The organism is Streptomyces sp. NPDC099050 (genome assembly GCF_044759865.1).
GTDB lineage: Bacteria > Actinomycetota > Actinomycetes > Streptomycetales > Streptomycetaceae > Streptomyces.
Genome location: NZ_JBIWAE010000021.1, coordinates 110,786 through 152,269 on the forward strand (window position 1 = coordinate 110,786; position 41,484 = coordinate 152,269).

The following is a 41,484-nucleotide window of genomic DNA, read 5'->3' on the forward strand; positions in this document are numbered from 1 at the left end:
CGGCCATCTGGAGCAGGGTCCGCACCTTGTCGCGGACCTGGTCGGAGCTGACGGCGTCGAAGGTCTCGGCGCAGTCCCCGCCCTGGAGGACGAAGGCCTCGCCCCGGGCGACGTCGGCGAGCCGGTCGCGCAGCCGGTCGCACTCGCCGGCGAAGACCAGGGGCGGGTAGGAGGCGAGGTCGTCGAGCGCGGAGCGCAGGGCGACCGGATCGGGGTAGGAGGGCTGCTGGGCGGCGGGCAGCAGCCGCCAGGAGTCGACGGCCGTGGCGTGCGTGGCGAGGGTCATGGTGGCTGTGCCTCGATCGGTTTCGGTGGGAAAGGGAAGAGGTGTGGGCCTGTCGCCGCCCGGGATGGCGGCCCCGGGACCGGGGGTCCGTACGGTGGTGCGGCCGTACGGACCCCCGGTGGGCAATCCGTTGCGGGTGCCTGTCTCGCCAGGGCCTAGACCGGCTCGTGGACCCCGGAGGGAACGGCCTCGGGTGCCCGGGCCTCAGGCTTCGCGGCTTCCTCACCGGCGGCCTTGTGGCCCTTGGTGAGGCCGAAGAAGAGCAGACCGCCGACGCCGAGGACGGCGATGACGATGCCCATCGGGACCGCGCTGTCCTCGCCGGCGAGGCCGACGAGCGGGACCACGGCCGCGCCGATCAGGTGCTGGGACAGGCCCAGCAGCGCGGCGGCCGAACCGGCCACGTCGCCGTGGTCCTGGAGGGCCAGCGCGAAGGAGTTCGGCAGGACGAGACCGACGCTGGAGACGACCAGGAAGAGCGCGACGAGCAGCGGGGCCAGACCGGCGTCGGTGAGGACGACGGCGAGCAGCCCGAGGCCGCCGACCGCGGAGAGCGCCAGACCGGTGGCGAGCAGGGCGCGCGGGCCGGTCTTGTGCACGATGCGGCCGCTGACCTGCGCGGCGATGACCAGGCCGAGCGCGTTGACGCCGAAGACGACGCTGTACGCCTGCGGGGACATCCCGTGGATGGACTGGAGCACGAAGGTCGAGCCGGAGATGTAGGCGAACATCGCGGCGAAGGCGAAGCCGCAGGCCAGGTTGTAGCCGACGAACACGCGGTCGCCGAGCAGCCGGCGGAAGATCGGGCCGGTGGCCTTGAGGCCGCCGCGCACGCGCCGTTCGGCGGGGTGCGTCTCGGGCAGGGCTCCGGCGACGCCGAGGAGCATCAGGGCGCCGACGATGGCGAGGGCGATGAAGATGCCCTTCCACGAGGTGACGAGCATCAGCTGGCCGCCGAGGACGGGGGCCAGGATCGGCGCGATGCCGGTGATGAGCATCAGCATCGCGAAGAACCGGGCCGCGGCGGGGCCGGTGTGCCGGTCGCGCACGACCGCGGAGGCGATGACGATGCCGGTGGCGCCGCCGAGGCCCTGGAGGGCGCGCAGCCCGACCAGCGTCCAGATGTTGGGGGCGAAGGCGCACAGCAGGGCGGTGACGGCGAACAGCGCCAGCCCGGCGATGAGCGGACGGCGCCGGCCGAGCGCGTCGCTGACGGGTCCGGCGATGAGCTGGCCGATGCCGAGGCCGAGCAGGCAGGCGGTGAGGCTGAGCTGGGCCGCCGAGGCGCTGGTGTTCAGGTCCTCGGCGATCTGCGGAAGGCCGGGCATGTAGGCGTCGTTGGCCAGCGGGCCGAGAGCGGTGAGTGCACCGAGGATGATCGCGAACCGGACGATGCCGGCGCTCTTCGGTGTGGCGGATGAAGTCATGTGTCTGATCCCCTCCGGGGAACGCGGAATCAGTAGGCGACGGTGATGCGGGCCTGGATCGCGTCGCCGCGCTCCAGTTCGTCCGCGAAGGCCACCGCGTAGTCGGCGATGCTGATCTGGCTCTTGCCTTCGGCGTCCACCAGGAGCTGCTCACCGCCGACGCGATAGGTCCCGGTGCGCTCACCGGGCTCGATCTGGGCGGCGGGGGAGATGAACGTCCAGTCCAGGGAGTCGGCCTGGCGGTAGAGGGCGAGCGCCTCGCTCTGGGCGAGCGCGTTCTGCTTCCACACGGCCGGGAAGTTCGGGTTGTCGATGACCTTGACGCCCGGGGAGACCTCCAGGCTGCCGGCGCCGCCGAGGACCACGACACGGCGTACGCCGCTGCGGGTGAGGCCCTCGATGAGCGCGTTGGCCGCACCGACGATGATCTTGTGGTCGTCGTCCACGCCGAGCTTGGGGCCGACGGCCGAGGCGACGGCGTCGTAGCCCGCCGCGGACAGTTCGGCCACGGTGTCCGCGTCGGTGGCGTCACCGGCGAGGACCTTGAGGCCTTCGTGGCCGTTGCCCGCGATCTCTCCGGTGCGGGTCACGCCGGTGACGGCGTGTCCGCGGGAGAGCAGTTCGCCCGCGATGGCGCTGCCGATGTGTCCGCTGGCTCCGAAAAGCAGGATGTTCATGGTGGTGCCTCTTCTTCCTCGGTGATTCTTCGGGGGTGGTGCCGGACGACATGACGTCCGCGGGCTAGTCCTCTTCGAGGAAGTCGGGCTGCTCGCGGATGATCTCGTCCCAGAGCAGCTGGAAGCTGAACCAGCCCAGCTGCTCGTTGCCGAAGCCGTCCCCGGCGGCGACGGCCTGCTCATGGGTGAAGCTCTTGGGCGTGCCCGCGGCCCTGGCGAGCAGCTGCACCTGGGCGCAGCTGTCGTAGGTGAAGAACCAGTGCACGGCCTCGTCGAGCGATCCGCCGACGGTTATCAGGCCGTGGTGGCGCAGCAGGATCGCGCGGTTGCCGCCCAGCTTCTCCGCGATGTCGCGGCCGAGTTCGGCCGAGACGGAGGGGCCCTCGTACTCCTCGTAGAGGACCTGGCGGTTGTAGAAGGCCGCCGATTCCTGGTCTATGGGGTCCAGCAGGCGGCCCAGGGCGCCCAGCGCGCGGGAGTGCGCGGTGTGGCCGTGGGCGGCCGCCGTGGCACCGGGCTGCATTTCGTGGATGGCCGAATGGATGACGAACGCGCTGGGGTTGACCCGGTGCTTGCCCTCCACGACCTTGCCCGCCGAGTCCACGCAGATGAGGTCGGCGACGCGGACCAGGTTGAAGGAGACACCGAAGGGGTTCACCCAGAACCGGTCCTCGTGCTCCGAGTCGCGGACCGAGATGTGGCCCGAGATGCCCTCACCGAAGCCGTACTTCCCGAACAGCCTCAGCGCGGCGGCGAGCCGCTGCTTGCGGTGGCGGCGCGTCTCCTCGTGGGTGGCGAAGACCGGCTCGCTCGGGATCGGCAGGCCGGTGTGCGTGTCCGCCAGGTAGGCGGGCCGGTCGGTCTCGGTGACGCTCATGCTCGGGGGTCCTCATCTCCGGAATCTCCGGGTCGTCTTCCGGTGTCGGCACGGGTACGGGTACGAGTACGGGTACTGCTGCTGGTACGGCTGCTGGTGCCGGTGCTGGTGCTGGTGCTGGTGCGCGCGGCGGTACGGGCACGGGTGCGGGTGCGGGTGGCGCTAGACCGTGAGCAGGACGTCCTCGTTCTCCTGGGTAGCGGCCGTGACGGTCTCGGCGTGCTGCAGGATCGCGCCGACGATGTCCTGGCTGCGGTCGACCAGGGAGGGGATCCCGAAGGTGAAGAAGAGCGAGCCGGCCGCGATGTTGCCGAGCCCGTACAGGCGCGGGTCGGGCCGGCCGTTGGTGGTCAGCTGGCTGGTCGGACGCGCTATGTGCAGGCCGCCGTGGGGGTGCCGGCTGGCGACGCGGCTGCGCATGAGCGAGGTGACCAGGGGCGCGGCGCTGGTGGGGATGCGCCCCTCGGAGGCGTTGACCGCGCTGATGACGCGGTCGGCCGTGAAGTCGTGTCCCTCGGCGGTGACGACGTCGAAGCCGGCCTCGGGGTTCGGGGTGATGTTCTGCAGGCCGGCGACGATCTCCAGCTTGTCCGCCTCGACGAGGTCGAGGAGGACTCCGGCGCTGCCGGGCGGCATCGGGCAGCACAGGCTCATGATCGTGCGGTAGTGGGCGCGCAGCAGCTGGACCTTGTCCTGCTCGCGCAGCATCGGCCAGACGTCGGGGCCGGTCTCGGGGACCGCGCGCTGGAGGATGCGCAGGCCCATGTGGGGGGAGTCGACCTCTTCGATCTGCCGGCGCAGCCGGTCGACCGGGTCCTCCAGGTCGACCCGGATGATCTCCGAGACCACCGCGTCGAGGTCGGCGCCGACGTCGCGGAACTCGGCCCGCATGATGGTGGCGATGTCCTCGAGGGTGACCTCGGGGTGGATCGCGGCCAGCTCTTCCATCCGGTGCGGGGTGAAGTGCCGCAGCTCGAAGGGGACCGCCTTCTGCCGTACGCCGGGCAGGACGCCGCGCCGGGACAGCAGGCTGATCCTGCCCTGGTGTCCCTGGGCGGCCAGCGACAGGATGATGTCGATGGCGGTCAGGCCGCTGCCGATGATCGCGACGTGTTCCCGCTCGCCCACGTCGGCCAGCTTGCTGACGATGGGGTACGGGTCCCCGACGAAGCCGGGGGTGTCGCCCAGACCGTAGACGTCCTTGGGGCTGTCGCCGCCGACGCACAAAATCGCGTAGTCGAAGGCGCGGGCCCGGCCGTTGCCGGTGCGCAGCAGCACCCGGTTGGCGGCGCGGCTCGCGGAGGCCACCCCCTCGCCGACGAGGTCGACCCGCCAGCCCTGGCGGCGCAGTTCGCCGAGCGCCGCGTAGGCGGTCTGCTCCAGGTACTCCCCGTAGACGGTGCGGGGGGCGAAGCGGCTCCCCGACCAGCGGTCGACTCCGGTGCGGACCCCTATGACCTTGTCCCGCGTCTCCAGCCAGTTCTCGAAGTGCTGGAGGTCGCCGGCGCGCACGGACATGTCGTCGGGGGTCGCGTTGACCTTGAGGGTCTCGGTGTCGACCTGGTAGGCACGCCCCCGCCACAGGTGCGGTGACGGTTCGAAGACCGTGAGGCTGCCCGGTTCGCTTTGTGTTCGCGACAACGCGTCGATCAAGCAGACTGCAGCCGCGCCTCCTCCGACGATGCCGATCGAGAATCCACGGGACATGTGTCAGTCACCTATCAATTCGTGGAAGGCGCGGGGTCGTCGTGCGCCGGCCTTGCTGTCCGCGATCACGGTGGCCCTTTCCTCGCCTACTCCGGGGATTCAGTGGGAGCCGCCGGCCACCCCCGGTGCGGCGGGGGCGGAACCGGTCGGCCAAAGGTGCGGGTCTTTGCGACTGGGTCTCTGCGACTCGGGTCCCTGCGACTCAGGCGGCGGAGTTCTTGAAGTTCTTCATCGAGACGGTGAAGTCCCCGCGGTTGGCGCGGTAGTCGATGCAGTACTCCTGCGGGTACCAGCCGCCGATCTGCCACCGCTGCGGCTGCTTGATGGGCCAGCAGCGGCTCGGGTTGACCCCGTTGGCTATGCCCTCGAACCAGGCCTTCGTGATCATCGGCTCGAGGAAGCTGATCTTCGCGTCGTAGGACCCGTAGATGAAGGTCTGGGTGAAGGCGACGGAGTGCCATTCGGGCGAGTTCAGGTCGACCAGGTGGTTGCCCATGGCCGCCTCGGCCACGTCGTTGTTCACGTAGTCCGCCGGCAGGTACTGCGGGGGAATCGGCTTGATGGCCGTCGCGAAGTCGTCGCAGTTGATGGCCAGGCCGCAGGGGCCGCTGCGGATCGCGTCGCGCTCCGCCTTGGACTGCGTGTAGAAGTGGAAGTCGAAGTGCGGGACGTTGTAGATGTGCTCCGGCCCGTGGCCCATCGGGTTGTAGTTCAGCAGGGCCCACTTGAGCGGCATCCCGGGCAGCGCGGTCAGCTGCGAGGGCAGCTCCAGCGGGCGCTCGTGGCCGCCGACGCACTCGGTGTGCTCGTTGACCGTGCCGTTGCCGTCCATGTCGTAGCAGTGGTGGCCGTCGGTCATGGTGGTCGGCAGGTTGGTCAGCGTGTTCTGGGGGAAGACGAAGCCGACGGTCTGCGGGGTGGTGCCGTTGATCTGCGCGTACGTGCGCACGGTGCCGTTGCCGAGCGCGCTCGGGGCGCCGTACGAGGCACAGGCACCCGCGTAGGAGAGCGTCTCCCGGAGCAGTACCTGCGAGGCCCACTGCGCGACCTTGACGGTGCGCTCGCGGGCCGGGGCGTCCCGCGTCACCAGGCAGACGGTCACCGGGCCGGGCGTACGCGCCGCGGCCCGCGCGGTGGAGTCCGTGGCCTGGGCCGGGTCGCCGGGCAGGATCAGCAGGGTCAGGGCTGATATGGCCAGGGCGGCTCCGAGGAGCACCCGCCAGCTCAACAGGTTCTTCGCACGCACTTCACACCTGTTCCAGTTCGAATCTGTGGAATCCGCCCTGAAGGAAGATCAGGGGGGTCTGGGTCTCGCGGGCACCCATGGCGACGACTTCGCCGATGACCATCACGTGGTCGCCTGCCACCACGTGGTCGCGCAGGCTGCACTCCATCCAGGCCGCCGCGTCGAACAGGAGCGTCCCGGTGGCCTCTCCCGGCGCTCCGGCCACCTCGGTCAGCGCCTGGTCGCGCTCGGGCCGCCGGCGTGCGAACGCGCGGGCGGTCGACTCGCCCTCGGCGCCGAGGATCGAGATCCCGACGACACCGGCCCGCAGCAGCTCGGCGAAGAACTCCGAGTCGTGACGGAAGCTCAGCGACACCAGCGGCGGTTCGAGGGAGACGGAGGTGAGCGAGTTGACGGTGATCGCGTTGTGGGTGCGCACGCCGTCCTGGTCGGTGTAGGTGCTGACGACGCACACCCCGGTGGCGAAGGAACGCATCACGTCGCGCAGGTCGTGGTTCATGGCCGGGCCTCTCTGCTGGGCGCGGACGGGTGCGCGCGGCGCTTCGGCCGCGGGCACCCGTCCGGACGCGGGCTTGACGGTCAGTTGTCCTGGGCCCAGCGGCCGCGGGTCCAGCCGTCGAGGTCGTAGTCGTCCAGGGCCTTCTGGACGAGATCGCCGTAGTTGTCGAGCAGACCGGCGCCGCGCGACCAGTTCAGGGTGTCGAGGCGCACCTGGTCGGGGCCGCCGGCGTAGTTGAGCTCGTACAGCTCGTGGCGGGCGCCGAACTCGGTGCCGATCGCGTCCCAGGCCAGCTTGAAGAGCTTGGTGCGCTCCTCGGCGGTGGCGCCGGTGCCGCGGTAGTAGCGGTCGAGCAGCGGGCGCAGCTCGGGGTTCTGCAGGTCCTTGGCGCTGGAGGGGGTCATCAGCAGCGCGCCCGCGAGGTGCTCCTCGAAGAAGCGGTGCGTGCGCTCCCAGCTGAGCGGGGCGAGCGCCCGGTAGCCGGCCGAGTAGTCCATGCGCGGCAGGACGGTGCCGGCCGGGCCGGCCTCCGGGTCCAGGGCCATGGCGGTGGTGACGGCCCAGGTCTGGTGGCGCCAGGCGAGCAGCTCGCCGAGGCCGGCCTGGACGCCGCGGAAGCCGTCCGTGCCGTTGATGCGGGTGCCCCGGTCGAGGACGCCCGCCATGAACTCCAGCTTGACCGACATGCGGATCGCGCCCTGGAAGAAGCCGCGGGAGAGCAGGCCGGAGCGCGGGAAGTACTGGTGGATCTTCTCGGTGTCCCGGTAGATCAGGACGTTCTCCCAGGGGATGAACGCCTTGTCGAAGACCAGCACCGCGTCGTTCTCGTCGAACCGGCTGGAGAGCGGGTTGTCGAACGGGCTGGTGGCCTTGGACTCGTAGGAGGTGCGGCAGACGACCTTCATGCCGGGGGTGTTCAGCGGGGCCAGGAAGGCCAGCGCCATGTCCTCGGCCTTGCCCTTTTCGAGGTTGGCCAGGTGGATCTGGCCGACGAAGGCGACGTTGCTGAGCGCGGAGGCGGTGGCCATGAGCTTGGCGCCCTCGACGACGATGCCGTCCTCGCGCTCTTCGACGACCTTCAGGTAGACGTCGCGGATCTCGTGCGCCGACTTGTTGCGGTCGACCGGCGGGTTGACGATCGCGTGGCTGATCGAAAGGCCCTGGCGGGCGTACTTCTCGTACCAGGCGCGGGCGTTGTCGCCGAAGGGCTCGTAGAAGTCGTGGGTGACGGCCAGGCCGGCCATGAACGACGCCTTGTAGTCGGGCGTGCGGTTCATGAAGCCGTAGCTCAGGCGGGCCCAGTGCTCGATGGCGTCGCGGGCCTTGATGAGGTCCTCGCCCGAGTGCGCCGGGGTGAAGAAGCGGTGGACGCGGTACCCCGTGTACCGGTCGACCGTCGTCATCAGGTCCTTGGTGTCCGGGTGGTGGAGCGCGTCGTAGAGGTGCGCGGTCGACCGCGCGGCCATGGCGAAGGCCGGGTGCGTCGTCACGTCCTTGACGAGCTCGCCGTCCACGAAGACCTGGCGACCGTCGCGCAGGCTCTCCAGGTAGGAGTCGCCCGTCATGAGGTCGTTCGGAGCCTCGCCGGCCGACTGATCCACTATCGGGACCTGACCCATTTTGGTGTCCTCTCCAGGGGTAATACAAGCGACCGCTGCCGGACGCACAGTTCGATTGCCCCGAGCGTAGGCTCGGCCGCCGATCCGCTCTTGCTGGGCCGCGCACGGACAATTGCCCATCTACGCCAACCCTGGCGTCATCACCTTCGAGGAGGTACGTCAACTACGCGCCGGAGAAGCCTTGTTGACTTCATGGAGAAGGATCGCTCCGCGCTTCTCGATATTGCGGAACAATGAATTCCGGATGCTCCGAAATAACTTCGACCCGGCATGGATCCAAGTAATTCGGATACACGGCCGGGCCGAATGGAAAAGAATTACAAAAGATGTCGGACGGCTGGTCAGGCCGCGGGACGGGTGTGCCGGGCGGACGCCGCGTCGATACAGGCGGCCTCGGCTATCAGAATGATCTTCTCCACGTGCGGCAGCAGTCGCATGCCCGCCTCGGTGAGCTGGACCCGGCCGCCGGCGCGATGGAACAGCTCGGCCCCGATGTAGTCCTCGAGGTGCTTGATGTGGGCGGTGACGCTGGGCTGCGAGTAGTGGAGGTTGCGAGCGGCGCGAGTGAAGCTCATCTCGGCGGCTACTTCACGGAACGAGCGTAACTGCTGGAACTGCACGGCAGGGGCTCCCTTCTGCGAGGCTCAGAGCCTCGGAGGCATGAAACATACCACGGTGCAGGTATAACTGCAGTAGGAGAATTCACGCTTCACGTTCCCGCCAAACCCCGGACATACCTGTGGCCATGCCCGCAGGGAGGGCATGGCCACAGGTCAGCCGCTGCTTCGTGGTGGACAGCGGGTTGGGCGGAGTGGACTAGTCGGACATCTCCATCGGCGAGAGGAGGTCCCGGGCGATCTGCGGGAGCAGACGGTCGATCAGGACCCCCGTGCGCGCGGACCCGTCGGCCGCGCGCGGGATCACGTCGACGGCCACCGCGTGCGAGAGCACCCACGGCATGCGCCGCTCGCAGGCGGCCAGCGCGGCCTGGCGCCCGCCGGCCTCCTGGTCCTCCTCCAGGAGCGGTACGAAGGCCACCACCAGCGTCTCTCCCACCTCGGGGAGCCGGGTGCGCATCACCGCTATGTCCTGGACGCAGGGCAGGTCGAGGAGTTCGAGTTCGAGTGCGAAGAAGGCCGCCTCGAAGTCCTCCACCAGCACCTCGTCGTACGGCTGGTCGTCGAAGGAGGGCAGGTTCACGCGGACATCTCCTGTTGCATCGACTGCTCAAGCTGCAGGTTCAGGGTGATGATGGGCAGCACCGCGTCGAGCAGGTCCCCGGTGCGGATCCGGCCCGTCGGGCTGTACGGGATGGTGTCGACGGCGATGACGTGCGCGGGCAGCGACGGGACCCGGCGCGCGCAGGCCGCGCTGAGCGCCTGGTACCCGGTGGCCTCGCGGCCGACCGCCACGGCGATGAAGGGGACCACGATCGCGTCGCCCAGCACCGCGCTGCTGACCCGCATGACGGCGGTGTCGCGCAGGCAGGGCAGGTTGAGCAGGTCCGACTCCAGCCGGAACAGCTCGGTGTCGACCGCCGAATCGCGGACCACCACGGGCACTTCGGTGACGCGCCCGGTGACCAGCAGCCGGCCGGTCTCGTCCACGTGCCCGGACTCGTCGGTGACCAGGAAGCGCTCCGCGCCCCAGCCGAGGTCCAGCTCGGCCACCCGGGTCTCGCCGTCCAGGTAGCCGTCCATGACCTGGTGACCCGCGAAGGCCAGCCGCCCGCTCTCGCCCTGCCGCACCGGCTGCCCGTCCTCGCCGAGGACGGCGACGGTGGTGCCGAGCGTGGGGTGGCCCGAGCGCGGCGGCGAGACCAGCAGCTCCTCGGGGCCCATGACGGCGGTCAGCCCGGTCTCCGCGCTGCCGAGCGCGGTGTGCAGCACCGGGCCGAGCCGCTCCCAGGCCGTGTTGACGGTCCAGCGGCCCAGATGGGCGCCGGGGGTGAGGAGGAACCGCAGGTGGCGGGTGCGCGGCGAGGGATCGGCGGTCTCCGGCAGTCCGAGCAGCCCGTGCAGGGCGGAGGGGCTGATCACGCCGGTGCTGACCCGCTCGGCGACGAGCAGCGCGGTCAGGGTCTCGGGGCCGGCTCCGTCCGCGAGGACGACGGTGGCGCCGATGCCGAGCATCGTGCGGGCCAGCGCCAGGGCCGTGGGCTCGGTCGGCGGTGCGCAGGCCAGGTGGACGTCGTCCCGGTTGAGCCCGAACTCGTCCACGAGGTCGACCAGGTGGCGGCCCTCGGAGGGGGTGCGGCGCACGGCGAGGCGGGAGGGGCCCTCGCTGCGCGCGCTGACCGCGAAGGACTCGTACGGCCGGGGCGCCGGCAGGGCGCGCGGCGGTTCGGCCGAGGTCAGCAGGTCGAAGTTGAGCGCCTCGTGCTTGCCGGGGGCGGCCGGGGCGCCGGGATCCGTGATCCCGTCCAGCAGGACGTGCACGGCCTTGGGGCCGCTGGGCCACACGAGCTGGTCGAGGGTCGCGTGGTGCTCCGAGGACACGAAGACCACGGACGGCTCCAGCCAGGAGAGCACCTGACCCAGATCGTCCTTGCCGCTCTGCGGGTCGAGACCCGTGCAAGAGACGCCGAGGGTCGCGCAGGCGCTCATCGCGACGGTGAGCTGCCAGCTGTTCCCGGCGAGGAAGACCGCCCGGACCGCGCCCTCCTGCGGCAGGTGCTCGGCGAGTCCGGCCGCCGTCCGCTCCACGGTCTCGGCGAACTGGCCCCAGGTCAGCCGCACCTGGCCGTCGACCAAGGCATCCCGCGTCACGCCGCCCGCCGCGTGCCGGCGGATGTCATCGAGCTTGATCATGTGGGTTCTCCGTGGTCGGTCAAGAGCCTCGTATGTGGCTCGGGGCCGCGCCCATGGAAACAAACCTGCACGAAGGTAGGCAACCGCTCATCGGAAGATCTGATGTCGCCGCGCGGGGCGCCGAATCGGTTGCGGAAACACCTCCGCCGGGCGTCGATGACGCCCGGCGGGGAAAGATTCCGGAACCGGGCCGCCCACAGGGCGCCCGACCGCGGGTTGCTGCCGCGGGGTACTAGGCCTGCGGCTCGGCCGACTCCACGAGTTCGGCCTCGGCCCGCTCCCGCAGGTGCTTCTCCAGGTCGGCCATGACCCGCTCGGCGCGGCCGGGAGCCATGTCGAGTTCGGCCAGCACCGTCGGCAGCGCGATGATCGGCATGATGTGCCTGAGCAGCACGGATACCCGTACTTCCAGGTCCTCCCAGTCGGCCATCACCTCCGAGAGCACCTGCACTCCGGTGAAGGCGCCGACGAACAGGTTGGCGACCGCGTCCAGGTCCACGTGCGCGTGGAGTTCGCCGCACGCCCGGGCCTCGCCCAGGGCGAACCGGTTGTGGTCGATCCAGTCCTGGTAGGGGCGCATGCGGTGCTCGTGGTGGCTGCCGCGCTCCAGGGACAGCCTCAGGCTGCCCTGCACGATCGGATCGCTGCGGATCTGAACGGCGAAGAGCATGCCTTTGTCGATCAACTCCTGCAGCCGGGTGCTCCGCGGTACGAGCGGGAAGCCGACCGTGTCGATCTGGCTGGCCAAAACGGCCTGGGCCAGCTCTTCCTTGCCTTTGAAGTAGTAGTAGAAGGCGCCCTTGGTCAGCCCGAGCCGCTGGTAGACGTCCGCGATCGTGGCCCCGTTGAAGCCCTTCTCTGCGAACACGGCGCCGGCGGCCTCGACGATGAGTTGCCGGGTGCGCCGAGAAGTCTCCCTCTGAGACACCCTCGCTCCTTCCACGCTGCTGGTGGCCAACTGATGCACCTCCTCGGAGGTATGAGCATGTCACCGAAAACAGCCGTTGCAAATTATACCAGGCAGCACGTATCTTGCGGCGGACCGAGACCTACCACGAGTGGCTCGAATCTGCCTCGAAGTCCGGAGGGGAATTCATGTTAATCACGTCGTATGCGAACGAAAACGCCCAAAGACCGTCGGTCGGGGTCTCAGATGCAAGGCCTCCGGCCGTACCCAACTGGCTCGTGCACCGCCCCGACACCTCCGAGGTGTTCCTGTCGGCCTGGAAACGCACTGCTCCCGACCGATTCGACGTCACCGTGCGTTGGCCTGAAAACCACCCGTTCCATACCGGCCTACACGGTTTCCGTTCGCCCGCCGTCATCGCGGAGGCCATCCGCCAGACGGGCATCCTGCTCTCGCACGCCGAGTACGACGTCCCCCTCGGGCACCAGTTCCTGATGTCCGACCTCCAGTACCGGATCAATCCCGACCTGCTGGCGGCGGACGACGACTCCCCCATGCACATCGACGTCACCTGCACGAACGTCAACCGCCGCGGCACCCGCTTCTCCGGCATGGTGTGCCACATGGACGTGATCCAGAGCGGCCGGGTCATCGCCACCGGCGACGGCAGCATGACGTGCACCTCTCCCGGCGCCTACCGCCGGATGCGCGGTGAGTACGCGGACGCCCGGCCCGTCCTGCCCGTGCCGGAACCGGTGCACCCCTCCCTCGTCCTGCGGACCGATCCGAGCCATGTCCTGCTGGCTCCCACCCTGGATCCCCGCTGCTGGACCCTGCGGCCGTACACCACGAACACCACGCTGTTCGCGCGCAAGAACGACCACGTGCCCGGCATGGTCCTCCTGGAGGCCACCCACCAGGCCGCGTTCGCCGTCGCCGGCCCCACCCGGCTGTACCCCGTGGCCCTGTGCCTGGCCTTCGAGCGGTACGTGGAGTTCCACTCCCCCTGTCTGATCCAGGCCCAGCCGATGGCCCGGAGCCGTGACAACACCCTCTCCCTGAGCGTGACCGGCCATCAGAGCGGCCAGCGGGTCTTCGAGGCCCACCTGGAAGCAATTCCCGTTTCCTCCTGATCACCTCATTTTCGAACGAAATGGGCATCGGCTCCCTGCGATCCGCTGGCCGAGAGACCCATGCGCAAAGTGGCGGGAAGGTCGTAGGCGTGTCAGCCTGTGACGTCATCCGACTCACCGTCACCAGCATTTGTAGGAGGGATACTCCTGTGAGCAGGCAGTGCCCGTTCGCCATCGATCCGCTCGGCCAGGACATACACGGAGAGATCAAGGAAATACGCTCCCTTGGCCGGGCCGTGCGGATCGTGCTCCCCGGTGGAGTGGAGGCGTGGTCCGTCACGGACTACGCGCTCGTGAAACGCCTGCTCACCGATCCACGGGTATCGAAGGACGCCTACCGGCACTGGCCGGCGTGGATCAACGGAGAAGTCGACCAGGAATGGCCGCTGGCCATCTGGGTCTCGGTGCAGAACATGGTCACCGCCTACGGCGAGGAGCACGCGCGCCTGCGCAAGCCGGTGGCGGGGGAGTTCACCATGCGCCGCGTGGCAGCCCTGCGGCCGCGGGTCGAGGAGATCGCCGCCGGGCTGCTGGACCGCCTGGAACGGGGCCCGCGGGAGGAGCCCGTGGACCTCCGCAAGGAATTCGCCCACGTACTGCCGCACGCCGTGGTCTGCGAGCTGTTCGGAATTCCACATTCCGCACGTGACCCGTTACAGAAGATCATCGACGGATTCTTCGCCACCTCGATCACCCCCGAGGACGCGATGGCGAACGGCATAGCCATGTACGAAATCCTCAACGAGGTCGTGACCCACAAGCGAAAAAATCCCGCCGACGACCTGACATCGGGCCTCATCTCCGCGCGCGACTCGGGCAAGGCGGATATGAGCGAGAAGGAACTGCTCGACAATCTCATCCTCCTCTTCACCGCCGGCTACGAGACCACGGTGAACCTCATAGACAACGCGGTCGTCTCCCTCCTCACGCACCCCGACCAGCTCGCGCTCGTACGGGACGGCAAGGCCTCCTGGGACGACGTGATCGACGAGTCCCTGCGCGTGGACCCGCCCGGCGCGCACAGCATCCTGCGCTACGCCGTCGAGACGATCGAGATCGACGACGACGTACGGATCCCGCGGGGCGACGCGATCGTCATCTGCTTCGCCGGGGCGGGCCGCGACCCCCTCCACCACGGGGCCGGGGCGGACCTCTTCGACATCACCCGCGACACCCGGGCCGACCACGTGTCGTTCGGGTACGGAGCCCACCACTGCCTCGGCGTGAACCTGGCCCGGATGGAGGTCGCCATCGCGCTGTCGGCGCTCTTCGAGCGCTTTCCCGGCATCTCCCTGGCCGTGCCGGCCGATGAACTCCGGCCGAAGTTCTCGTTCGTCTCCAACGGCCACCGCACGGTTCCCGTGATCCTGGGCGGGCCCGGCCCTCACGATGCGGCAATTTTCAGCCAATAGCGCCCGGGCGACCCCTCCCTGAAACGCCCCACCGGACCACGGCACACGGCAGTCGGAACACGGCACACGAAAGACGGAAGAGCCACCATGACGCAAAAGACCGGCCTCCTCCTGGGCAGGCGCGCCCTGATCACCGGCGCGAGCAGCGGCATCGGGGCGGCCGCCGCCCGGGTGTTCTGCGAGAACGGGGCCTCGGTGCTCCTCACCGCCCGGCGCGAGGAGGAGCTGGCCGCGCTCACCCGCGAACTGACGGACCAGGGGTTCACCGCCGCCTACGCGGTCGCCGACGTGGCCCGCGCCGAAGAGGTCGAGGCCGCCGTGGACAAGGCGGTACGGCTCTTCGGGGGCCTGGACGCCGCCTTCAACAACGCCGGGCTGGGTACCGTGCCCGCGCCGCTGCACCTCACCGAGGACGCGGAGTTCGAGGCGGTGATGGCCACCAATGTCCGCGGCACGTGGAACTGCATGAAGTACGAGATCGCCGCGATGCTGCCGGGCGGCGGGGCCATCGTGAACAACAGCAGCGTCGCGGGCCTGGTCGGCACTCCGGCGTCCGCCGCGTACATCGCGGCCAAGCACGCCGTCATCGGTCTGACGAAGGCCGCGGCCGAGTACGCGGCCCAGGGCGTCCGGGTCAACGCCGTCGCTCCCGGCACCACCCGCAGCGAGATGATGGCCCAGTGGTTCGACCTGAACCCGGGCCTGGAGGAACAACTGCACACCAGGGCCCCGCTGCCCCGTACGGCGGACCCGCGCGAGATCGCGCACGCGGCCGCGTGGCTGCTCAGCGACCAGGCGTCCTTCGTGGTCGGCGCGACCGTCCCGGTGGACGGCGGCTGGACCGCCCGCTGACGGATCCGCACGACGGCGGCCGACCGCGCGACCGGAACGCGGGCGAACTCGGCGGAACCCCACGGCAACGTACTGGCAAAGAGCTGTACGGCCACTTCGGAGCACCCGGCCGGGCCACCCCCGCGCCGATAAAATTTTCGCCTATGCAGACACCTGGAAGACCCCGGGTCATCGTCCTCACGGGAGCCACCGGTTTCATCGGCTCGGCCGCACTGGACGCCCTGGCCCGCCGTCCCGGCATCCTGGTGCGGGCCCTCGCCCGCACCCCCGGTGCGGCGCGCGAAGGCGTGGAGTGGGTACGCGCGGACCTGGGCGACCCCGACTCGCTGCGCGGGGTCTGCCAGGGCGCCGCCACGCTGGTGAACCTGGCCTCCTACATCGGGCGGGACGAGGAGCGCTGCCACACGGTCAACGTCCTGGGCGGCGCGGCCCTCCTCGCGGAGGCCGTGCGGGCGGGGGTGGACCGGATCGTCCACCTCTCCACGGCCGCGGTCTACGGCAACCACCCGCACCGCGGGATCGAGGTCGACGAGGTGGCCCCGGATCCGGTGTCCGCCGCGAGCCGGACCCGGCTGGCGGCGGAGGCCCCGGTGCTGGCCGCCGGCGGGACCGTCCTGCGGCCGGGTCTGGTGCTGGGCGCCGGTGACCGCTGGGTGGTACCGGCCCTGGCCGAACTGATCGACCGGGTTCCGGCCGGCTGGGACGGCGGCCGCGCACTGCTGTCCGTGGTCGACGTCGGCGAGCTGGCCCGCCTGATCGACGCCCTGGCCACGGCCCCCGGCCCCCTCGCGGGCGGGGTCCACCACGCGAGCCACCCCGCCCCCGTGACCAGCGCCGGCCTCATGTCGGCGCTGGCCGCCGAAGGAATACTGCAGGCGGTACGGGAGGACTGGCCGTGGGACCGCTGCGTGGAACAACTCCGCGCGCACCCGGGCCGGGTGACGGAGCGGCAGTTCTCCTTACTGGCCCGCGACTACTCGCAGCGCTCCGACACCATCTGGCGGCTGACCGGCCTGCGCCCCACACCCACCCCCCTCACCCTGCTCCCCTCCGCGGCCCCCTGGTACCGCGCCCACCTGGCCCGCGCCTAGGCCGTCTCTTTCGGATCTTGGCTCGGCCGACAAGATCCGAAAGAGACGGCCTAGAGAACATCCTCACCGTGGACGACCCGAAAGCGACCGGTGATGTCCGCCGGATCCCGGTCGACCACACGAACAGGTGCCCAGACCCACTGCCAGACACCGATCCCCGGCGTCCGGGAGAACCGGATCGGCCCGCGGGTGCCCTCGACCTCCACCCGCGGCCATGCCGCGGCGATGTCCGCCCGCTCCGTGCCGTGCGAACGCAACACCTCGGCAAGGACGGTGACGCTGTCCCAGCCCTCGAAGGCCACGAACGAGGGCTCCTCGCCCAGCCGCTCGCGGAGCTCCTTGCGCACCCGCTCCCCGAGCGGACCGAGCCGCTCGGGGAGGTAGCGCAGGAACGGGATCCCGGCGCCGTCCCCGCCCAGCGCCTCGGCCCATCCGGCGAACTCCGGTTGTCCGGCCGGAGCGCCGATCAGCACCTCCCCGAGCCGCCGGTCGCCCCGTACCGCCCGGACGATCGCCGCCGCCGGCTCCGGATACCCGACCAGCAGAAGGAGCGCGGTACTCCGCTCCCCCACGAGCGCGTCACACAACCCCTGAACGGAGGTCCCCTCCACACCGATCCCCACACCGATCTCCACGACGCTGCCACCCCGGGCGGCGAACCGCTCCCGCAGGACGCGCGTCCCGGAAGCCCAGTAGGCACTCGGCTGGATCGCCACCGCGATCCGGCGGTGCCCCGCCCCGAGCAGGAAGTCCGCGTACGTCCGCCAGCCGTGCGACTGTGCCGGAGCCAGCCGCGCGACCCACTCCGTCGGCCCCTCGGTGAGCGCGTCGAGCACCGCGGAGGAACACAGATACGGCATCCCGAGCGCATCGGCCCGGGCGGCGGCGGCCCGGGCGACGACGCTGTGGTACTCCCCCACCACTGCGGCCACCCCCAGACCGGCCAGCTCCTCCACCGCCGCCACGGCCCGCTCAGGATCGGCCGCGGTGTCCCGCACCACGAGCTCCAACGCCCGGCCCCCAACCCCTCCCCCGTCATTGACCTCCGCCGCGGCCAGCTCGAGCCCCGCGAGCAACTGCCGCCCCGCATCCACCCAGCCGGGCCGCGTCAACGGCACGAGAGCCCCCAGCCGCACGACCGACCCACCGGCCGACCCACCTGACGACCCACTGGCCGACTCACCGGCCGACGGCGATGCCGAGGCATTCACAGACAACGCTCCTCTACTCCCACACCGCCAGGCCCACATCCCACCCGACACCATTGATCATCCCGCCCATTGGACCCACCCCACCCCCCGAAAACAACCGCCCCCGAACACACCCGCGGGAACCGGGCCCCCGCCCCCGACGTCGTCGTACCAACCGCACCCCCACACCCCACACCACACACCGCCGACGGAACGGACAGGAACGGCCCCATGACCCAGGCAAACTCGGGGCCGACCCCCACCCCCGACCCCGCCCACGGGGTCCCCGCCACCCGTGCCCGCCGCCTCCTCCCCCGCCGGCACCCACTCCCCCGGCCCGCGGCCATCAGCACACCCGTCCCGTCACTCGCCACACTCCCCGTACTCGCCACACTCATCGCGGTACTCCTGGCCGTACTCCTGACCCGCCCCTCCCTCGTCCCCAACTCCCCCGGCCACCTGGGCAGCTTCCTGGAGACGTTCCTGCCCTGGCTCGGCCTGGCCGTCCCGCTCCTCCTCGCGCCGGCCCTCCGACGCCGCTCCGCCGCCACCGCCCTGGCCCTCCTGCTCCCCACCGCCGCCTGGCTCGTCCAGTTCGGCGACCTCCTCCCCCACACCCCCACGTCCGCGTCCACCCACCCCACCCACCCCGCCCACCCCACCCTCACCGCCGTCCAGCACAACATCAGCGACGAGAACCCGAACCCCTCCCGAACGGCCAGTGCCCTCGCCGCCCCGCACCCCACCCTCATCGCCGTCGAGGAGCTCACGCCCGCCGCCGTCACTGCCTTCACCGCCACCCTCGCCGCCGACTACCCCCACCACGCCACCCACGGCACGGTCGGCCTCTGGTCGGCGTACCCGCTCACCGACGTCCGCCCCGTCGACATCAGACCGTCGGCCCTCGCCGGCGACCCGCACTGGAACCGCGCCCTGCGCGCCACCGCCGCCACCCCCGGCGGGCCCGTCGCCGTCTACGTCGTCCACCTCCCCTCCCTGCGCCTCGGCACCTCCGGCTTCGGCTCCGCCCGCCGCGACGAGAGCGCCGCACTGCTCGGCGCCGTCCTCGCCGCGGAACCCGCCGACCGCGTCGTCCTGCTCGGGGACCTCAACGGCACCGCCGACGACCGCGGCCTGGCCCCCGTCCGCACCGCCCTGGCAGCAGAGGCAGCACCCGCCTCCCCCGGCTTCGCCTTCACCTGGCCCGCGGCCTTCCCCCTGGCCCGGATCGACCAGATCCTGGCCCGCTCAGGCACCGTCACCCGCGTCCGTACGCTCCCCGCCACCGCCAGCGATCACCTGCCCCTCACCGCCGACATCCGCTTCGATTAACGTACGTTCATGACTGAATTCGTACTGGTGGCAGGCGCCTGGCTGGGAGCAGCGGCATGGGACGAGGTGGCCGCCGAACTCCGCACCGCGCTGCGCACCACCGACGGCGACGACGAGGTCCACGCACTGACCCTGTCCGGCCTCGCGGACAGACAGGGTGTCCCGGCCGGCCTGCAGACCCACGTCACGGACATAGTCGACGCCATCGACGAACTCGGCCTGCGCGATGTGGTCCTGGTGGGCCACAGTTACTCCGGCATCCCGGTCGGCCAGGCCGCGGAGCGGATCGGCGCCCGTCTGAACCGCGTCGTCTTCGTCGATGCCAACGTCCCCGTCCACAACGAGTCCTTCCTCTCCGCCTGGCCGGACGGCCGGGCCGCCGTAGAGGCCTCGATCGCCGCGAACGACGGCTTCTGGCCGCCCCTGCGGGCCGCCGACTGCGAGGGCCAGGGCCTCACCGCCGAGCAGACCGACCGGCTCCTCGCCGGTGCGACCCCGCACCCGGGTGCCACGCTCACCGAAGCGGCCCTACTGACCCACCCGCTCGCCGAGCTCCCCGCGACCTACGTCAAGTGCCTGCTGGACGGCGCCGACCCGCACCCCGACGTGGCGGAGCTCCTGGCCACCGGCCCGGACTGGCGGTGGGTCACCCTGGACACGGGCCACTGGCCGATGTTCTCCTCCCCGTCCGCCCTGGCCCGCGTCCTCCTCGACGCCGCCGCGCAGGACACCCCGCCGCCGGCTTCCGGTCTTCGCATCCACCCGGTGGACGCCGCCTCCGAAGCCGCGCTGAGCGACTGGCAGCACGTCCACAACACCGTGATCCCCACAGCCCCCCTCTCCCTGGAAGACGTACGGGAGCGCTCCGCGCGCCACGTCCTGCACGTCGCCCACCTCGGCGACACCCTCGTCGGATGCACGACGGTCCGGCCCCCCGTCACCGGCTCCTCGACCGCCACCGTGATCGCGCGCGTCCTGCCCGCGCACCGGGGACGGGGTTTCGGCCGCGAGCTGTACTCCTACGCACTCGCCCAGGCTCGGTCCCTCGGCGCCGAGGTCATCGAGACCGTGGTGCTCGCGTCCAACCCGGAGGGCCTGGACTTCGCGCGCCGAGCGGGCTTCATCGAGTTCGACCGCTACGTCCTCCCCGGCGACACCGTGCCCTTCGTGGACCTGCGCCTCGCGTGAGCGTCCCCCGGGTACGCCTCGAACTCACCGTCCGGTGCCACGGAGAGGCGTCGGTCTAGGCCGGGCCCCGCCGCTTCCGCGAGACGGCGACCCCGGCCAGGCAGACCGCACCGCCGAGCAGGGTCAGCGCGGCCGGGACCTCGTCGAGGGCGATCCAGGCGATGAGCACCACGACGGCGGGCACCGCGTAGGTGGTCGCGCCCATCTTCCCCGCGGTGGTCCGCGACAGCGCGTACGTCCAGGTGGTGAAGGCGAGCGCGGTCGGGAAGAGCCCCAGGTAGAGCATGTTGAGGACCGCGGAGAGCGGAGCCCCGGGAAGCTGGTCGACGAGCTGCCCGACGAAGGGCAGCGTGACGGCCGTGCCGACGAAGCAGCCGTACGTGGTGACCTGGAGCGGGCTCGCATGCGCCAGCGCCGGCTTCTGCGCGACCACCCCGGCCCCGTACGTGAGCGCGGCGACCAGGCAGAGCAGGACACCTCCCACCGACGCGGACCCGCCGTTCGAGGTGGACAGTCCGACCAGCACCGCCCCGGCGAACGAGACCGCCATTCCCGCCAACAGCAGGGGCGGGAAACCCTCCTTCAGCAGCCAGCCGCTGAGCAGGGCGATCACGATCGGGCCGATGTTGACGATCATGGCCGCGGTGCCGGCGTCCACGAGCTGCTCGCCCCAGTTCAACGTCACCATGTAGAGCCCGAACCAGAGCACCCCGGAGATCAGGATCCCGGGCCACGCCTGCTTCGGTGGTGGCGGCACCCGCTTCACGACCAGCACCAGCCCGAGCGCGACCGAAGCGGTCAGCAGACGTCCGAACGCGAGCGCTCCGGGCCCGAAGTGCGCGGCCGCCGAGCGGATGGAAACGAACGCGGAGGCCCACAGCACGACGGTGACGCCGGCGGCTATCAGCGCCCGCCGGCCGGTCCTGACCTGATCAGACGTGTTGTTCATGCGAGCAAGCTACCTGCCCCGCCCGAAGGGCCCGTTGCCCTTTTCCGAGCGCCCGCGCTCCGGCCGGAGCCGGCAGGCCCCGCGGGGTCAGCCGTCGGTACGGGTGACGGCCGGCGGCGCGTAGCGGCCGGTGATCCGTCGGGCCCGTACGAGGAACCCCTCGGGGAAGACAGCACCACCGGCCCGGCCGAGAGGTCGACGAAGGCCACCAGCGGATAGCCGTAGCGGAACGCCGCCATCCCCGCCCAGTACCCCTCGTCCCCTCGGCGTGCAGCACGCTCACGGCAACCGGGGAGGCACGCACGTACCGTCAGGAGTCGCCCAGCAACAGCAGCTTCTTCTGCGGCTTGCCCATCGCATTGCGCGGAATCGCCGCCACGAACCGCACCTCGCGCGGCCGCTTGTGCACCGACAGGTGCGCGGCGACGAAGTCCGTCAATTCGGGACCGGTGACGCCCTCGGCCACCACGAAAGCCACGATCCGCTGCCCGAGATCCGCGTCCGGCAGCCCCACCACCGCCGCCTCGCTCACCTGGGGGTGGTCCAGCAGCGCGTTCTCGATCTCCCCGGCGCCGATCCGGTAACCGCCCGACTTGATCATGTCGATGGAGGCCCGGCCCACGATCCGGTGGACTCCGTCGGCCTCGTCGACGGCCGCGATGTCGCCCGTACGGAACCACCCGTCCTCCGTATGGGCGGCCGCCGTGGCCTCGGGCCGGCCCAGGTACCCGGAGAACAGCGTCGGCCCGGTGAGCTGGAGCTCGCCGATCTCCGCGCCCGGCTCCGCCGCGATCCGCGTACGGATGCCCCGGAGCGGGGTGCCGACCGTCCCGGGCCGCACCTCCCCGCCCGCGCGCCCGCTCACCGTGATCAGCGTCTCGGTCATCCCGTACCGCTCCACGGGCCGCAGCCCGGTCAGCCGCTCCAGGTCCCGGAAGACCGGCGCGGGCAACGCGGCACTGCCGGAGACGAGCAACCGGGCCCCGCCCAGCGCTGCGGCGGCCACCGGCGCCCCGGCGATACGGGACCACACGGTCGGCACCCCGAAGTACAGGCTGCCTCCGGCTTCCGCGTAGGCCTCGGGGGTGGGCCGCCCGGTGTGCACGAGACGGCTGCCGGTGCGCAGCGCGCCGAGCACCCCGAGGACCAGACCGTGCACGTGGAACAGCGGCAGCCCGTGCACGAGGGTGTCCTCGGCGCTCCACTGCCAGGCCTCGGCGAGGGCGTCGAGATCGGCGGCCACCGCCTCGGCGGTGAGAACGACCCCCTTGGGCGGGCCGGTGGTCCCGGAGGTGTAGAGGATCAGCGCCGCCCGGCCGGGCTCGGCCGCGGCCCCGGCACCACCGCCGCCGCGCCGTGCGAAGTCCACGTCGACGAGCACCGCACCGGAGTCCCGCAGGATGTGCTCCCGCTCGGCGGGCCCCGCATCGGGCGGCAGCGGTACGAAGGGCACCCCGGCCAGCAGCCCGCCCACGACGGCCGCGACGGTCTCCAGCGAGGCCGTCGCGGTCACCGCGAAGGCTGGCGCCCCGGCGACGTCCGCGGCCACGGCACGGGCCGCCGCGAGCAGTTCCTCATAGGAGGCGTCCCGCCCGGCCACCCGCAGGGCATCGGGCCGGTCTCCATACACCCCGGTGAGCGCGGTCAGCACTGATCCCCCTACGCAGTCCGATCACATCCAACCGCCCCACCCTACGACCGCCGGCGTCTGAGACGCGGAGTCCGGGGCGGAGCCCGGGATCCCAGCGGGTCCGGGCAGAGCCCGGGGAACGGAGGAAGGGCGGGTCGGGAAAACCCCCACCCGCCCCCCACCTCAGCGCGTCAGCGCGTCAGCGCGTCAGATCAACCCCTGCGCCAGCATCGCGTCCGCCACCCGCTCGAACCCCGCGATGTTCGCCCCGACCACATAGTCCCCGGCGGAGCCGTACCGCTCGGCGGTCGCGTACGACACCGCGTGGATGTCCCGCATGATCCCCGCCAGCTCCGACTCGACCCGCTCCGCGCTCCACGCCACGCGCCCCGCGTTCTGCGCCATCTCCAGCGCGCTGACCGCGACGCCGCCCGCGTTCGCCGCCTTGCCCGGCCCGAAGGACACCCCGGCCGCCTGCAGCAGGTGCACGGCCTCCGGCGTGGTCGGCATGTTCGCGCCTTCCGACACCGCCCTGACCCCGTTCGCGATCAGCGTCCGCGCGTCATCGGCGGTCAGCTCGTTCTGCGTGGCCGACGGGAAGGCGACCTCCCCCGCCACCTCCCACACGCGCCCGCCCGGCACGAACCGCGCCGACGGCCCGCGACGCTGCGCGTACTCGCTCACGCGCCCGCGCTCGACCTCCTTGATCTGCTTCAGCAGCGCGAGGTCGATGCCCTTCTCGTCGACCACGTAGCCCTGCGAATCGGACGCCGTCAGCGGGTTCGCACCGAGCTGCTGCAGCTTCTCGATCGTGTACAGGGCCACGTTGCCCGAGCCGGAGACGACGGCCGTCAGCCCGTCGAGCGACAGCCCCTTGACCGCCAGCATCTCGGCGGCGAACAGCACGCTGCCGTAGCCCGTGGCCTCCGGGCGGATCAGCGAGCCGCCCCAGCCCTGGCCCTTGCCGGTCAGGACGCCGGCCTCCCAGCGGTTGGTGATGCGCCGGTACTGGCCGAAGAGGTAGCCGATCTCGCGCCCGCCGACGCCGATGTCACCCGCGGGGACATCCGTGTGCTCACCGATGTGACGGTAGAGCTCGGTCATGAAGGACTGACAGAAGCGCATGACCTCCGCGTCCGAACGCCCGCGCGGGTCGAAGTCGCTGCCGCCCTTGCCGCCGCCGATGCCGAGGCCCGTCAGCGCGTTCTTGAAGATCTGCTCGAAGCCGAGGAACTTCACCACACCGATGTCCACCGACGGATGAAAGCGCAGGCCGCCCTTGTACGGGCCGAGCGCGCTGTTGAATTCCACGCGGTAGCCACGGTTGACGTGGACGCGACCGCGGTCGTCCTGCCACGGCACCCGGAAGATGATCTGCCGCTCCGGCTCGGTGAGCCGCTCCAGCAGGGCCACACCGGGCTCCGCGTACTCCGGACGTGCCGCGAACACGGGGGCCAGGGTGTCCAGGACCTCCCGTACGGCCTGGTGGAACTCGGGCTGGGCGGGGTTGCGGCGCTCGATGTCGGCGCGCAGCGCGTCCAGCCGGCCCTGCGGGTCCTTGGGGTCCGTCACGGTCTGTTCCTCCAGGTCTCGATGTGGGGACCGGCCCCGAGATGCGGCTCGAAGCTCCGGACCAAACTTCCGCATGGCGGAAATAAACATCCGAACACAGTCTCCAGCCGGAGGGTACCCCGCCCGCCGACCACGACCACGAGCCTTACCGGCCTGCTCTCATCGACACCCACTCCACCATGGCCGACTCGATCTTCGCTCCACCATGGACAGAACCACGGGGCAGGACATAGACAGGCCACATGGACATCGCACGGGTCGCCGCCCTCGTCGCCGCGACGCTCACCACGGGCCTGATGGCGGGCCTCTTCTTCGCCTTCGACGTCTCGGTGATGCCGGCGCTGAAGCGCTCCGACGACCGGACCCTCATCTCCGTGATGCAGCGCGTGAACACTTCCATCATCAACGGCTGGTTCATGCTCGCGTTCCTGGGCGCGCTCCTGTTCACCGCCCTCGCCCTGGCCCTGCACCTGCCCGGCGACGAACACGCGCCGGTCCCCGCGCTCGCGGGCGCCCTCGTCCTCTACGTACTCGCCGTCGCGGTCACCGGCCGGGTGAACATCCCGCTCAACAACGCCCTGGAGGCGGCCGGACCCGCCGAACGGATCGCGGATCCGGCCGCCGTACGCGCGGCGTTCGAAAAGAAGTGGGTACCCGCCAACCGCTGGCGCACCGCCCTGTGCACCGCCGCCCTGGCCTGCCAGGCCTACGCCCTGTTGGCAGCCTCCTAGGGCCTGTCGCCGAACTCCCGCCTACCGCGCGACGCCCGGCACGCGCTCTCGCCGCACCGGGCGGACGGCTCCCACCGCCCCCCGCCAACTCACATGTAACGCACACGTAGGCTGCGCGGATGAGCACACCCGCCAAGCCCCTCCGGCTCGCCCCGGTCACCCCCGAGAACTTCGCCGCCGTCTGCGCGCTGTCGGTCCGCCCCGACCAGGAGCACCTCGTCTCGTCGGTCGTGAAGTCGCTGGCGGAGGCCTACGCCCACGGGGAAGCGGCCTGGCCCCGGGCCATCGTGGACGGCGACGAGGTCGTCGGCTTCGTGATGGCCTTCCTCGACATCGCCTGGAGTCCGGCCGAGGATCCCCACGACATCCGCTCCGGCCTCTGGCGCCTGAACATCTCGGCCGCCCACCAGTCCAAGGGCTACGGCCGCTTCGCCGTCACGGCGGTCACCGACGAACTCCGCCGCCGCGGCGCCTCCCACGCGTACGTCACCTGGCACCCGGGCCCCGCCACCCCCGAACCCTTCTACCTCTCGCTCGGCTTCCGCCCGACGGGCGAACAGAGCGACGGCGAAACAGTGGCCGTCCTGGACCTCCGGACCCCCTGACCTCCGGCCAATCCAGTCCTCCGGCCAATCCGGCCCTCCGGACCTCCAACCACCCCCCGCCCGCCCGCCCCTACCCCGCGACGGCCATCGCCCCCGCCCGGTACTCCCGCGGACTGACCCCCCGTACCCGCTTGAAGGCGGTCGAGAGCGCGAACGCCGAGCTGTAGCCGACCCTATGGGCGGCCGAGGCGAGCGTCGTGGACGGGTCGCTCAGCAGGTCCGCCGCCAACGCCAGCCGCCAGCCCGTCAGATAGGACATCGGCGGCTCGCCGACCAGCTCGGTGAAGCGGCGGGCGAACGCGGCCCGCGAGACGCCGACCGCGCGCGCCAGCGACTCCACCGTCCAGCCGTGGGCGGGGTCCTCGTGCAGCAGCCGCAGCGCCGGGCCGGTGACCGGGTCGTTCTCGGCGCCACCGCGCTGCGCGAGCCAGCCGCGTACGACGCCGATCAGCAGCAGGTCCAGGATCCGGTTCAGTACGAGCTCCTGCGCCGGCTCTGTACGGGAGATCTCCACGCCCAGCAGCCCGACCAGCGCGGAGTCCACCGGACCGACCAGCACCCGCGGCAGCGCGGTCAGCAGGCGACTGCCGATCTCGCCCGGGTCCTGGTAGGTGCCGCTCAGCATCACCGCCGACCCTTCCACCGCACCCCACGTCCGCACCCCGAGGGACATGGATTCCGACACGTCCTCCCCGCCGTCGACCTTGCTGCACCGCTGGTCCGGACCCACCCTGATCTGCGGGGGCGTGTCCTTGGCACCGGCGATGGTGTAGGGCACGGGTCCCCGCACCAGAGCCGCCTCGCCGGGCCCGACGAGCACCGGCTCGCCGTCGTCGGGCAGCAGCCACGCCGATCCGTGCGCCATCGTCATCACCGACAGCGGGGCCCGGTCCTCGATCCGGAGCGACCAGGGCGGGTTGAACACGCACTTGATGAGGAAGGCCGATTTGGCCTTGGGGCCTTCGAGCAGAGCCGTCAGCGTATCCATCGGCCCATTCTCCCTACACGTCCCAGACCCCGCGGGCGGCAGCCTCCCGCGCGAAGTCCGAGAAGTCCCGCGGCCCCCGGCCCAGCACTTCCTCGACCCCGTCCACGAGGTACGCGTTGCGCCCGTCCAGGATCAGTGTGAACAGGTCCGCGAACTCCTCCGGCAGGCCGTTCTCGCGCAGCACCGCCCGGTGAGCCTCGTCCGAGACCGGGACGTACGAGATCGTGCGCCCGGTCGCCTTCGACAGCTCGGCCGCGACATCGTAGAAGCTGAGCAGCCGCGGGCCGGAGAGCTCGTACGTACGGCCGATGTGCCGGTCGTCCTCGGTCAGCACGGCGACCACCACGTCGGCGATGTCCTCGACGTCGACGAACGGCTCGACGGCGTCGGCCGTCGGCAGGGCGATTTCGCCGGCGAGCACCGGATCCAGGAAGAAGCTCTCGTCGAAGTTCTGGTTGAACCAGGCCGCGCGCACCACCGTCCAGTCGGCCCCGGACTCCTTCAGCGCTTCCTCGCTCCGCCGGGCCGCCTCCTCGCCGCGCCCCGAGAGCAGCACCAGCCGGCATACTCCGGCGGCCACGGCCGCCCGGGCGAAGGCTCCGACCTGCTCGGCGGCGCCGGGGAAGCCGAGATCGGGGTAGTACGTGACGTACGCCCGGTCCACGCCCTCCAGGGCCGGTCCCCAGCTCTCGGGCTCGTTCCAGTCGAAGGCCGGCTCCCCGGAGCGCGACCCGATGCGGACCGGACGCCCCAGGGCGGTGAGCTTCTCGGCCACGCGCCGGCCCGTCTTGCCCGTACCCCCGATGACCAGCGTGCGAAGGTCGGTGTCGTTCTGCGTCTGCTGCGTTGTCTTCGTCATGTGACCAGTCAACTCCCCCGGCCCGAGACGCAACATCGCCGAGAAGCTCAACCGCATACGCCTGCGTCCACGGCCCCTCGCCACCCCTGCGGGCGGCTCCGGCTACTGCTCGGCGAGCGTGTGCTTCACGAGCGCGTTGGCGTGTCCGTGCCCGATCCCGTGCTCGGTCTTGAGCCAGCCGACGAGCTCCATGTGCTTGGTCAGCGGCGAGGCACGGATGAGCTCCTGCCACTCCGCGACCGGACGGCCGTACTTCTTCTCGATGGAAGGGAAGTAGCTGGCGGGGCCCTTCACCGGCTCGGTCATGACGATCCTCTTTCTCTCAGGTTCTTTCCGGCTTCTCGCCGGCTTCTCACGGGGTCCTTCTGGCGCACACGATGCGACGTACGAGGGGTAGACCGGACCCCCCGCGAAAACTCATCGGCCCCACCCCGAAATTATCGGATGATCTCCGCATGATGTGGACCGAACGCACCGTCACCCGAGCCGGCGTCCGTCTGACCTGCCGTGACTGGAACGCCCCCCACCCCGCCTCCGCGCCTCCCGTGGTCCTCCTCCACGGCCTCGCGGGCCACGCGGGCGAATGGGACGCCACCGCCGCACACCTGGCCCCGCACCACCGCGTGGTGGCAGTGGACCAGCGCGGTCACGGAGCCAGCGAGCGCCGCCCCGCGGACGTCTCCCGCGCCGCGTACGTGGCGGACGTGCGGGCCGTCTGCGAGCAGCTCGGCGTGCACCGTCCGGTCCTGGCGGGCCAGTCGCTCGGCGGCCACACCGCGATGCTCACCGCGGCCGCCCACCCGGACCTCGTACGGGGCCTCGTGCTGATCGACGCCGGCGCCGCCCGGGCCGACCCGGACACTCCGGAGCAGATCGGCGGCTGGCTGGACTCCTGGCCGCTCCCGTTCCCCAGCCTCGCCGAGGCACACACCTTCCTCACCGGCCAGGGGCTGAACGGCGAGGCCTGGGCAGCCGGCCTGGAGCAGCGCGCGGACGGCTGGTACCCGCGCTTCGAGCGCTCGGTGATGGTCGGGGCCATCGCGGAGAACGGCACCCGCGACTGGTGGCCGCAGTGGCGCGCGGTCCGGTGCCCCACCCTGCTGGTCATCGGGGAGAAGGGCATCATTCCGCCGGAGGAGTCCGTCCGGATGCTCGACTCGGCCGACCCGTCCACCGCGACGACGGCGGTCTCCGTCCCAGGCTCGGGCCACGACGTCCACCTGGACCGGCCCGCCGCCGTGCACTCCCTGCTGTCCGCATTCCTCACGGAGTTCCGGCAACCGGGTGGCCTTGGTGACCCCCGTCCGACCACGTCGTTCACCAGGACATGATCAAGCGCATCGCCACCACGGCCCTCCTCGCCGGTACCGCCGCCCTCGCCGTCGTCGCCGCTCCCGCCATGGCCGCCGAGCCGCCGCACGCCGACTCCGTCACCAGCACCGTCACGGACGTCCCCCGGGACATCACGGGCCTGGTGCCCGGCCAGGCCGGCGACGACCTGACCGACTTCTCGGGCGCGTTCGGCGCGTTCACCGCGGGCAACGCCCAGCAGACCGTCTCCAACGGCTGACCCGCACACTCACGCCGGACCTCCGGACCTCCGGACCTCCGGATCTCCCCGAACCCCTGGACCGAACCCGGTCCGGGGGTTCGTCCCGTCCGGCGCCCCGGATACGACGCTCACGAGCCGCCGCGACCTGGGTCAACCACAGGCAAAGCAATATGATCACATTGCGGTATGACCACGACGAAGACCCTCTACCTGCTCTGCTCCGCCGCCCCGCCCGTCTTCGACGTGGCCCATGTCATCGAGGACGCCCAGTCCCGCGGCTGGGACGTCTGCCTCGGCCTCACCCCCACCGCCGCGCACTGGCTCTCCGGCAGCCTCGACGGTCTCGCCGCGCTCACCGGCCACCCCGTCCGCTGGCAGTACAAACTGCCCGGCGAGCCCGACGTGTGGCCGACGGCCGACGCCCTGCTCTTCGCCCCGGCCACGTTCAACTCCGTCAACGCCTGGGCCCTCGGCCTGACCGACCGGTTCGTCGTCGGGGTCGCCGCCGAGGCCATCGGCAAGGGCACCCCCGTCGTCACCATGCCCTGTGCGAACGCCGCCCTCACCGCCCACCCGCAGTTCGACCAGTCCCTGGCCGTCCTGCGCGGCGCCGGCGTCTCGGTCCTGTTCGGCGAGGGCGGATTCGTACCCGGACCGGCCGGCCCCGACGCCCCCGCGCACTTCCCCTGGGCGCCTGCCCTTGCCGAAGTGGACCGCATCACGGCATCCCCCGCGTAGCCCGCCCGGGGCGGCGCTACTCCCCGGTGACCCCGTCGATCGCCTCGCGCAGCAGGTCCGCGTGCCCGTTGTGCCGAGCGTACTCCTCGATCATGTGGGCCAGTACGTAGTGCAGGGAGTAGGCCTGGTCCTCGTAGGAGCCGGTCACGTCCAGGGACTCGGCCTCGTCCACGATCGCCCGCGAGCGCGCACAGGTGTCCTCCCAGATCTTGAACGACCCGGCGACATCGGCGTCGTCCACGTGGAACTCCGTCCACTCCCCCGCCTCGTTCTTCGGGAAGTACCCGCGGACGTCCTCTCCGCCCACGACATTGCGGAACCAGCCGCGCTCGACCTCCGCGAGGTGCCGTACCAGCCCGAGCAGACTCAGCCCCGACGGAGCCACCGCCCTGCGCCGCAACTGCTCGTCCGACAGCCCGGCGCACTTCACCATCAGGGTGTCCCGCTGCCACTGGAGAACGCTGGTCAAGGTGGCCCGTTCGTCGCCCACCAACACGGGCGGGGTCCGCAGCTCATCGATCATAGAAATGATGATCACAGCCCCACACCAACACCCGCACCGCGATTTCACATCCCGGACGCGGCGGACGGAGCCGCCCGGCCCCCGTTGCCCCGGCTCGGTGGCGAACCACGGCCGCCGGGCCCGTACATGGCCCCGGGCCCTGTACGCCTCCCGCGCACCATCGGGCACGGCCGGCAGGGACTCGGTCAGCAACGACCCGATGCAGGTCCCACGGGTCCCACGGGTGGCACGGGCGGAGGTGAGCCGGTTCAAGGACAGGCTGGTGGTGACCGTACGCACCAGATGGGCTCTCGGGTCGAGGGCGGCCGACCGGTCCGCGCGGTCCGGCCGGTCCCAGTCCAGCCACGCGTCCTGGAGCACGTCCTCGGCGTCGACGACGCTGCCGAGCATCCGGTAGGCGACGTCGAACAGCAGCCGTCGGTACGCGCCGAAGGGACCGAGGGCATCGGCAGAGGCTTCCGGGGGGACGCGGCAGTGCTCACGAACGATCAGCTGCCGCCGCCCCCCTCCGCTCCCGCAAGCGCACGCACCCCGGCCGCGCTGCTCCCGTACGCGGGAGCCCAGCCCAGCTCACGCCGCGCCTTGGCGTTCGCCAGCCGCAGATCCGTCCCCATGATGGTGTGCGCGAGCGGAGCCGGCTTCAGCACCCACAGCGGTACGGTCATCGGCGCGGGCGCCCCGAACGCCGAGGCCACCGCCCGCATGTGCGCGTCCCACCCCAGCGGCTCGTCGTCGACGATGTTGTAGGCCTCTCCGGCCCGCCCCGACTCCACACCTCCCACCACGGCGTCCGCCGCGTCGGCCACGTCGACCCAGCTCAGCGCCCGCCCCTTGGCCGCCACCACGGGCAGGGCGCGCTTGCGCAGCATCGGCGCCACGTGGACATCGGTGATCCCGGCTCCGTAGAACAGCCCGAAGCGCAGGCTCACCCCCTCGATCCCGTCGGCGCTGAAGGCCAGTTCCTCCTTGGTCCGCATCGCGCCCACGTGCCGCTCCAGCCAGGCGTTCGCCCCCTGCGGCCCGAAGCCGTGCTCCTCGCCGAGCACGGCCCCGCCGTGGTCCCCGTACCCGTAGCCGAACATCATCGACTCCACGACGAACCGCCGCGCCCCGGTCTCCCGCGCGGCGGCCAGCAGATGCGCGGTCCCCTCGGTGCGCAGCGCATTGGTCCCCGCCATGTCCTGGTGCCGGGCCATGGTCTTCCCCGACAGCGCCGTGGCCGCGTGCACCACCACGTCGAAGCCGAGCCCGTCCACGGCGCGAAGCAAGCCCTCACGGTCGAGCAGGTCGGCCCGGACATCCATCCCGGCGCCCCGCCCGAGACCGGCGACCTCGTGCCCGGCCGCGCGCAGAGCCCGTACCGCCCGCTGCCCCAGAACCCCGCTCGCACCCGCCAGCAGAACCTTCATGACCGTCTCCCTCTTCGCTCGCTCTTCGCGCTGTCATCCATGGGACAGACGAACGCCCCGGAACGTGACACCACCCAAAACTGACCCGTCCCACAACCCCCGGCAGAAGACTCCACCCCGGACGAGCTCCCAGCGTTAACGCCGTTAATGCCCGCCCCCGCGACCAAGCCCCCGGGCCCCCAGCGTTAACGCCGTTAATGCCAACCCCACACCCAGCCCGCGCACAGCTCCAGCGTTAACGCCGTTAATCCCCGCCCCCGGGACCCGGGCGTTAACGCCGTTAATGCCCGCCCCCACCACCGGGCCCCCGCAAAGCTCCGGCGTTAACGCCGTTAATGCCGCACCCCACCACCGAGCCCGCCGCCCCTGCCCCTGCCTCTGCCCCCGCCCCGGCCTCTGCCCCTGCCCCTGCCCCTGCCCCCGGCCCCGGCCCCTCCAGCGTTAACGCCGTTAATGCCTCCCGCAGCCAACCCCCGAGACCGAGCCCTCCCTTCGAGCGTTAACGCCGTTAATGCCCCACCGCACCGCACGGCCCCCGTCGAGGCCCACACCCCCGCCGTTAACGCCGTTAACGGCGTTAACGCCTAACCGCGCCGATCCGCCCACTCAGCCACCAGCAACCCGAGCCCGAGCCCGCCGAGGATCCGCTCCAACCCGAAGCCCAGCGCCTGGTCCTGCCCACCGGCCTCCGCCACGGAGGCCATCGCGGCTCCGAGACCGGGGCGCCTCTCCCCGTACACCCGCACCACCTCCCCGAGCCCCGAAGTCAGCTGAGCGTCCGGCCCCTCCCCCGCGGCCCCGCCCGCCATCGCACGTACCGGCACAACGCCGTCTTCGTGACGGCCAGCCGCCCGGCCACCCCCTGCATCGATACGCCGGCCAACCCCTCGCCTCCACCCTTGACGCCGCCCCACACCCACCCACCGCGTTAACGCCGTTAATGATCCACTTCTCATCACCCGGCAGGCGGTCCTCAACCGCCTCGACCGCCTCGACGGCCTCGACGGCTCGGCCACCGCCTTCGACCGGACCGGATTCCACGGCACCAGCCCCATCACACCGGGCGCGCCGGTGCCACCAAGAACCCCCTCGGGTTCGACTCCCCCACCGCCCCGGACCCGAGTCCGCACAACGCCGGCGGTCCGACTGGGACTACCGGCCCCGGGGCCCCGGACTCCGCACCTTCCAGGACCGGCTGATGACGCGTCCAGCGCACCCCGCCCCCACTCGGGAGGCGATTCCCGGCCGATCCACACCACTTCGTTAGCAAAACTCAAGCGTGGTGCCCACGAACACCCTTGAACGTTAGTAAAGTCCCTCGCATGACTTCACCCTCGTCACCGAGCGACCGCGAGAAGGTCGTCTCCAAGCTCCCTCCGTGGCTGCGCCAGGAACTCAAGATCCGCACCGCCCAGCTGAGGGTGGACATCCAGGACGCCGTCCACCAGGGCATCGCCCACTGGAGCGCGCTCGCCTCCTCCCCCTCCCCCGTCGACACCTCCGGCGCCGAGTCCTTCTCGACCTGGCTGCCCGCCGGCCAGTGGGAGTCCTTCCGCGCCGGCTCCAAGGACCGCGGCGTCTCCCTCATCCAGGGACTGGCCCAAGCCGTCTCCCTCTGGCTGGAGATGAACCCGGCCCCCACCGTGAAGCGACCCTCGGTCGTACGACGCATCGTGGTGTGCAACCAGAAGGGCGGTGTCGGCAAGACCGCCATCACCGCCGGCACCGCCGAAGCCCTCGCGGAGGACCCGGACACCCTCCACCCGGTCCGCGTGGCCCGCCAACTGGCCCGGCTCTCGGCGACCGAGGACGGCGACCGGACGGACCCGGACGCCATCGCGTCCGCCGTACCCACCGCATCCACCGCATCCGCCGCGTCCGCCCCGCCCGTAGACCTGGAAGACCTGCCCGGACTCGGTATGCGCGTCCTGCTCGTCGACTTCGACCCCCAGGGCCACCTCACCAAGCAGCTCGGCCGCCAGCCGCTGCCCATCGGCGGCGACAGCCTCACCTGCCACATGGCGGGCGAGGCCAAGGGCCCCCTCGCCGACCTGATCGTCCCCATCCCGGACGAGCACTTCGGCGACCGCCTCCACATCCTCCCGGCCTGCACGGACGCGTTCCTCCTCGACGTCCGCCTCTCCACGGTCCGCGCCCGCGAGGCCGCGCTCGAACGGGCCCTCGCCCCCGTAGAGGCCGACTACGACGTCATCCTCATCGACTGCCCGCCGAGCCTCGGCCTCAGCATGGACGCCGCCATCTACTACGGCCGCCGCCGCGACGCCGAACAGCCCGGAGCCTCCGGCGCGCTGATCGTGGTTCAGGCGGAGGACTCCTCGGCGGACGCCTACGACCTGCTCACCTCCCAGATCAACGATCTCCGCGACGACCTCAGCCTCGACATCGACTACCTCGGTCTCGTCGTCAACCTCTACGACGGCCGGCGCGGCTACATCGCCACCTCCTCCCTCCAGGCCTGGATGGACATAAAGGATCCGCGCGTGGTGGCCATCGTTCCCGACCTCAAGGAACAGCGCGAAGCGGTCCGCGTGAAGCAACCGCTGTTCGTCTACGCACCCAAGGGCGAGCAGGCCGTGGCCCTGCGCGCCCTCGCAAGGGAGATCTCATGAGCAAGGCCGACAAACTCGGAGTCTCGAGCTCCTTCGCCCGCGCCCAGCCCGTCGGCGTCAGTTCCCGCCGCGCGGCGATCGCCGAAGCCACCGGCGCCCCCACCTCCGGCGTGGTCCCGCCCTCGGAAGTGCCGATCGAGGCCCTCGCCCACAACCCGTTCAACCTCCGCGAGGACCTCACGGAGCTCGAAGAGCTGGCCGCGTCCCTGACCGTCCGGGGTCAGCTCCAGCCCCTTGCGGTCGCCACCCGCATGGCCTTCATGGAGGCCCACCCCGGCAACGCAGAGGGCCTGGGCCGCGCCCCGTACGTGGTGATCGACGGCAACCGGCGCCTGGCGGCGGCCCAGCGCGCCGGCCTGCGCACCATGCAGATCCACGTCAACGACTCCCTCGCCTCCTCGGCGGCGGACATCCTGGAGTCGGCGCTCATCGCCAACGTCCACCGCGTCGACGTGGCACCCATGGACCAGGCCCGCGCCCTGCAGGAGCTCGTCGAGGTACACGGCTCCCAGGCCCAGGTCGCCAAGCGCCTCGGCAAGACGCCGGCCTGGGTCTCCCAGCGCCTGACCCTGCTCAACCTCACCCCGGAGCTCCAGGACAAGGTGGAGACCGGCGAACTCAAGGTGGAACCGGCCCGCCGCATCGGCCGCCTCCCCCAGGGGGATCAGGCGTCGGCGGCGGAGAAAGCCGTTAACGCCGTTAACCCCCCGCGCCAACGCACCCGCCCGACCCCCACCCCCACTCCCACCCCCGAGCCCGATTCCCGCCCCTCCCCCGCCTCGTCCCCCCGTCGCATCACCATCGCGGCGGACTCCCCGGACACGATCGCGGACGCCCTCACCGCCCACCTCACCCCGGACGACCTGAAGGCAGTGACAGAACTCCTCCTGACCCGCATCTGACCCACCCCACCCCACCCCACTCACCCCAGACCCGACCCCACCCGACACGAAGGGGGCGTTGGCCCGGCCGGACCACCATCGCCCCCACGTGTGTTTCACGTGCGTTCCATGGTGCGGTTCGCATAAGCTGCGCCTGGAGGTGCCCATGCCCAACGCGCACGAAAACGAACAGACCTCGCTCTTCGCCGCGGTCGATGCCCTGCTGGAAGAGGCCGCGGCTCAGGACGCCCTCCCGCACCCGGACGAGCGCAAGCGCCTCCGCGAGGCCGCGGGCCTGAGCCAGGACCAGATCGCCCAGGCCCTGGCCGTCCGCCGCGAAACGGTCACCTCCTGGGAAACCGGCCGCACGGCACCCCGCCCTCCCAAGCGCGCCGCGTACGCCCGCCTCCTCAACGGCCTGGCAGACCTCCACGGCGTTAACGCCGTTAACGCCGTTAACGCCGTTAACGCCCCCACAACGCAGGCCGCCGCACCGCAGGTTGTCGCCCCCAAGGCCGAGCCCCCTCAACCGGCCGCCCCCCAGCCCGCCGCGCCCACCACCACCGCCCCCGTTAACGGCGTTAACGCCGTTAACCCCACCCCCCACTCCGCGGCCGCCGACCCCAAGCCCGCACCCCCGCACCCGGCACCCGGGTCAGAGCCCCAGTTCCGGGAAGGGCCGGTACGGGGAACAGCTCCGCAGGCCCCCACGACGCCCCCCACCGCCCCACACCCCGCGCCCCGCGCCCCCCGTCCCCCATCCGGAGCGGAAGGCCCCAAGCCCACCCTCCACAGGGGTGCCACCAAAGCCACCACCACCCCCTCCCCCCTCCCAGAGGGCAGCGGCCCCCTGGCCGTACTGGACGGCGCAGGAAAGGCCCACGCCGCCCACGGCGCGGTCCTCACACCCCCCGCCACCCCCACCCTCCCCGCCCTCGTCGAATGGGCCCTCTCCCCCGCCGCCGACCTCCGCTCCCCCCGCCTCCACCGCAACGGCAAGGACGGCGACCCCCTCCTCGTCCTCACCTCCGCCGCCACCGAGGCACTCGGACTCCCCCTGGTCCTCGAAGACCGCCGCGGCCTGCGCCTCCCCGACGACCACCCGGTCATCAAGCAGCTCACCAAAGCGAAATGGCAGCTGACCCGCCGCGGCTTCGGCCCGTGGCCCCGCATCTACCGCCCCGCCACCCCCACCACCGGCCGCCAGTGCGTCCAGCTCGCGATCCTCCCCTGGGGCGCCCTCGACCCCCGCGCCTGGGGCGAGCACACCGCCGACCTCCCCGCACCGGAACTCGCCGAGCTCCTCACCTCCTACGCGACCCGTGTCCTCACCCCCCGCGGCTCCACGGCCGTCTCGGGCCTGGAGCTGATGACGGCGCTGCGCCCGCCCACCCGCGCCGCCCGCGACGAGTCCACGAACACCTGGGTCTCCGCCCCGGTCCCCGGCTCCCTCACCCGCCCCGTCGACCCCGCTCCCCCGGAGGCCCCCGACGAGCACCCGGTCGTCGCGGCCCTCTACCCCCGATCCCACCAGCGCACCCCGGACCAGGTCCTCGACGAGGAGGCGTACGACTGGATCCGCGACCCCCAGCTCCTCAGCGACGCCGAGTGCACCCGCACCCACGCCGTCGGCATCGACGTGAACATGGCCTTCGCCGCGGCCGCCAACCGCCTCCTCGTCGGCACCGGCCCCGCCGTCCACACCGACGGCCCCCGCTTCGATCCGAAGCTCCCCGGCTCCTGGCTGGTGGACCTCTCCGCCCAAGCCACGGCCATGGACCCCCGGCTCCCCAGTCCCTTCACCCCGCACGGCCTCCCGCCCACCGGCCCCGCCTGGTACGCCACTCCGACCCTCGCCTACGCCCAAGAGCTCGGCCTCACCGTCCAGCCCACCGAGGCCTGGCTCCGCCCGGAGCACGGCCCGTACCTCGACGCCTGGTACACCCGCCTGCGCGACGCCTACATGGCGACGATGGCCGAACTCGGCGTCCACGCCTCCCTCACGGACTCCGCCTTCCTCCAAGCCATGGCGGAGTACAAGGGCGACCCCGACTCCCCCGCCCCGCAGACGGCGGTCCTCTCCGCGATCAAGTCCACCGTCAAGGGCGGCATCGGCAAGCTCCGCGAACGCCCGCAGGGCGCCGGCTACCGCCCAGGCGAAAGCTGGCCCGCCCTCGAGCGCCCCACCTGGCGCCCCGACATCCGAGCCGCCGTCATCTCCACGGCCCGGGTCAACATGCACCGCAAGATGCTGAAGTTCGCGACAGCGGCGGACCTCTACCCCATCGCCGTCCTCTCCGACTGCGCGGTCTACCTCTCGGACGGCCCCAGCCCCCTCGACTTCCTCCCCCGCACCCCCGAGGGCAAGCCCCTGCCCGGCGGCTTCCGCCTCGGAGTCAGCCCCGGCATGGTCAAGCACGAGGGCACCCAACCCCTCCTCTGGGCCGTTCAACTACTCGACGAACGCCACAATCCCGCCCGTCACATCAAGGGCCACGACGCCGCGGCCGACGGAGAGTAAGAGCCACCCATGTCCGAGATCAGCGACAGCCTCGACCGCGCCGACGAACAGAACTTCACCCGCCCCATCCCCAAATCGGCCGGCGCCCAGATCCGATACCTCGTCAAACAACTCAAGTCCACCAAGGCCGTGGCCGACCTCCTCGCCATCTCCCGCCGCACCGTCGAGCGGTACGTGAAGGACCAGATCAAGCAGCCCAAGCCGGCGCTCTCCGCCCGCCTGGAGCGCGAGGTGCGCCGCCGCTGGCAGCCCCTCGTCCGCAAGCGCGCCCGCGACAAGGCCGCGCAGCAGACCGGGCTGGTCATCGAGACCCGCGCCCGCTTCGGCTTCAGCGCGGCCCCCGGCACCACCGACGACGGCCGGATGCGCCGCATCACCCAGCACCTCCCCCCGGAGTACGCCTCCCGCCTCTTCAGCGCCCACGAGGCCGGAGCCTCCGAAGCCCAGCTCCGCGGCATCACCGCCGAAGGGCTCCAGGAGATCTACTTCAAGGACAACGGCGCCCGCGCCCAGGGCCTCCTCGTCGAGTTCACCGACATCGACTACGTGGAGCTCAACTTCTAGAAGACCGACCAATGGCCGCCCCCACACAGCAAGGAGGGGGCGACTTGTCAACGGCGACGGCGCCCCGGGTGGCCAGTTTCGACCGCGCCTTACGCGGACACCCGTAGGGCGGGGGCGTGGACTCCGGTTGGTGAGTAGGACAGGACGCCGACCCCTCCCACTCCCCCGAGCCTCCAAGCCCCCCTGAAGCCCCTCAGACGCCACAAAGGGCCCCGGAGTACTCCGGGGCCCCCACAAGCCCCTGAGCACCCCTCAGAAGCCCTACAAACGCCACTCACTCAGCCAACCGCGTGCAGCGCCCGACGCCGCTTCGATTCAGCCGCCTTCTTCGCGACGGCCTGAGCCGCCCGCTTCTTGCGCTGCTCGGCGAGCTGGTCCTGATACGCCGCCACCGCCCGGTGGTAGCTGGCCACATAGCCCCGCGCGTCCAGCCGCTCATCCGCGTCCATCTCGTTCACGGCCGCGACCGCATCCTCGAACGAGGTGTACCCGGCGAGCATCGGGTTGATCTGGTAGACCCCGTTCCGGATCTTCCTGACCAACTTCGCCAGCTCCAGGCTCCGCAGAGCCGCGTTCACGCTCGGCCGGCTCAGGTCCAGCATCCCGCCGACCGTCGCCTGGTCGATGAGGATCCGCCCGCCCGGCTCACTGAGCGAACGCAGCTTCAACAGCACCCGGTACGCCGCCGGAGGCAGGTCGAGGTCGGAGAGCAGCCCGTCTGCGTTGACCGCAGCGAATCGCAAGGTACTCACTGAGCCGTCCCTTCTCCCGTGCGCTTCGTCCGGCTCACCCGACGCGCAGCGCGCTCTCTTGCCCGTTCGGCCCGCAGTTCCGCGATGGCCTGCCTCATGTGGTCCAGCGAGGGGAAGCGCACCAGGTCCGGCAGGCTCGTATCGCTACGAATCTGCGAGATGGTCCCGTGCTGCTCCACCTTCACGAACTCACCCGTCATCTCAGTACCCGGGATGAACTCCGCCACCCGGTAACTGTAGGGCGGGTTGAACTGATACACACCCCGCCGCACCTTGAAGACGATCCCATGAGACATCACCGTGTGCAGAGCTTCCGACGTCTTCGTCCGACTGACATCCAGGATGGTAGCCATCTCCTCCTGGGTAAGTGGAATCCGCCCCCCCGCCCGCTGGCAGGCGATGAGCAGCAGGATCAGCCGCAGAGGCAGCGCTTCGCGGAAGTACTGGGCGATGACGAGGAAGAACTCGAGGCTGTCCATCGAGAACGCATTCGGCTGATTCTCGGTCCCGTAGAACTCCAGCGGCTTGCGCTCGCCGTCCAAGGTCAGCTTCCGCGTCGGGTACCGCTTCGCGAGGCTGTCCAGATCCTTGACCGGAGCCAGGGGCTGACTCCACGCGGAGATCGCATCGTCCACCGGCAGATCGGGACGCGGGGTCCCTACCGGATTGCCCCGGCGGCGCTGTGGCTCTGATGACACGAGGCTGCTCTCCACTCCGTTGATCTGCGGAGATCAGTATGTCAACAAGGGTGACACAAGTGTCACGCTCGTTGACGTTCGGCGTGTCTTGTGTCCCCTCACAGGTGACATATCTCAGCCACACCCACCCCGGACCCCCCTCCCGACCCTCCCCGGCCAACCGCACCCGCCCCACCACCAGTTAGCCGGCAGATCTCCCCCAATACGTCAGCCTCCCCGACGTTTTAGCCCATTTTACGTCAGCACCACTGACATTTTGCAGTCGTTGTGTCCCCCTAGCAGCGACACAACACCCGAGATATGTCCCTCCTGAGGGGACATATCTTTTCCCCCGCACCCCTCCTGACCTGCGACGACGCATCTCCGTACCTTCTATAGGCCGGTGGACGCCTCCGCCCAAGCCCTGAACGCCGTCTCAATCCGCACGCAAGCCCCCTGCTCCGCCCCAAAAACCACCCCTCCCCAACCCCACCCGCCCCAGCGGAACCCCTCGCTCCCCAGCCACAACCCCGCAGAATCTGACTGATTCCCATCTCTATCCACCCTTCACTTTGAATCACACCCCATCTACAACCCTTAACGCCGTTAACACCCCTCACAGCACCCCCGTTAACGCCGTTAAGACCACACCCAAAACCCCAGGTCACCAACCCCACGCTCCAAACGACATCCCCCACACCCAGGAAGCAGCCCTTCACACCTGCGAACCCCCACCCAGCCCCAACCAACAACCTCAAACCCTCAAAAAACGTCGGTGGCTGATTCCAAACAAGGCACCACTGACTTCACAACCTGGGAGAGGCCCCAGAGCAATGAGACGGCCCCCACCTAGGGCACCAAAACGGTTCACTCACCCGGAGCCAAGGTAGGGAGTACCTCCTCTGTAAGGGCAACACTCTGGCTGCGAAACAGCCCTTCCAAACCCATTACTTCGGTACCTCTCAGAGGCCCCAAAGGCCGCCATCTAGGACCTCAACCTGAAGTGCTGGCCCTTCCGTCGAGCTCAGCGAAGCGATTCGTCACTCTAGAACTAAGCGGAAGGCAAGGTGCCGGAGTCACTCGGGTCTAGCTCAGCGAGACCTCCTAAGGCTCAGGAGCAAAGCAGACCTTCCCAACCGGCCCAAGGCCCTGACCCCGAAACCGGATCGCCCGGCCAGAGCGCAAGTGGCCTCTGCCTCGAAGCCGGCCCGCTCCGGTGGAGCGCAGCGAAACCTGAGCCATTCCGGAGCGAAGCGCAGGACCCCGGCCCGAAGGGCCGGCCATGGCTCGGAGCGAAGCGGAGAGCAGGACCCGAAGGGCCCCAGCCAAGCGTAGCGAGGCCGTTCGCTGCTCTGGAGCGAAGCGGAAGGGCAGGCGCCCGAGGCGCGCTGGCCGAGCGTAGCGAGGCGCCTCCATCCTCTGGAGCGAAGCGGAAAAGGAGGCTCCAAAGGGGCCAGGCCGCGCGCAGCTCGGCCGTTCACTGCCCTGGAGCGAAGCGGAAGGGCAGGCCCCGAAGGGGCCAGGCCGAGCGCAGCTCGGCCCTTCACTGCTCTGGAGCGAAGCGGAAGAGCAGCCCCCGAAGGGGGCCGGCCCCGCGCAGCGGGGCCGTTCCGTCCTCAGCGCGCAGCGCTGAGGAACCCGCTCCGCGGG

39 protein-coding genes and 2 pseudogenes (1 of these 41 running past the window's edge) are annotated in these 41,484 nt (G+C 70.9%); 16 read left to right on the top strand and 25 right to left on the bottom strand.

Annotated features, from left to right (window positions below):
• From ACIQV3_RS30345 to ACIQV3_RS30400, 12 genes are all read right to left on the bottom strand, one after another.
• Positions 1-286, bottom strand: the 5' portion of a protein-coding gene (locus ACIQV3_RS30345) for a class II 3-deoxy-7-phosphoheptulonate synthase (RefSeq protein ID WP_403717462.1). The gene continues 1,121 nt to the left of window position 1, outside the view; only the first 286 of its 1,407 coding nucleotides appear in the window; its start codon is at positions 284-286; its stop codon lies off the left edge, out of view.
• Positions 287-441: 155 nt separating this feature from the next.
• Positions 442-1,713 (bottom strand): multidrug effflux MFS transporter, encoded by a 1,272-nt coding sequence (locus tag ACIQV3_RS30350; protein WP_403717464.1) that lies wholly within the window; start codon positions 1,711-1,713, stop codon positions 442-444.
• A 29-nt stretch (positions 1,714-1,742) separates the two neighbouring features.
• Complete coding sequence (locus tag ACIQV3_RS30355; RefSeq protein WP_403717466.1) at positions 1,743-2,390, bottom strand: NAD(P)-dependent oxidoreductase; 648 nt, start codon at positions 2,388-2,390, stop codon at positions 1,743-1,745.
• Between the two features lie 64 nt (positions 2,391-2,454).
• On the bottom strand, positions 2,455-3,267 hold the full coding sequence (locus ACIQV3_RS30360; protein ID WP_403717469.1) for a class II aldolase/adducin family protein: 813 nt from the start codon (positions 3,265-3,267) through the stop codon (positions 2,455-2,457).
• 162 nt (positions 3,268-3,429) lie between these two features.
• Positions 3,430-4,974, bottom strand: a complete 1,545-nt coding sequence (locus tag ACIQV3_RS30365; RefSeq protein WP_403717471.1) for an FAD/NAD(P)-binding protein — start codon at positions 4,972-4,974, stop codon at positions 3,430-3,432.
• A 202-nt stretch (positions 4,975-5,176) separates the two neighbouring features.
• The gene (locus tag ACIQV3_RS30370) at positions 5,177-6,220 is read right to left on the bottom strand and encodes a hypothetical protein (protein ID WP_403717473.1); all 1,044 of its coding nucleotides are present in this window, start codon (positions 6,218-6,220) and stop codon (positions 5,177-5,179) included.
• Between the two features lies 1 nt (position 6,221).
• Positions 6,222-6,719, bottom strand: coding sequence for a flavin reductase family protein (locus ACIQV3_RS30375; RefSeq protein WP_403717476.1), 498 nt, complete (start codon positions 6,717-6,719; stop codon positions 6,222-6,224).
• A gap of 80 nt (positions 6,720-6,799) precedes the next feature.
• A complete protein-coding gene (locus ACIQV3_RS30380) occupies positions 6,800-8,338 on the bottom strand; it encodes a 4-hydroxyphenylacetate 3-hydroxylase family protein (RefSeq protein ID WP_403717478.1) in 1,539 nt (512 codons plus the stop codon).
• Positions 8,339-8,679: 341 nt separating this feature from the next.
• Positions 8,680-8,958: a LysR family transcriptional regulator gene (locus ACIQV3_RS30385; protein ID WP_403717480.1), complete on the bottom strand. Its 279-nt coding sequence runs from the start codon at positions 8,956-8,958 to the stop codon at positions 8,680-8,682.
• Between the two features lie 196 nt (positions 8,959-9,154).
• On the bottom strand, positions 9,155-9,538 hold the full coding sequence (locus ACIQV3_RS30390) for a hypothetical protein (RefSeq protein ID WP_403717482.1): 384 nt from the start codon (positions 9,536-9,538) through the stop codon (positions 9,155-9,157).
• Entirely contained in the window at positions 9,535-11,148 is a 1,614-nt protein-coding gene (locus tag ACIQV3_RS30395) for a class I adenylate-forming enzyme family protein (protein WP_403717484.1), read from the bottom strand. The genes ACIQV3_RS30390 and ACIQV3_RS30395 overlap by 4 nt, the downstream gene beginning before the upstream one ends.
• A gap of 232 nt (positions 11,149-11,380) precedes the next feature.
• The gene (locus tag ACIQV3_RS30400; protein WP_403717486.1) at positions 11,381-12,076 is read right to left on the bottom strand and encodes a ScbR family autoregulator-binding transcription factor; all 696 of its coding nucleotides are present in this window, start codon (positions 12,074-12,076) and stop codon (positions 11,381-11,383) included.
• Between the two features lie 167 nt (positions 12,077-12,243).
• Between ACIQV3_RS30400 and ACIQV3_RS30405 the strand changes: the two genes are divergently transcribed.
• The 4 genes from ACIQV3_RS30405 (at position 12,244) to ACIQV3_RS30420 (ending at position 16,543) form a co-directional block, all read left to right on the top strand.
• Positions 12,244-13,188, top strand: coding sequence for a ScbA/BarX family gamma-butyrolactone biosynthesis protein (locus ACIQV3_RS30405; RefSeq protein ID WP_403717488.1), 945 nt, complete (start codon positions 12,244-12,246; stop codon positions 13,186-13,188).
• Between the two features lie 149 nt (positions 13,189-13,337).
• Positions 13,338-14,600, top strand: a complete 1,263-nt coding sequence (locus ACIQV3_RS30410; protein ID WP_403717490.1) for a cytochrome P450 — start codon at positions 13,338-13,340, stop codon at positions 14,598-14,600.
• Between the two features lie 87 nt (positions 14,601-14,687).
• Positions 14,688-15,452: an SDR family NAD(P)-dependent oxidoreductase gene (locus tag ACIQV3_RS30415; protein WP_403717491.1), complete on the top strand. Its 765-nt coding sequence runs from the start codon at positions 14,688-14,690 to the stop codon at positions 15,450-15,452.
• A 143-nt stretch (positions 15,453-15,595) separates the two neighbouring features.
• On the top strand, positions 15,596-16,543 hold the full coding sequence (locus tag ACIQV3_RS30420; RefSeq protein WP_403717493.1) for an NAD-dependent epimerase/dehydratase family protein: 948 nt from the start codon (positions 15,596-15,598) through the stop codon (positions 16,541-16,543).
• A 50-nt stretch (positions 16,544-16,593) separates the two neighbouring features.
• Here the strand turns inward: ACIQV3_RS30420 and ACIQV3_RS30425 are convergent, their stop codons facing one another.
• The gene (locus ACIQV3_RS30425; protein ID WP_403717495.1) at positions 16,594-17,754 is read right to left on the bottom strand and encodes an ABC transporter substrate-binding protein; all 1,161 of its coding nucleotides are present in this window, start codon (positions 17,752-17,754) and stop codon (positions 16,594-16,596) included.
• Between the two features lie 210 nt (positions 17,755-17,964).
• On the opposite strand from ACIQV3_RS30425, the gene ACIQV3_RS30430 reads away from it, so the two are divergent.
• The 3 genes and pseudogenes from ACIQV3_RS30430 to ACIQV3_RS30440 all read left to right on the top strand — a co-directional run bounded on the left by ACIQV3_RS30430 (position 17,965) and on the right by ACIQV3_RS30440 (position 20,253).
• Complete coding sequence (locus ACIQV3_RS30430; RefSeq protein ID WP_403717498.1) at positions 17,965-19,065, top strand: endonuclease/exonuclease/phosphatase family protein; 1,101 nt, start codon at positions 17,965-17,967, stop codon at positions 19,063-19,065.
• Positions 19,066-19,074: 9 nt separating this feature from the next.
• Positions 19,075-19,791 (top strand): annotated as a pseudogene (locus tag ACIQV3_RS30435) (alpha/beta fold hydrolase); the annotation flags it as partial.
• A gap of 30 nt (positions 19,792-19,821) precedes the next feature.
• A complete protein-coding gene (locus ACIQV3_RS30440) occupies positions 19,822-20,253 on the top strand; it encodes a GNAT family N-acetyltransferase (protein ID WP_403717552.1) in 432 nt (143 codons plus the stop codon).
• Between the two features lie 55 nt (positions 20,254-20,308).
• Here ACIQV3_RS30440 and ACIQV3_RS30445 read toward each other — a convergent pair whose 3' ends face one another.
• The 3 genes from ACIQV3_RS30445 to gdhA form a co-directional block, all read right to left on the bottom strand.
• A complete protein-coding gene (locus tag ACIQV3_RS30445) occupies positions 20,309-21,202 on the bottom strand; it encodes a DMT family transporter (protein ID WP_403717500.1) in 894 nt (297 codons plus the stop codon).
• 310 nt (positions 21,203-21,512) lie between these two features.
• Positions 21,513-22,853 carry an AMP-binding protein gene (locus tag ACIQV3_RS30450; protein ID WP_403717502.1) on the bottom strand — a complete coding sequence of 447 codons (1,341 nt, stop codon included), beginning with the start codon at positions 22,851-22,853 and terminating at the stop codon, positions 21,513-21,515.
• Between the two features lie 186 nt (positions 22,854-23,039).
• Positions 23,040-24,404, bottom strand: coding sequence for an NADP-specific glutamate dehydrogenase (gene gdhA / locus ACIQV3_RS30455; protein ID WP_403717504.1), 1,365 nt, complete (start codon positions 24,402-24,404; stop codon positions 23,040-23,042).
• Between the two features lie 242 nt (positions 24,405-24,646).
• On the opposite strand from gdhA, the gene ACIQV3_RS30460 reads away from it, so the two are divergent.
• Both ACIQV3_RS30460 and ACIQV3_RS30465 read left to right on the top strand, forming a co-directional pair.
• On the top strand, positions 24,647-25,135 hold the full coding sequence (locus ACIQV3_RS30460) for a DUF1772 domain-containing protein (protein ID WP_403717506.1): 489 nt from the start codon (positions 24,647-24,649) through the stop codon (positions 25,133-25,135).
• Between the two features lie 119 nt (positions 25,136-25,254).
• The gene (locus tag ACIQV3_RS30465; protein WP_403717508.1) at positions 25,255-25,740 is read left to right on the top strand and encodes a GNAT family N-acetyltransferase; all 486 of its coding nucleotides are present in this window, start codon (positions 25,255-25,257) and stop codon (positions 25,738-25,740) included.
• 70 nt (positions 25,741-25,810) lie between these two features.
• On the opposite strand, the gene ACIQV3_RS30470 is transcribed toward ACIQV3_RS30465, so the two are convergent.
• The 3 genes from ACIQV3_RS30470 to ACIQV3_RS30480 form a co-directional block, all read right to left on the bottom strand.
• Positions 25,811-26,728 carry an AraC family transcriptional regulator gene (locus tag ACIQV3_RS30470; RefSeq protein WP_403717510.1) on the bottom strand — a complete coding sequence of 306 codons (918 nt, stop codon included), beginning with the start codon at positions 26,726-26,728 and terminating at the stop codon, positions 25,811-25,813.
• A 13-nt stretch (positions 26,729-26,741) separates the two neighbouring features.
• On the bottom strand, positions 26,742-27,587 hold the full coding sequence (locus ACIQV3_RS30475) for an NAD(P)H-binding protein (protein WP_403717512.1): 846 nt from the start codon (positions 27,585-27,587) through the stop codon (positions 26,742-26,744).
• Between the two features lie 102 nt (positions 27,588-27,689).
• Positions 27,690-27,893, bottom strand: a complete 204-nt coding sequence (locus ACIQV3_RS30480) for a DUF4287 domain-containing protein (RefSeq protein WP_403717514.1) — start codon at positions 27,891-27,893, stop codon at positions 27,690-27,692.
• Between the two features lie 149 nt (positions 27,894-28,042).
• On the opposite strand from ACIQV3_RS30480, the gene ACIQV3_RS30485 reads away from it, so the two are divergent.
• The 3 genes from ACIQV3_RS30485 to ACIQV3_RS30495 all read left to right on the top strand — a co-directional run bounded on the left by ACIQV3_RS30485 (position 28,043) and on the right by ACIQV3_RS30495 (position 29,877).
• Positions 28,043-28,918: an alpha/beta fold hydrolase gene (locus tag ACIQV3_RS30485; RefSeq protein WP_403717515.1), complete on the top strand. Its 876-nt coding sequence runs from the start codon at positions 28,043-28,045 to the stop codon at positions 28,916-28,918.
• The gene (locus tag ACIQV3_RS30490) at positions 28,915-29,157 is read left to right on the top strand and encodes a hypothetical protein (RefSeq protein ID WP_403717517.1); all 243 of its coding nucleotides are present in this window, start codon (positions 28,915-28,917) and stop codon (positions 29,155-29,157) included. Before ACIQV3_RS30485 ends, ACIQV3_RS30490 begins: the two co-directional genes overlap by 4 nt.
• 168 nt (positions 29,158-29,325) lie before the next feature.
• Positions 29,326-29,877 (top strand): flavoprotein, encoded by a 552-nt coding sequence (locus ACIQV3_RS30495; RefSeq protein ID WP_403717519.1) that lies wholly within the window; start codon positions 29,326-29,328, stop codon positions 29,875-29,877.
• Between the two features lie 16 nt (positions 29,878-29,893).
• Here ACIQV3_RS30495 and ACIQV3_RS30500 read toward each other — a convergent pair whose 3' ends face one another.
• The 4 genes and pseudogenes from ACIQV3_RS30500 to ACIQV3_RS30515 all read right to left on the bottom strand — a co-directional run bounded on the left by ACIQV3_RS30500 (position 29,894) and on the right by ACIQV3_RS30515 (position 32,549).
• Positions 29,894-30,400 (bottom strand): DinB family protein, encoded by a 507-nt coding sequence (locus ACIQV3_RS30500; protein WP_403717521.1) that lies wholly within the window; start codon positions 30,398-30,400, stop codon positions 29,894-29,896.
• A gap of 252 nt (positions 30,401-30,652) precedes the next feature.
• A pseudogene (locus ACIQV3_RS30505) lies at positions 30,653-30,964 on the bottom strand (sigma factor); the annotation flags it as partial.
• The gene (locus ACIQV3_RS30510) at positions 30,889-31,809 is read right to left on the bottom strand and encodes an NAD-dependent epimerase/dehydratase family protein (protein ID WP_403717524.1); all 921 of its coding nucleotides are present in this window, start codon (positions 31,807-31,809) and stop codon (positions 30,889-30,891) included. The pseudogene ACIQV3_RS30505 and the gene ACIQV3_RS30510, both read right to left, overlap by 76 nt.
• A 584-nt stretch (positions 31,810-32,393) precedes the next feature.
• Entirely contained in the window at positions 32,394-32,549 is a 156-nt protein-coding gene (locus ACIQV3_RS30515; RefSeq protein ID WP_403717526.1) for a hypothetical protein, read from the bottom strand.
• A gap of 582 nt (positions 32,550-33,131) precedes the next feature.
• Between ACIQV3_RS30515 and ACIQV3_RS30520 the strand changes: the two genes are divergently transcribed.
• The 4 genes from ACIQV3_RS30520 to tpg all read left to right on the top strand — a co-directional run bounded on the left by ACIQV3_RS30520 (position 33,132) and on the right by tpg (position 38,405).
• Complete coding sequence (locus tag ACIQV3_RS30520) at positions 33,132-34,439, top strand: ParA family protein (RefSeq protein WP_403717528.1); 1,308 nt, start codon at positions 33,132-33,134, stop codon at positions 34,437-34,439.
• Positions 34,436-35,341, top strand: coding sequence for a ParB/RepB/Spo0J family partition protein (locus ACIQV3_RS30525; protein WP_403717530.1), 906 nt, complete (start codon positions 34,436-34,438; stop codon positions 35,339-35,341). The genes ACIQV3_RS30520 and ACIQV3_RS30525 overlap by 4 nt, the downstream gene beginning before the upstream one ends.
• Positions 35,342-35,486: 145 nt before the next feature.
• Complete coding sequence (gene tap / locus ACIQV3_RS30530; protein WP_403717532.1) at positions 35,487-37,841, top strand: telomere-associated protein Tap; 2,355 nt, start codon at positions 35,487-35,489, stop codon at positions 37,839-37,841.
• Positions 37,842-37,850: 9 nt separating this feature from the next.
• Positions 37,851-38,405, top strand: coding sequence for a telomere-protecting terminal protein Tpg (tpg, locus tag ACIQV3_RS30535; protein WP_403717535.1), 555 nt, complete (start codon positions 37,851-37,853; stop codon positions 38,403-38,405).
• A gap of 278 nt (positions 38,406-38,683) precedes the next feature.
• Here the strand turns inward: tpg and ACIQV3_RS30540 are convergent, their stop codons facing one another.
• Together ACIQV3_RS30540 and ACIQV3_RS30545 are read right to left on the bottom strand one after the other, a co-directional pair.
• Positions 38,684-39,157, bottom strand: a complete 474-nt coding sequence (locus tag ACIQV3_RS30540) for a MarR family transcriptional regulator (RefSeq protein ID WP_112453053.1) — start codon at positions 39,155-39,157, stop codon at positions 38,684-38,686.
• Positions 39,154-39,792, bottom strand: coding sequence for a hypothetical protein (locus tag ACIQV3_RS30545; RefSeq protein WP_239516702.1), 639 nt, complete (start codon positions 39,790-39,792; stop codon positions 39,154-39,156). Before ACIQV3_RS30545 ends, ACIQV3_RS30540 begins: the two co-directional genes overlap by 4 nt.
• Between the last annotated feature and the right edge of the window lie 1,692 nt (positions 39,793-41,484).

Coding starts and splice junctions, on each gene's coding strand:
- ACIQV3_RS30460 (WP_403717506.1), top strand. CDS start 24,647: ATGGACATCGCACGGGTCGCCGCCCTCGTCGCCGCGACGCTCACCACG.
- ACIQV3_RS30365 (WP_403717471.1), bottom strand. CDS start 4,974: ATGTCCCGTGGATTCTCGATCGGCATCGTCGGAGGAGGCGCGGCTGCA.
- ACIQV3_RS30355 (WP_403717466.1), bottom strand. CDS start 2,390: ATGAACATCCTGCTTTTCGGAGCCAGCGGACACATCGGCAGCGCCATC.
- ACIQV3_RS30520 (WP_403717528.1), top strand. CDS start 33,132: ATGACTTCACCCTCGTCACCGAGCGACCGCGAGAAGGTCGTCTCCAAG.
- ACIQV3_RS30395 (WP_403717484.1), bottom strand. CDS start 11,148: ATGATCAAGCTCGATGACATCCGCCGGCACGCGGCGGGCGGCGTGACG.
- ACIQV3_RS30375 (WP_403717476.1), bottom strand. CDS start 6,719: ATGAACCACGACCTGCGCGACGTGATGCGTTCCTTCGCCACCGGGGTG.
- ACIQV3_RS30380 (WP_403717478.1), bottom strand. CDS start 8,338: ATGGGTCAGGTCCCGATAGTGGATCAGTCGGCCGGCGAGGCTCCGAAC.
- ACIQV3_RS30420 (WP_403717493.1), top strand. CDS start 15,596: ATGCAGACACCTGGAAGACCCCGGGTCATCGTCCTCACGGGAGCCACC.
- ACIQV3_RS30405 (WP_403717488.1), top strand. CDS start 12,244: ATGTTAATCACGTCGTATGCGAACGAAAACGCCCAAAGACCGTCGGTC.
- ACIQV3_RS30360 (WP_403717469.1), bottom strand. CDS start 3,267: ATGAGCGTCACCGAGACCGACCGGCCCGCCTACCTGGCGGACACGCAC.
- ACIQV3_RS30465 (WP_403717508.1), top strand. CDS start 25,255: ATGAGCACACCCGCCAAGCCCCTCCGGCTCGCCCCGGTCACCCCCGAG.
- ACIQV3_RS30480 (WP_403717514.1), bottom strand. CDS start 27,893: ATGACCGAGCCGGTGAAGGGCCCCGCCAGCTACTTCCCTTCCATCGAG.
- ACIQV3_RS30475 (WP_403717512.1), bottom strand. CDS start 27,587: ATGACGAAGACAACGCAGCAGACGCAGAACGACACCGACCTTCGCACG.
- ACIQV3_RS30445 (WP_403717500.1), bottom strand. CDS start 21,202: ATGAACAACACGTCTGATCAGGTCAGGACCGGCCGGCGGGCGCTGATA.
- ACIQV3_RS30430 (WP_403717498.1), top strand. CDS start 17,965: ATGACCCAGGCAAACTCGGGGCCGACCCCCACCCCCGACCCCGCCCAC.
- ACIQV3_RS30525 (WP_403717530.1), top strand. CDS start 34,436: ATGAGCAAGGCCGACAAACTCGGAGTCTCGAGCTCCTTCGCCCGCGCC.
- tpg (WP_403717535.1), top strand. CDS start 37,851: ATGTCCGAGATCAGCGACAGCCTCGACCGCGCCGACGAACAGAACTTC.
- ACIQV3_RS30500 (WP_403717521.1), bottom strand. CDS start 30,400: ATGATCGATGAGCTGCGGACCCCGCCCGTGTTGGTGGGCGACGAACGG.
- ACIQV3_RS30415 (WP_403717491.1), top strand. CDS start 14,688: ATGACGCAAAAGACCGGCCTCCTCCTGGGCAGGCGCGCCCTGATCACC.
- ACIQV3_RS30485 (WP_403717515.1), top strand. CDS start 28,043: ATGATGTGGACCGAACGCACCGTCACCCGAGCCGGCGTCCGTCTGACC.
- ACIQV3_RS30470 (WP_403717510.1), bottom strand. CDS start 26,728: ATGGATACGCTGACGGCTCTGCTCGAAGGCCCCAAGGCCAAATCGGCC.
- ACIQV3_RS30350 (WP_403717464.1), bottom strand. CDS start 1,713: ATGACTTCATCCGCCACACCGAAGAGCGCCGGCATCGTCCGGTTCGCG.
- ACIQV3_RS30490 (WP_403717517.1), top strand. CDS start 28,915: ATGATCAAGCGCATCGCCACCACGGCCCTCCTCGCCGGTACCGCCGCC.
- ACIQV3_RS30510 (WP_403717524.1), bottom strand. CDS start 31,809: ATGAAGGTTCTGCTGGCGGGTGCGAGCGGGGTTCTGGGGCAGCGGGCG.
- ACIQV3_RS30495 (WP_403717519.1), top strand. CDS start 29,326: ATGACCACGACGAAGACCCTCTACCTGCTCTGCTCCGCCGCCCCGCCC.
- tap (WP_403717532.1), top strand. CDS start 35,487: ATGCCCAACGCGCACGAAAACGAACAGACCTCGCTCTTCGCCGCGGTC.